Source organism: Gelria sp. Kuro-4, assembly GCF_019668485.1.
GTDB lineage: Bacteria > Bacillota > DTU030 > DUMP01 > DUMP01 > DUMP01.
This window is the reverse complement of the sequence record NZ_AP024619.1, coordinates 2,762,029-2,819,699: the sequence shown is the minus strand read 5'-3', so window position 1 is coordinate 2,819,699 and position 57,671 is coordinate 2,762,029. Positions and strand designations below refer to the sequence as shown.

Here is a 57,671-nt window from a genome sequence, read left to right as displayed (position 1 = left end):
CGCTAGAAAAGCTTGGCCGTTTATATTGGCTTCTGTGGCCGTTTTGTTGATAGTCACATACGTCCCGGCACTCTCACAATTCTTGCCAAGTCTTATGCAGTAAGATTTGTTAAGTAAACGTGTGGTGTGCACTGACCTCTGTGCCGGACAGTGCGGTGAGTTTTGTAGCATTAAGCGAAACAGAAAGAACGAAGCTGTAACGTAAAAGTAGGCCGCTTGGACCACATTCCTTTTATCCTGTTGGTAAGCGATACCGATCAAAGGAGCAGGAGGAAGAGATGAGCAAGCGAGCCAGCTCTGGGGAGCTGCTAAGCAGCGGCATACCGCATTGGTACATCATCCGACAGTGAACGATTGGGTTCGGAATCAGTGGCCGTCTCGGGGCGGAATCTACACAGTTATCTCTGTAGAGAAGTAGCGTTTTACAACCACAGCCAGGAGGTACTTGCCTCCTGGCATAAATGTTTTCGTGGGTCGGACGGCGGAGCTCCGCTCTGTTGTCAAAGAACAGAAGGAAAGTTAGCAGCATTTGTAGAAGGTTATGACAAGACAGACTCACCTTCCCAGCCTCCAATGTGCCCAAGACTAAATCGAGCGCAGGCCTGCTTTAAGGAGTGGATGCATGGTGCGTGGTAAGCACAGGAACAGTGGCAAGACGCCTGCCAAGCAGGTCATAGAAGAGATTGGGAAAAAGCTTGTTCAAGAAGAGGTATTGTTTTTCATAAGTGCCGGGCTGTCCAGCAATTGGGGTTATCCAACGGCCGGCCGGTGGGCCGAGGAAATCTTAAAGCGGTGTAGCAGCGTCTTGACGCCGGAGGTGTGCCAAGAGATTCATGATGTGCTCCAACCACGCCCCGGCGAAGACAAAAGCAGCCCCGACCTGGGCATCCTGGCCGAGTTACTTGAATGCCGGTTCGGTAAATGTCCTACCCTCGGCTGCCTTCTCGGCTTCGGCCTGAGCGACCAGCGGGCCCGCGGGCCCTGGCTTACCCGCGCCGAAGCGCGCGAACGGCTTCTCCGTGGGGTTGAGGTGATTGGTATACCCCACATTGTTCTGGCGCGTCTGGCCCGAGAAAAGCTGATCACCGAAGTCATTACCACTAACTACGATGTCCTCTTGGAGACCGCTTGTTGGGCCGTCGGAATGGATGACGAGGCTGAACGTGCGGACTGCGGTGTGTATACCGGGACTCCGGCGGCTTTCCGAGTTATCGCTGGCGGTTTTGAGTACTACGCCAGTCGTACCCAACAGAATGTTTTCCGCATTTATAAAATCCACGGTTGCGCGCACAAACTTATCACGGCGTTTGCCAACCGGCATGCTGGGAATGAAGACTGCGACCAATGTCCCCACCTAACCCAGGGGAATGACGCGATGTGCAACAGGAAAGATGCTGTGAAAGACCTGAACTTGGTTCTAACCCGGCGCGAACTGCAACATTGGCGCCGCGACGATTGGGCCAAGGACCTTCTTTGTGACCGGGCACGCAATCACAACCTTATTTTGGTCGGTTTCTCCGGCGCCGACCAGGTGCTCAACGTTACCCTGCGCAATCTCTTTGCCGAGATCCAGGCTGCCCTCAAAGAAACAACGTCTGGACTACAGTCGGGAGACGAAAGGGCTACTCTCAGCCCTCGGCGTGCTTATGCCATCGACATCCGCTTAGGGCCGGACTTGGCAGCGATTCTGCGGGATGCAAGCTTCTCTCAGCCTCTCCCCCTTCGCCCCTCCGCTCAATTCCTAACGATAGAGGAGAATAAAGATAAGGCGAAGACCAAGGCCTCCATGGAATCAGCTTTCAGCAACATGTATGTGACAGCCATACATGAGCTGCTCCTCACTTTAATGGAGGATAGGGGCATCGGCACGGTCCGCCTTCAAGCCAGCACCTTAACGGAGCGACAGGCCGAGGCAATCCTGAACAATACAAAGGACTTTCTGTACCAGGCAGCACAACACTGTCCGCCGTTTATCATGGATACTCTACCCGGCGCGGTGGCAGCCTCCTGGTTATACGGTGCCGATGTTGCTGAGGCGTCCAGCCGGCCCGCTATGTTCGTCCTGGCTAACCGACCTCACTTCTACATTCCGCTCACCTACAATCTCAGTGCAACCCTTGGCCTCCTGAGGTTCTATTCACTGCTTCCTGAGGCAGCCAATTTCCGGCCAGACGGCTGGGTGGAAATGCTAAAGGCGACCGGGGTGTCGTATCCAGCCTACGTTCTCCTGCCTCTTTACCGTCCACAGCATGAGAATCTACCCTGGCTGAACCAGTGGGTGAAACGCAGATACGGTACCATCACCGCAGGTCGGAAAGCGGTTGTTGTCCTGCTCAGCGATGATGGTGGGACAAGCAGCACAGCCGGAGAAATGGAGCCTGGGGAAACGGATGCTGCTGCGGCGGACTACTGGACAGTGCGCGTTCCTATGGGCGTTCTTTGGAACCCGGATACCCGTGATATCTGGGCCTTCCTGGTACCTGCACTTAAGCGCTGTGAAGAGGAGGGGGGATGGTCTTATGCAGCAGCCTCCGGCGGATGAAAAGGTGAGGCAAGCTCTTCGCCAAGTCAGGGAGAGAATCGAAGCGGCTCTGACTGCCTTGGACAGTTCGGAAAAACCCAATCTAGTGTTGCAAGGTGGGGAGAGCCCGATCCGGCTGGTCGACCGGCGGCGCAAACTGTCTGTTGAAGCTGCCTACATTGTTCACAGTGACGCTGAAGGTTTCCTAGGCGTGTTTTGCGGTTTTGCCTCTTCCGTCTCTGAGTCGGCGGAAGAGCCCGCCCACCAGATCGGCGATAGAGCCAAACAAGTAGTGCACGAGCTCGATCTTATGTTTGGCGGCGGTGTTACCAATAACGAGGCCCGCCCGTGGCTGGTCTGCCTTTTTGCCGTAGTGCCCGGCCCGAAGGAGGAGCAGGCCTTTACCCGAGCGCTAAACGGTTTTGTGTTCGAGCCGTACAATCCCCTGCTGCGCATTGGTGTAAGCTTGATTACGGCAGATGAAGCCAGGGACCTGCAGGCGCTTGGTCGCTTCCTGGCACCGCTATTACTGACTACGCGAAAGCTCACCCAGAGGGACCCAAGTCAGCTGCGGACTGCTTATGGCCAGAAGCTCCTGGAAAAGCTTGAAGCATGTTTAGAAGAGACCCCAGCAGAGGACTCTGCAGATCCTGTGTCTTACGAGAAGCCGGCACCGGCTATACGACGGCGTATCGTCACAGAAATAGCGCAGCGGCTCGCCGATGCCGTTAAAGGCTTAGAGGTCAAGCCTCCCAGAGCCAGCCTAACGACCATAAAGGAAATCGAAGGCCTCCAGCACTTTCGGCGGTTCGATGCACCACGAGCCTTACACTTTAAAAAGAAGAACCTCGTATTCGGACTCAATGGCAGCGGCAAAACAAGTCTCGTTCAAGTCCTGGAACTGGGGCTCACAGGCCAAGTAAGGGAAGTAAGGAATCAAGAAGCAGTAAGGTCCTTTCTTTCAAATAAAGAGCCTGCTGCAATAATAAAGATGGTCCTCGCTGACGAACCTGGTTCCACCGTGGAACACCGCTTGCTAAGCTCCCCGCCACTTCTTACGCCGGACGCATTCGCTACTTTTTGCTTGCGCCAGACCGATTACCAATGCTTTGTCCAGTGCAAACCCGAAGAACGCTCTGAGTTTCTTGCGCGGGCCCTGGGTATGCCGGTGGACGAGTTGTTTGAGCGCTTAAATGAAATGCTTGGCGAGGTGCGTCGCATTGCCCGCAATGAGTACCCCGACATGAAGAAGGATCCCGGCTGGAACTACGAAAGGTCGTTTCAGACCGTCCTTCAAAGTAAGTTGGCTGGTGTGGTCCGACGCGATGACTTTAACAAAACGTGGGAGTTTTTTCAGAAAGTTCATCAGAGTCTTAGGAGCCTTCTCAGCACCTACCCGACCCTTTGCGAAGATGCCTACGAATCTGTACGGGACTTAGCAAGCAAGGTAGCAAGATGGAGTCAGCAATGCAACGAAATTCTTGATATGCTTGCAGCAGGCCCCGTACCGCAAAGCCGGCTGGAGGAAGCAGCCAGCTTCCTGACTCGGGCCAGGGAACGCGCTGCTGCTGCCCTGGCAGCCGTGCAGGACATGCTGCACGACCTGGAGGCGCCCATCCGCGCCTACCTCGCCAGCGAGACCGATCGTCTCAAGGCAGAGGAGGTGCCTGCCGGGGAGGCACTGGCCGATAAAGAAGCGCTTCTTCAGCGCGTACAGTATGCGCTGTCCTCTGTGCGCACTCTCGAACCTGTCCAGGAGGCTACCCGGAGCGCAGCTGCTTCTCTCGATACGTGGTGGAGCAAGCTGCAGTCTTTTCTTGCTTCCGAATCACCGGTGGAAGACAAGGGAGAATTCCCAGTCGGTGTTTATTCTAAAATCGTCGAGATCCGGGCTTTTGCGCAGGCCCTGGCCGCCCGTACTGCCTGGGCCGAGCACGTAAAGGCACTGCGCGAGCTGGAGGCCTACCTGGCAGACCCGGCCTTGGTCACCGGCGCCAGCCAATTGGAACAAAAGCGCCGGGATCTCGCTACACAGGTTGCCCAGCTTCAGGGGGCTGTGCGCGGGTCCCAGGGACCGGATCACCAGCCGCGGCGCAACCTGGCGGTTGCTTTACGGGCCCACGGCATGGAGGTGCCAGAGGCCTTATTGAATGCCACTAGCGTCCGGGCGTTGCAGTCTTACCTTACTGCCTTATCATCCCTTGCTGCAGTGCTCACCACCCTATGGGATCAAGCGGCATGGGAGAAGGTCGCCGGGACAATCCTGCACTTCTACGATTACCCTGACGTTGCCAGCCACGTTCGAGCCGGAGCGTATTACTACTTCACTTACCTGGATGTACTGGAGCAGGAGCAAAAAGACATGCGCGAGGCAGTCAGCGCTTGGTTAAAGGAAGTTGTAGAAGAGGAACTGGAAAAATCCTTCCTAGAATTCCTTTATCTACTCACCTCTTTCTCGTGGGGTTTCCTTTACCCTACGATGACCCCTGACATTGACGGAAAGAACAGAGTGTCGCTCGGGTTTAGTTTTCACGAGAAGATAAACGCCAGCGACATTCTTAACCAGGCCGAAAAGAGCCTTGCCGGGCTGAGCTGGTTCCTTATGGCTTACCTGCTTGCCGGTCGCGAATACAGCAGCGTCCTTATTCTGGACGATCCTTTCCAGCACTTGGATGAAACCAATGCCAGCAGCTTCATGCGCGCGCTGGACCTTATGGACCGAGTCTTCAACGTTGGACAAATCATCGTAACTCTGCACGAAAGGGACATTTACGACTCGTTGCTGCGCTTGTGGGCAGTTATTCCGTCCCGCCCTGCTGCTTCAGCTCCCTTCGGTACAACTACCGCTAGCATAATCCTGCGGCAGAACGAATTCTTCACTTCTGATATTCAGGAATTTCACCTCCAGACCCGCTATAAATCCGTCTCCCTCGACAAGATGGTCGAGTTGGTTCCAATTCAACCAGCGTCCATAATGCAGCTCAATGTAACATTCTAAGTAACGGGCACCCACCGAGGTTCCCGGAATGGTGGTCTACCTACCTGCAATTGAAGTGGCGAGGTATTTACGTACCGACAATCTTCGCCTGGAACTGGTAGAAGAAGTGGCCAACACTTACGGTGTCTCACTGACTGCGGCAGCAGTGAAGATAGTAGCATTGAAGGTTGTGTGCTGTGTTGTCTATCATAACGATTCCTGAAAATATGAGGGAGGGGAAAACTGGGAAGAAGACTGGTGACGGCAAGTATGGTGCAGAAGGGGGTGCAGCGGTTATGGGTAAGGGCGGAGCTCGTAGCGCGATCAGGCGAGGCGGTACACTTTACTACGTCAGGAGAAGGATGGATGGCACGTTCGCGGATTGGGTGAGAGCGGGACGTTCGTTGGCCATAGACCGGAGGGTGAAGGCTAAGACCCATGTACCTCCAGGGCAAGGTGACCGGGGCGATACCAATCGGTAACCGCTATCTATTCGCCACATAGGAATCTAGAAAAGGGAGCCTAGCGGTCCACCGCTTGGCTCCCTTTTACTTCCTTAAAGTGAGTTGGGCCGCAATGAGATCAGCCACAATGGAGAAGTTCTCGTTTCTCCGATACTTAGTAGCGCTAGTTTTCCGACGTCTTCACTATTACCTTCGTTGCAAGATCCTCGAATACCTGACTTGCCTCCGCTACCGTATTTATATGCTGACCAGGGGCTTCTGAGCTATCTAGCTCGAAAATCGCTTTGCACGTTTGTTGTGCTTTAGGAGCAAGGCTATGAAAATCACGTATATTTGCTAGCTTGAGGCTATCTAGCGAATCCCTGACCAGGCCCATCTCTTGAAGCGGAGTAACAACACCGCTGATTAATGCTGGCTCGAGGCGCTCTTGCCAATGTCTATAGGCGGCTGCAGGTCTACCGCCATACACCCCGAATTGTTGTACCACGTAACCTAGGAAAACAGGAGACCCTCTTGGAATATCAAAGCCCAACTTCTGCGGAACACCACCGCGCGCACGACGCCATTGTTTTACCCACTCAACCACGGACTTTCCTACCGTTTCCAGAGCTCGGAGGGAGAACAAATCGGAGCTGACCGGGAGCATTAGGAAATCACTAGAGGCAATTATGGCTCGATTTAGTGCACCTATATTGGGGCCAACGTCACAAATGACCAGGTCACATCCGTGTTGCCGGCTGAGCGTGTGGAGCAAACGATAGATGGCAGAGGTTACGCGGAAACCTCTTTCCTGTCCCGCCAATGACTCAGTCCATGAACTGGGCAAAAGGCTTTCAAAATCTGCAAGTCTTATGTCACCTGGAACCAAGAGTACATTGTGTCTGATTTCCTGCGGAGCGCTGGCCACGAAATCTCCTTCGCCCGAGATGAGCGGACGTACAGCCATGGCAATAGTCCATCCGGCATCTTCCCCGTAAATGCTGAAAAGGTCGTTTTCCGGAATAGCCAAGGCTGTCAAGTTTGCCTGAGGATCCAAGTCTGCCAGAAGAACACGTTTGCCCAATTTCCCAAGGGCTAGCCCAAGATTAAAGGCCACAGTAGTCTTACCAACACCACCTTTGTGATTAAAGATAGTAATCACTTGCATCCCAACACCGCCCCCTCCATAATTCGGTCGCGCTGCGGAATTGGCTTGGTAATGCCTATACAAGGCGTTCGACGCTTTCCTCAGTTTTCCTGCATACGTCTATGCGCGGGAGGCTCTGCCTACAATGGCCATCTCTCAGGTATGATACCAACGACGCAAGTACACAGCCAGAACAATGAGGGATGCGTCTGGGGCAATGCCGGCAGGGAAACCTCCAACCGGTGGCGAACAAACCAACTATAGGTGGCAACTTTGTCGAGAAAGAGGGGTTCTGCTTGATCGCTGGCGTGAAGGTGAAGAAGCTCCTCCGCCACCCGGACGACCGGGGGTTCTTTCAGGAGATCCTGCGCGATGATGAAGGCCTTCTTGAACGCTTCGGCCAAGCTTCCATGTCCAAGACCTACCCAGGCGTAATCAAGGCTTTCCACTACCACGAAGAGCAGGACGACCTGTGGTTCTTCCCCGTGGGCAACGCCCAAGTTGTTCTCTACGACCTCAGAGAAGATTCGCCTACACACGGAGAGACGAACGTATTTTACCTCGGCGAGGACAACCCGGAGCTGCTCCTTATTCCCAAAGGTGTCGCCCACGGCTACCGGACGCTCGGCGAAAAGCCTGCCATCATCATTTACTTCACCACCCGCTCCTACAACCGCGAGAACCCAGATGAGAAGCGCCTGCCGTACGACGATCCCCGCATCGGCTTCGACTGGACCACAAAAATGAGGTGACCCCATTGAAAGTGCTCATAACAGGTGCCCGCGGGATGCTCGGACAGGCCATGGCAGCCGAGTTTGCCACGCGCGGTGACGAGGTTAAGCCCGCCGGGCACAGCGACCTAGACATAACTGACCTCAAGGCGGTTAAGGATGCTCTCGCCGCTCTTCGCCCTGACCTCGTAGTCAACTGTGCAGCCTATACCAATGTGGACCGCGCAGAGTCCGAACCACAGCCGGCTATGGCAGTGAACGCCCTCGGCCCGCGCAATTTAGCGCTGGCCTGCGCCGAAACTGGCGCCCCGCTTCTTCACATCAGCACCGACTACGTATTTGACGGGCAAAAGCCCTGCCCGTACACCATCTGGGATGCCCCTGCTCCGCTCAATGCGTATGGCCGTAGCAAGCTCTGGGGCGAAAACTACGTGAGGTCTCTTATGACCAGGTACTATCTGGTTCGTACCAGCTGGCTCTTCGGCCCCGGCGGCAAAAACTTCGTCACCACCATGCTGGACCTTGCCGGCCGTGTCACCCCACTCCGCGTGGTGGACGATCAGCACGGCTGCCCCACGTACACGGCAGACCTTGCGCGTGCCTGCGCAGACCTCGTGAGAACGGGGGCCTTCGGCAGCTACCACATCACCAACCGGGAGCCCACAACGTGGTACCGCTTTGCCGCCGAGATCTTTCGGAACACTGGGCGGAATGTAGAACTAAAGCCCATCCCTACAAAAGACTTTCCACGGCCCGCCGCCCGCCCGGCCAACTCTGTTTTGGATCCTTATCCACTACAAGAAACGCTCGGTTATCTTCTTCCACCCTGGCAGGACGCCCTTAAGCGCTATTTGTCCTCTGCACTGCCGCATCAATTATTGTCACGCTAATTTTATACCCGATTTAGGGCAGGAAAAACATACCGTTTGTCGAAATGGTAATCCTGGGAGCCAATTCCTCATTAACGGTCTGTCTTGGCAGCAGGGTAGAGGAGCTGAAACGAGTGCACATCCTTGTCACCGGCGGCGCTGGATTCATCGGAAGCAACTTCATCCGCTACATACTAACAGCCCATCGCGACTGGCTGATAACCAACCTGGACAAGCTCACCTATGCCGGGAACCTGGAGAACCTGGCCGACGTCGAGGGCCGTCCAGGATACACGTTCGTGCTCGGTGATATTGCAGACCGCGCTCAAGTCGGGGAACTGCTCGGCAAGCAGCACTTCGACGCCATTATCAACTTTGCTGCGGAGTCGCATGTGGACCGCAGCATTTTGGATGCTTCCCCCTTCATCGACACCAACGTCTGCGGCACCCAGGTTCTTCTGGAGGCAGCCCGCGCGGGCGGAGTGAGCCGCTTTATTCAAGTTTCTACAGACGAGGTGTACGGAAGCCTCGGCCCAGGCGATCCGCCATTTACGGAAGAGTCGCCGCTTGCTCCCAATAGCCCTTACGCGGCCAGCAAGGCGGCGGCGGACCTCCTCGTGCGCGCCTATCACAGGACTTATGGGCTGCCCGCCATTATCACCCGCTGCTCCAATAACTATGGTCCCTACCAGTTCCCCGAGAAGCTGATTCCCCTCATGATTACCAATGCCTTAGAAAATAAGCCGCTCCCCGTTTACGGGGACGGCCTTAACATCCGCGACTGGATCCATGTGGAAGACCACTGCCGGGCCATAGAGCTGGTCCTCTTGAACGGCCGGCCCGGCGAAGTTTACAACATCGGCGCCGGTTGCGAGCTCACGAACCTGGATGTAGTTCGGGCCATATTGCGTGCCCTTGGGCGCCCAGAAAGCCTCATAACCTATGTTCCAGACCGCCCGGGCCACGACCGGCGTTACGCCATAGATGCGAGCAAAATCAGAAACACCCTGGGGTGGGTGCCTCGCTACAAGCTCCAGGAGCACCTGCCGGAACTCGCTTGCTGGTACCAGGAACACAGCGCTTGGTGGCAGCGCATCAAGGCAGGAGAGTACCGCCGCTATTACGATGTACAGTATGGCCAGCGCGCCAAGGCAAGTCCCCAGCAGGAGAAAGGAAGTGACTCTGCGTGAAAGCACTCGTTCTGGCCGGCGGGCGCGGTACGCGCCTACGCCCCCTTACCTATACCACCGCCAAACAGCTCCTTCCCGTCGCCAACAAGCCCATTCTTTTCTTTGTGCTGGACCAGATTGCAGCGGCGGGCATCACCGACGTGGGCATTATCATTTCTCCCGAAACGGGCGAGAGCATCAAGGCTGCCGCCGGTGATGGGTCGCGCTGGGGTGCGCGCTTCACGTACATAGTCCAGGACGTACCTGGTGGCCTGGCTCATGCAGTAAAGGTCGCCCAGCCGTTCCTGGGCTCATCGCCTTTCGTGATGTTCCTGGGCGACAACCTCATACAGGGCGGCATTTCGGAACTGGTCGCCGGCTTTCACCAGAGCGGCGCCGCCGCTTCCATACTCCTTAAAGAGGTTCCCGATCCCCGACAATTCGGGGTGGCCGTTCTCGGGCCGGACGGCAGCGTCCAGCGCCTCATCGAAAAGCCGAAAGACCCTCCCAGCAACCTCGCCCTTGTTGGGGTGTATGTTTTTTCTTCTGCCATCCATCAGGCTATAGCCCGCATTCAGCCCTCCTGGCGCGGCGAGCTAGAAATAACCGACGCTATCCAGGAGCTACTCAACGAAGGCCTTCCCGTGCGCGCCAACCTTGTTTCCGGTTGGTGGCTTGATACTGGGAAGAAGGATGACATCCTCGAGGCTAACCGCGTTGTGCTCGATGAGTTCGCCACGCGCCGTATCGAAGGGGAAGTAGACGACGAGAGCCACGTCACTGGGCGGGTAGTATTGTCCCCTGGAGCTCGGGTTATTAGAAGCACCATACGAGGGCCTGCAGTAATTGGCACTAATGCTATGGTTGTGGAGTCCTTTATTGGACCCTATAGCTCCGTTGGCGAGCGCAGCTGCTTAAGGAACACCAGCATTGAGCACTCTGTAGTCCTCGAAGGTAGCTGCTTAACCGACGTTAGGAACATAGAAGATAGCTTAATAGGTAGGAACGTTAGGATTCAGGTGGCTACAGGCAAGCGGCAGGCAATTAGGCTCTTCCTTGGTGACGATTCGGATTTAGCTATTTGTGTACCATAAGTAGCACGCGGAGAAGCTGTTGGGGGCCAATTTTGAGATGAAGCTGTTGCTTGTATTGACGGCTACCATCGATCCAGGTGCAATGACGTTTACGGTACGGATGGATCCAACAATAAGGATGGCAGACTACTGTAATGCTCTAAAGCAATGGTCAAATTGGCGCGAGAGTTCCCCGTGGCCGGTTGATATTATTTTCTGCGAAAACTCTGGTTACCCACTTGATAATCTCCAGAGAGTTGTCGAAGGCCGCAAGGCTATTAGATTCATTCAGTTCGATGGAAACAAATATCCTTCCGTCCTGGGCAAGGGCTATGGCGAAGCCAAAATCCTGGAGCACGTTTTTTCGGCGGATCCTAGTGTTGATAACTATGATTATTGCGTCAAGTGCACGGGGCGAATCTTTGTCTCAAACGCTACGAGGGTTTTGCGAATACTCGAGAGCGCGCCAGACATATGCTCGCTACCAATGTCAAAACGCGGGGCGTTTGTTGATTCGCGTTTTTTTGTGGCTAGACCAAAAGCATTCAGGTTACTATTGGACGGGCTAGCCGAGTCCATCAATGACACTGCAGGGATCTATTTCGAGCATGCGCTTGCAGCTAAGATAAGTGAGGCGATTCGTTCCGGTAAAAGATGGACACCGTTCCACACTTTACCTTACTATATAGGGGTCAGTGGTTCAACAGGAGAAAGACTCAACGGAGTCATACCTGGCATAAAGCATTTGTTAAAGCACTTCTGCTACGCCGTGAGCTTATATCGCGCCTACAGAAGTGACAAAGGACTCTGGGAGGTGCTGAGGTGTTAAATGCCGTGCATTCACAAAGTGGAAACAACCTTCCTACCGTAACCGTCGTGACTGTGTGCAAGAACGCAGTGGGAATGATTGCATCCACGGTGAGAAGTGTGTTGGAACAGGACTATCCCAACGTGGAGTACTTGGTTGTCGATGGTTGCTCTTCAGATGGCACTCTCCAAGAGGTTAAAGCGGTCGACAAGGCCAATAGAGTAGTAATCCACTCTGCGCAAGATAATGGAATCTCTGAGGCAATGAATAAGGGAGTCATGCTAAGTAAAGGTGACCTTATCATCCACTTACATGCTGGCGATGTTTTTGTCAACGAGAACGTCCTTTCAATGGTTGTTGCTGACTACAGGCTGAACGGATGGCGCTGGGCAGTCGGGGGAATTCAAAGGGTAGCTCCGGACGGTAGAATACTGGCCATTCAACAGCCGGTCAAGTATGATTATAAGTATCTTTCGCGAATATGTTACCTGCCGCACCAGGCCACTTTTATCACAAGAGACATTTTCGAGCGCTACGGCTTATTCAGCTGTGACTTTGCGATTGTTATGGACTACGAGTACTGGTTGCGGATTGGTAAAGAAGAAGAAGCTCACATTCTGCCATTTGTCGTATCTCGGTTTCTGGAGGGTGGGCTTTCAAGTGATCCTTTGAGGAATTGGAAAGAAGACGTGAAAGCCAGACGAACACACATCAAACCGTACCCGTTAACATTTAGAATGTGGGATCTTTGGGTTCTGCTATATAGGTACTGTGATTACGTAAGCAGGAGAACTATTCCCGTAACACTGCGCGAACAATTGCTCCAAATCAAGAGGGCTCTTTTTTCCCGTGCCCACGAGCAATTCTATGTCAAAAAGCGCACTGGGGGAGGGAAACTTTGAGATATCAGACGCTCTATTCCAAACTTGTAAACCTAGCCATCTTGGTTGCTCCATTTATTGGGATTGTGCCGTTTAATGTTTCTGGCTATGGCATGCAGTTAAGTACTCTTATTTTAGGAACAATAGGGGCCTATTTACTGGCAAAAGCTTGTGCGAGCGGAGCAATCTTCAGGATGCACATAGACGCTATTACCCTGTTCGTTCTCCTTTACTTCCTAGCCTCACTGCTTTCGATTATTGGGGTTTGGCAAGGTGGAAACGTCCAGTGGGGAACATACACGCAACTTGCTAAGTACTTACGAGGAGTGGCGTCCGTATTTCTCCTTATTTTGGTTTACTTCTCCCTTAGATTAGGATCGCTAGGGGATTGGGACATAGCTAAACTAATTCGGTCATACACGTTGGCTTCTACGCTTCACGCTGCTTTCGGTATCTACCAGGTTATTGCTTTGTACTATAACTTTCCGTTTGCATACCCCTTGATGAATAATAACTCCTTTTACGCCGTTACGCCTGCTAATCTGCCTTCTCCCAGAGCATTCGGATTTACTCCGGAGCCTTCGATGTTTGCAATCACCTTGTTACCTGCCTGGCTTGCCGAATTCATAACTCCTAGGCGTCAATGGCTGCGTTTTTTGGTCCTGTCAATAGCATTGCTTCTATCCAAGTCGCGCTTGGGCCTAGTTAGCTGCGTGCTAACGATACTGGTTGCAGCATTCTGCCGTGTCTGGAGTAGAAGGCGTGGGCAAAGAATTCTAATTCCTTTATCCATCCTTACTCTTATCGTAATAGCCATCTCAACTCTATATATGATTATCGTCAACAACCTTGTAACAGGTTCCCAATTGGCGGATTATGACCCTTCCCTAGGGGAACGTTTTTCCACTGCCGTGATAGCGTTCCGCCTGTTTCTTGCAAATCCTTTGTTTGGAGTAGGTCTTGGATCATATCCCCTTATGGCAGTTATGTATCTTAAGCCAAACACGGACTACGTTTGGGGGATTGATCGAGTAATGACAGGGCAATCCTATGTATTTCCCAATAATGCATTTCTTGAAGTCTCGGCGCAGCAGGGCATTTTGGGAATGGTTTCCTTTATAGGGATCCTTCTATCAGTAATCTGGTACTTGGCCTTAGCAAGTAAAAACGGGATGAGCGTACCTTACCAGGCCACTATCTGTGCTCTTGGTCTTACACTGACCAGCTTATTCTCTGGTTTTACGTTTGTCCCGATCTGGATCTTCTTGGGCCTGTCGTCGATCTCTCTACAAGAAGGCCGAGAAAGGATCTAACCCATGATAGTGTCAGTAGTAATTCCTTTTAAAAACACATTAGATCGGTTGGAAAGGTTGCTGCAGGCACTTGCTCAACAAACGTACCCACACAACATGATAGATGTTATTATTGTGGACGATGCTTCGTCGGAACCTGTATCTAGTTACATGGACAGTTCACTGACCGATTTTAGAGAACTAGTTGTTCTTAGACACGAGGCTAGTAAAGGCAGGGCAGCGAGTCGAAACGCAGGCGCATTCATAGCCAAAGGCGATCTGCTAGTCTTTTTGGATAGTGATGATTTGCCAACACCTAATTATATCTTAGAACTTGTAAGAGCTATTCAGAAGTGTAACCAACGATGCATAATACGTGCTAATATCCGGGTTCATCCAGACCTCATCACGAAAAAAAACTATGCAAGGTATCAGGACTCGCGATATATTGGTGGAAGAATTGAAGCTGGCAAATTTGGGTATGACCCGAACGATTTACCACCCAAGTTCGTTTCTACAAACAGCCTTGCATTGCTTCGAAAGCATTTTGTGGAATTAGGAGGTTTTGACGAGGACTTTCGCGCATACGGCGGAGAAGATGAGGAATTCGGCATGCGGGCATGGACGAGGGGGTTTAGAATAGTCTACGCGCAAGATGCGTTGATTTATGACTTCGATGACCGAATGTCTTTAGATCGGTTGTGCAGGCGAATTCCAGAGTATATCCAAGTATCTCTACCAATGCTACTTGCAAAGTGCCCGACTTACGTAGCTCATTCCCTGTATGCCCAAATTACTCTTGGTAATACTCTTCGTTCTAGACTGATAAGAGCAGTGTCGTTGGGCCTTGGGGTGATCGGTGCTGATGCTATACTTAAATGCTGGCTACGTCTGTTTGACAGCTGTACATGGTTAAGGATCCCGTCCAGCATCTATGACATCGTCCTGGCTGTGGAGGTAGCTAAAGCCGCTTGCCTAGGGAGTAGGATTAACAGATATCCGAGCGGCGGAATTCACCAGTAATTCAGCTGTTTAGTAGGCAGAGAGCTGTTATTAATCTCACGTAGAGATCGTAAGGAGGATGCTTATGGTAAGAAGAGGATGATGTCGGAGACCTCGTAAAATTTCAGGGGCGCCCCTTTTCTCCGTTTTTAGGCCATTTTCACGGTGATGAATAATTATGGGACCACCTCGCGTTCAAGAGCCGCCGCCAGCAGCGGTAGTAAGCAGTACCGCTTAATGCGATTGAACTCCTTCTCAGCTTCCCGTAACCCCGCCGCCGACCAGCGCCGAACCTGCTGTCCGTGGCGCTAACGCTTTGCGTCGCAAGCGGCGACCTGCACCTCGTCAAACGCTTTCAATGGCGTTGGTTGACTTCAGCGTCTTCATTAGCAGGCCAGCCTGTCCTAGAAGTCACGGAAAGTGTTTCTTCTAGCCCCTCCCGCAGGCTTGCGGCCGCCCTAGGGTACCGGTTCTCCAGGTCGTCGGCCAGCTTCTGCAGGGGCCTTAGGGCTTTGATGAGGCTGTTTTTGACTCTCACCCTGGGCTGCTGTATAGCTACCTTCGCCCGCCTAACCGCGCTCCCTCTCTCTGCGCCATGGCGGAATGCCTGGCGATCACAAAGATGCTTACCTTTGGGTCCGGCTATCTCCGTCGCCTCTGCCTCCATCATGGACCGCAGAACCTGAACCTCAAGTCCCACGGCCATGGAAAGGGCAGGTAGTCCCCCTTTTAGCCGCGCCCATGATCTCCTTAAAGGCGATCTCGGCTTTTTCCGCTAGCTTTTCTGGAAATGGGTGGGCAAGGCCTGAAGCTAACTGAACACGAGATAGGAGGGATGTATGATATGAGTAAAAAAGCTCTCATCACCGGTATAACTGGCCAGGATGGCTCTTACCTGGCTGAGCTCTTGTTGGCTAAGGGATACGAGGTGCACGGCCTTATAAGAAAGGCTAGCACCTTCAATACGGACCGCATTGACCACCTATACCAGGATCCTCATGACCCGGGGGCCAAATTATTTCTATACTATGGAGATTTAACTAATCTAGAACAGATCTCGAATTTGGTGTACAACGTCCAACCGGACGAGATTTACAACTTGGGAGCCCAAAGTCATGTTGCAGTTAGTTTTGATATGCCTGTGTATACTGGAGAAACGACAGGGCTAGGAACTACTAGATTGTTGGAAGCGGTACGTCGAAGTGGCATCAAGACACGATTTTACCAAGCCAGCACATCTGAGTTATTTGGGGCTTCACCGCCTCCTCAAAACGAGAACACGCCTTTTTACCCGCGCAGCCCTTATGCTGCTGCCAAGTTGTATGCCTATTGGATGACTGTGAACTACCGGGAAGCATACAGTCTTTATGCCTGTAATGGCATCTTATTCAATCACGAGAGCCCACGTCGAGGCGAGACGTTCGTTACGAGAAAGATCACTCGAGCTGTGGCAAGGATTCTGGCAGGGAAACAGAAGGACCTTTACCTTGGAAACCTAGATGCCAAGAGGGACTGGGGGTATGCACCGGAGTATGTGGAGGCTATGTGGTTAATGTTACAGCAGGAAAAGCCCGAGGACTACGTAATCGGCACTGGGGAGGCTCATAGGGTACGCGAATTCCTAGAAGAGGCATTTGAATATGTCGGGCTAGATTGGCAAAGATATGTCAAAGTCGATACCCGTTATTTCCGGCCCACAGAGGTGGAACATTTGCTCGCTGACCCAAGCAAGGCTCGACAAAAACTCGGTTGGGAACCTAAGGTTACGTTTAAGGAACTTGTCCGTATTATGGTAGATGCAGATATGGAGGCTTTGGGGCTTACCCCGCCGGGAGAAGGGAAAGCCATATTGAAGAAGAAATTTGCAGGCTGGCATTGTTGGGAGGCGGCAGTAACTGCGTCGTTAGATTCTACAGGGCGAGGGTTTGAATAAGGCCTGGACTGCTATTGCTTAAGTAGTAGTGTCAAGGAGTGAGAGGAATGTGGAAAGATAAAAGGGTAGTAGTCACTGGCGGAGCGGGGTTCCTAGGCTCCTTCCTGGTGGAAAAGTTACAGAGAAGGGGCTGTTGTAATGTTTTTGTTCCACGCAGCCGTGAGTACGATTTGCGAGAAAAGGAAAATATTCAGCATCTCCTAAGTGATACCCAGCCGGAAATAATTTTTCACCTCGCAGCGGTTGTAGGAGGCATTGGAGCCAATCAGGCTAATCCGGGACGCTTCTTTTATGACAACGCCATAATGGGCATTCAGCTCATCGAACAGGCACGACTGTTTGGTGTCCGTAAGCTCGTGTTGTTAGGTACCATATGTGCTTACCCCAAGTACACTCCCGTACCCTTTAAAGAGGATCTTTGGAACGGTTATCCCGAGGAAACAAATGCTCCTTACGGTCTTGCAAAAAAAATGTTATTGGTGCAGGCACAAGCATACCGCCAACAGTATGGTTTAAACAGTATCTATCTATTACCAGTTAATCTCTATGGGCCACGCGATAATTTTGATCTTGAAACCTCTCATGTTATTCCTGCCTTGATCCGAAAATTCGTTGATGCTGAAGAGAACGGCCAGCAGCAAGTAGTGGTGTGGGGCACAGGCAAGCCAACGAGGGAATTCTTATACGTAGAGGATGCGGCAGAGGGGATTTTGTTGGCGGCCGAGCGGTACGATAAGCCGGAGCCGGTGAACCTCGGCTCGGGCGGGGAGATTGCTATCCGTGATTTGGTCTACCTTATCAAAGATATGGTAGGATATCAAGGAAGCGTTATCTGGGATACCTCTCGGCCGGATGGGCAGCCACGTAGACGGCTAGACACCTCGCGTGCATGGCAGGAATTCGGCTTTCGGGCGAAAACTTCGCTGCGTGAAGGACTTGAGAAAACAATCGCTTGGTACATGCAGCAGAGGGGTAGGTAAGCCAATGCATGCCACTCAACAAGCCCACGGCAAGCGACTTCTAGTTATCAACCAGTATTTTGCTCCCGATACTGCAGCATCAGGTCAGGTACTAGCCTCATTGTGTGAAGGACTCGCCCACAGAGGATTTGAGATTATCGTGGTTTGTGGGTTTCCCAGCTATACAGATGATGCTCCAGAAGCACCCCCAGTTGAGGGTAGACAAGAGATCACGGTTTACCGTGTGGGGACGGGCGGTGTTAAGGGACGCTCCAGTATAAGGAAACGCATACAGGGGTACCTAGGGTTTATGCTCTCAGCATGGAAAAAGATTCAGGTGTTAAGTTTAAGAGAACATTTTGACGCTGTGGTAACCCTCACGAATCCACCATCTGTTGGGCTACTTGGGGTGCTTGCACAACACAAGTTGCATTGTCCGTTTGTCTATGTTGTTCATGATCTGCATCCGGACATCTTAGTAAAGTGTGGAAGGCTGCGATCTGGTTTGGTCGTCCGTCTATGGGACAGGATGAATTCGCTTATCTTTACTAATGCTACTGCAATTGTAGTGCTGGGGGACCGGATGCGAGAATACCTTCAAGTGGAAAAGTGTGTATCCAATGAAAAGATAAGGGTCATCCACAACTGGTCAACACAAGATATCAGTCCTCGTCCAAGACTTAATTCTTTCCGCACAATCCACGGTCTGGGAGACCGTTTTGTGGTACTATACACTGGCAACATGGGCATTTCTCATAATCTGGAGTATCTGTTAGAAGCAGCTGCAAAAACTCAAGGAGATACACAATTCCTTTTTGTTGGCAGTGGCGAAAAAAAGGCTAGTCTTCAGGCTACGGCGAAGAAACTGGGCTTATCCAATGTAATCTTCTTGCCATATCAACCCGAAAACGTGCTTAACGATATGCTGGCAGCAGCTGACATTTGTGTAGTGGCTTTAGAACCTGAGCTGACCGGCCTTGCGGTTCCTTCAAAGACATATCCCATTTTGGCCGCCGGTAAGCCAATTCTAGCAATCGGCTCATCTAATAATGAAGTAGCCGAGATCGTGCGTCAGTGGGATTGCGGATGGGTAGCCACGACATCTGACGAGACACACCAATTGCTTCAGCGCCTAGCAGCATCTCATGATGAAGTATTAAGGGCCGGAGACAACGCTCGGAAAGCTTACCTGGAGAACTTTACTCGAGAGAAAGCTGTGACCCGCTATGTAGAAATGTTGAAGGACGTTCTCCAGAAGGGGGAAAGAACAAGGAAGGAATGCTGCTGAGGGGTGTTGAACTTAACGTTCCAGCTTTGATGTTAAGGGGTACTTCGTAAATCTAGGAACAGGCAAGAGGGCAAGCCGGGGTTTGACTTCGTTTAGCAGGACTAGCTAACCAAATGGGGCAGGAACCACGTCGGGAAATGTAGAATTCGTTCTTGCAGAGTTGCACGCTAAGATGTAACCAGAGCATGCAAGGACGGGGGAGGAAGGTCCCATGCGCCGATCATGGGGTGGCCAACTCTTACTGTATATACTTGACGTTTTCTTAATGAATCTTGGCTTTTACGTTGCCTTTAGGGTACGATTTGGCGCTGCCATTCCAGTAGAAAACTTAGCGCCATACTTAAGACTTGTACCGTACCTCAGCCTTATTCTTCTCATCCTTTTTTGGTTGTTCGGGCTTTATGAGGGTAGTTGGAAACGGCCACTGGAGACTCTCTATAGTGTGGGTCTCTCGGTCGTTATCTTGAATGTGCTGGCCATGGCCTTGACGTACTTCCTCCGTGGTTTTGCCTTTCCGCGTACGGTGTTCTTCATTGCCGGTTTTCTACAGGTAGTGCTTCTTGGGGTGTGGCGGCTTATCTGGCAGACGGTAATAGACCGGGCAGAGACGACGAAGACAGTGGCTGTGATAGGGGCGAATGGGGATGGCTTAAGGGTGGCGGAGAAGCTGGGCTCACTGACGGGCCGTCACTATAATGTACGCGCTGTCCACGATGCAGGCGGGAGCGAGTTTCCAGCGCAAGCTGTGGCAGAGGCAGACATCATCTGTATCAACTCGTCTATTCCGCGTGAGGAAAGGGAACGCCTGATCGCCACCTGTCTAGAGTGGAACAAAGAGGTATTCTTGTTGCCGGAGCTGTATGAGATTCTCCTACATAACGCGAATGTGGAGCGGATTGACGACCTCACGGTTTTTCGAGTGGAAGGACTGGGACTTACACGCGGTCAGCAGCTGATGAAGCGCCTTCTGGACTTGGGCCTGGCTGCTGTGGCTTTGGTTTTCGCCTTGCCGCTTTTTCCAGTACTCATGGTAGCGGTACGGTTTTCTTCACCCGGCCCGATATTCTATTTACAGAAGCGCAGCGGGCAAAATGGGAAACCCTTCAAGCTGTGGAAATTCCGAACCATGGTACAGGACGCGGAGAAGCTCACCGGGCCGGTCCTGGCCAGCGAAAACGACCCGCGGATCACCAAAGTAGGGAGATTCCTCCGCGCGTCGCGGCTGGATGAGCTCCCGCAGATCTTCAACGTTATCAAGGGAGATATGAGCTTTGTGGGTCCCCGGCCGGAACGGCCGTTCTTTGTGGAGCAGTTCTGCGAGACGATACCGGAGTATAAGTTCAGGCTTAAGGTAAAGCCGGGGATCACAGGCTTGGCGCAGGTACAGGGGAAGTACGATACCGACCCAGCGGACAAGCTCCGGTACGACCTGTACTACATACGGAACTACTCGCCGCTTCTGGATCTGCAGATTATCTTTCAAACCCTGCGCGTGGTACTTACCCCTGAGGCGGCACGTGGTACGCGGGGGACGATTCACGTACTCCAAAACAACAGGGGGACAATGAAGGCGTAGTCGTAGAGCGGTGAAAATACAGCAAGGCGGCCTCGGCGGGCTGCCTTATCAGTATAAAGGACCCTCAATGCCGGCAAGATTGCGCGGGATCTGGGCTGGTGCTCGCAGGTGACGCTGGAGGAAGGTTTTGTGCCACGCGTAGATACGGCGATGTGAATTGCAAAAGCCTTGGGCATGAAGCTGGATTTTGTTAGATCTGATCAGGTGCAGGATTACTGAACTTGGATAACTTATCCAATCCCGGTGCCATGGCTGCGGGAACGCGAAGGGAGAGAGTGGAGTGCGCGTATTGGTAACCGGCGGTGCCGGGTTCATCGGCTCGCACGTGGTGGAGGCGTGTTTGGCGGCAGGGCATGAGGTGGCGGTGGTGGATGACCTCTCCGGCGGGAAGAAGGAGAACCTGCCGGCGGGGGTGCCGATCTTTCAGGTGGATGTGGCTGACGCCGCCGCGGTGGAGAAGGCCTTTGAGTCGGCGCGACCGGAGGCGGTGATCCATGAGGCGGCGCAGATCTCGGTGAGCCGCTCGGTGCGGGAGCCGGGCCTGGATGCGCGGACGAACGTGCTCGGGCTGTTAAATGTGCTGGAAGCGGCGGTGCGGCAGGGCGTACGCGCTTTTGTTTTTGCTTCGTCCGGCGGGGTGCTCTACGGCGATGTGTTCGAACCGGCGGCGGAGGAGCACCCGGCGGCACCGGTCTCGCCCTACGGCATAGCTAAGCTCGCCGGGGAAATGTACCTCGCCTTTTTTGCCCGCGAGCACGGCCTGCGCTGTGCGGCCCTGCGCTACGGCAACGTCTACGGCCCGCGGCAGGACCCGCACGGCGAGGCCGGGGTGGTGGCCATTTTCCTGGAGAGGTTCTTGGCCGGTGCGGCGCCCATTATTAACGGGGACGGCAGGTACATAAGGGATTATGTCTACGTGGAGGATGTGGCCCGGGCCAACCTGCTGGCCCTGGAGGGTGAGTGGGAGGGCTTCCGCGCTTATAACGTGGGTACGGGCCGGGGTACGGACGTGAATGAGCTGGAGCGGGGCCTGCGCTCTGCCCTGACGGAAATTCTTCGGGAGCAGGGGAGGAAGCCGGCGCTGCCGGCGGCCACCTACGGCCCACCTCGGCCGGGCGACCTGCGCTCCAGCCTCCTCGATGCCGGAAAGATCGCCCGGGAGCTGGGCTGGCGCCCTCAAGTAGCGCTGGAGGAAGGGCTTAAACGCACCGCCGCCTGGTTCGCCGATCGCCGGAACCGCAACGCCGACGGCCTTTGACATCATTCAAAATTTCAGAGGAACGTTACAGGTGACGGGTACACCCATACACCTATTAGCAGCGCTGCGTGCGGTATAATGGTAGCTCCCAGGCGTTACTTTCGGGTTTGAGGTGGGTTGCGCGGTGAGCCTGGTTCGTTTCATGCTGGAGCGAGCGGTTCTCTTCCGTGTACCGGGAGTTAAAAGGATAAACTCCATTGACAACGGACAGAACAAAGTAACTGTGTTTGTAGGGGGAGAGGGTGGTGCATCGACCCTGGAGCTTCTTACCCAAGCACGCCAAGTTCTAGAGGAACGCCGCCCTGTAACGACCTTGGTGGAGGTCAAACCTTACGAAGAAGGCCCGGGCAGTGCCTTACCACCGTATCAGCTGTCACCTGAGCTCAGACGTTCCGGTGTGTTTTGGCCGCCCAACAAAACCGACCTGGTACTGTGTCTTAAGAACTGTATTCCAGGCTGTGTGCATGTTGATGCCGTCACAGTTGCCGGCGGAGTAGTGGATGTTTATGTGGGCGATGAGAGTGGTATCGCTACACAGGAACTTGTGGCACATGCCAAACGGCTTCTGGCCGAGCTCTTCGGGCCGGGGGTGACGTTCACCGTCCACGACTTCACACGTAGTCCAGCTGCTGCTCGTTTTAACAAGCGACCGGAGCATCTTCTTGCTACCAGCCGGTTTGATCCAGCGCTTTACGGCGATGAGAAGATAAAGCAGCTTGCCCGCGCAGACGAGGAACGGTTCTGTGACTATCTGCCTGAGTTGATCGAAGCAAATTTGGGTTATCAGACATTTCTTGGCCGCCATTTCCGATCTGGCGGAGCGGTTTACCCCGGGCTAGGGTACAATGAAGAGACATTGGAGACTTTATTGGCGCTTTACGAGACTGTTTACTTGCCTGTAGAGCAGGACGGTGAAGTTTGGTCACAGAAGAGAAAACTTGGACTGGATGTAGACCTCATAGTAGAACTCGCACGCACAGGCAGGGTAGTTCCTCTGTTTCATGCCCCGCTTCACCAATACAATGCGCATACAGTACTGAAAATCCTGGAGGCCGCAGAGGGCCGGGCGCTGATGCCGCGCGAACTGGATGGCTTGACGGTGCTCACCCTGGCCAAGCAGTTCCCGTTCTGGAAGCGGTTTCGGCAAGACCCCGGCACAGCGGCGGAACTGTATCAGGTGGTACGGCGCGGGTTGTCTGAGTGCGCGGACGCGGATCCTGCTCTCGAATTTGCTGCTGAGGTGGCCCCGAAAATGCTTGATCTGCATCTGACCGTGGCCGAAGCGGGTGAGGGGTGGTTCTTAGACAGGGGCCACACGGCAGCAGGGACGTTAGCAGTTGGTGGAGCCATAGAATCATTTGTTGAACTCATGGTGAAGGGCCTTAATGAGCCGAAGCACCAGATTCGCCAGATGAAAGACAGCCTGAGCCTTGAAGCTTATGGCTACAGCATGAATATGGCTGTAGCGCGTGCTTTAGGGGCCGTCTATGCACCACTTAATGTAATCAATGAACCGATTCTGCGGCTTATTGCCCACCTTCAAGCCGGCCCGGATAAGAACCCTCTAACCCCAGACGTAGGAGAACTGCAGCTGGTCTTACGAGAACTTCACATTGCCCGACCCAGCCACGTTCCACTGCGAGAGTACTTGGAAGTGCTTGACTCTACAGAGGCACGTAGAATCCGGTCGATTATCACTGACATCCTCAATGGATGTGCGACTCCGGATTCGGCTACGGAGCTGAAGCACCGGATCGAGCGGTATAACCAAGAGGTAGCAAAGTGGCGGACATCTCCATGGGGGCGGATGGCAGATGTAGTGGATCTCGTGGGGCTGGGATTAGATTTGGCGCTGACGGCAACCGGGCTTTGTCTTCCGGGAGTGAGCACTTTCTTAGGGCCACTGCTGAAAGGTACAATGGGGGGACAGGTTGTTGACTCGCTATTAGGCAAACTGGAAGATCGTGTCTTCGGCCTAATCGGTGGAGTGTCCCCTGCAGCCATCCGTATTCACAAAGTTCGAAGGGAGTTGGGGAAGCATTATTAGAACCTGCCGACAGGTGTCCCGCTCTACCAGGTGGATATAGCGGATGCGGCAGCGGTGGAGCACCCGACGGCAACCTACGGCCCAGCCCGGCCGGGCGACCTGTGCTCCAGCCTCCTCAATGCTGGAAAGATCGTCCGGGAACTGCGCTGGCGCCCCTAAGTAACGCTGGAAGAAGGCCTCAAGCGCACCGCCGCCTAGTTTACGAGGAGAGAAGGCTGAAGGTAACAGAAGGAAGGTAATCGCCGGAAGTAAGTGACTCCGTCCGAAGAGGTCTTCCTCCAAGCAGGAAGAGATAGGCTCAGTGGACTACCGAAAGCATCGCCCTCAAGTCCGTCCGGGTGCGAAGCAGCGATCAAAAGGTGCTTTACTTCAAAGATACCGTGGTCAAAGGCTGGCTGGGACAATATGTATTTGAAGGTGACCCCGCTATGCTGCAGGTGGCACTCGATTGCGGTATTGGCGCCAAGAACAGCCAGGGCTTTGGATGCTGGAGCCGATTTAGCCATTGTCGTCGATCCTCAGTAGTGTCAAGAACCGGGGAGATCGACACCAGCACAAACACCGGAGTCACGGCCTTTTCCCAAGCAGACTGACTCAAAAGAGCCAAGAAGGCGTAAGGAAAAGGCCAGTATTTTCAGCCCCGCGACGGTTCTGAGCCTACCTACAAGGAATGGAAACCGCGTCCGTCCGGGCGCGGCTGGAGATGCGGAGGTCGTATTCTGAGCCTACCTACAAGGAATGGAAACGACAAGGCATCAACAAGGAGCGAAGGGGCAAACATGGTTCTGAGCCTACCTACGAGGGATGGAAATAAGTCTGACGGCACCGTATGGGCCTGGGGGCACAACGGGTCCTGAGCCTACCTGCGAGGGATGGAAACCAAAGAGCGTGGTGCAGCAGGCGGTCCCGGAAGGGGTTGTGAGCCTACCTACGAGGAATGGAAACGGTGGCTCGTGGATTTGTATCAGGTGGAAAGCATGCCTGTTCAGAGGAGGGGGGTGCAGCGGTACGAAACCCAGTTCGTTGCTGATGATAAGGCAGCTTCGCCGGCGCGCAACAGGCGCGCTGTGCGAGCTTTTCCTGGGTCGAAAGGGTTGAATAGTTCTTCAACGGGGCGAAAGGGCTCCGGAACGACGCGGGCAAGAGAAAGCAGGGGTGCGCCCGGGCGGTTGCCCAGGTGCACCCCTGTTTTTGCCTTTCCGGATCTAAGGACGGTGCCGGGTGTCGCCGTGACTCCGTTTGTGCGGTGCGGTCTTACCTCGCACCTGCCCGTGCCGGCTGCCGCCCCGGGGGCGTACCCGCCGGCGGGGCGGCGCTTCGACGCTGAGTTCGATCGGCGTGGTGGTCGGCTCGCGGGTGAGGAGCTTGAGCGCTGCGGCCAGGAGCAGCACAGAATCGGTTTCCTCGAGCAGGTTTTCCGCCACCGCCTTATAGCGCTCCACGTCGGCGGACTCTACGGTTTCGAGGAGTTTTTCCACCGTGAGGCGCTTCTGACCCTCGATGGTCTCGGTGAGCGTGGGCACGGGGCGGCGCGGTATTTTGCGTTTGATCAGCTGCTCGATCTGCCGCAGCTGGTTCATTTCCCGCGGGGTGACGAAGGTGATGGCCGCGCCCGCTTTTCCGGCCCGCCCGGTGCGGCCGATGCGGTGAACGTAACCTTCCGGGTCCTGCGGGACGTCGAAGTTGAAGACATGGGTGACGCCGCTTACGTCCAGCCCGCGGGCGGCCACATCGGTCGCCACCAGGACTTCAATGGTTCGCTCGCGAAACTGCCGCATTACATTGTCCCGCTGGGCCTGGGTTAGATCACCGTGGATGCCTTCGGTGGCATAGCCGCGTTTAGCCAGGGCCTCGGCCAGTTCGCTTACCCGGCGCTTGGTCCGTCCAAAGACGATGGCCAGGTCCGGGGCCTCGAGATCGAGCAGGCGGCAGAGCACGTCGAACTTCTGCCGTTCCGGCACCTCCAGGTAGTGCTGCTCGATGGCCGGCACGGTTAGTTCCTTCGGGCGAATGGCGATCAGCTCTGGGTCGTGCATGAACTGTTCGGCCAGGCTCCGAATCGGCTCGGGCATGGTGGCGGAAAAGAGCATGGTTTGATGCTCGGCCGGAACCTCGCGCAGGATGGCCTTGATGTCATCAATGAAACCCATGTTCAGCATTTCGTCGGCTTCATCCAGAACAACGGCCTTAATGTGGGCCAGGCGGACCGTCCGGCGCCGCAGGTGGTCCAGCAGGCGTCCCGGGGTGCCGACCACGATGTGCTGTCCTTTGGCCAGCGCCCGGATCTGACGGTTGATGTCCTGGCCGCCGTAAATCGGCAGCGCCCGCACGTGCTTGAACTGCCCGACCCGGTTGAGCTCCTCGGCGACCTGCATGGCCAGCTCCCGGGTAGGTGTGACCACCAGGGCTTGAATTTGGCCCTGCTGCGGATCCACCTGTTCCACCAGGGGAATCCCATAGGCCGCTGTTTTGCCGGTGCCGGTCTGCGCTTGGCCGATAACGTCCCGACCGGCCAGGGACAAAGGAATGGTTTCCGCCTGAATCGGCGTGGTTTCTTCAAAGCCCATGTTGCTTACGGCCTCAAGCACGGCTGGGCTCAATCCCAATTGGTCAAAGGTAGTCAGTGCTTTCACTCTCCTTAATGTACTGTAATATTCACGGTAAATGGTTTCCAGTTACAGGGGGTTTTAGCCCTCTGAGCTGCTCGGGGACAAACGCTGGACCTCCTTCTTTCTCCTTTTTGCTTCGGGCCAGAGGCGCGGGACTGAGCAGGCAGTGTCGACCGGCACCACCCGGGCTGGACAAAATCAAAGGCGCCGGTTACCTTCCCGGCGCCACACTGATCGATTCCGTACCTTGCGGTATGCACCATTGTGCAGCAGCGGCCAGTTTGCCGGATCCAGTGAACGTTCCCCGCGGCGGCGACTCTGCGCCGGCCGCGTCCAAGGGTTTCCCCGTGCGCCGACCACCACAGCTCCTCCGACTCTCTTCTCATTATACTATACCCCGATCGTAACCACCAGGGGAAAAATATTATTCCGGCATTCTACCTAACATTCATATGAGAGGATAGCTTACAGAAAGTATTGAAAGCTCCCTTTGCAGTGGTTAGAATAAGGCATAAGCAAGAGGGGAGGCTTGATCGCATGGGTTACCTGTGGCGTTGGCTTACGGCCTATTGGCGCTGCTTTGGAGTTCGCCCGTAGGTAGGCCTGGCGTGCGCGAACAGAAGGCAGGTGGTGGCATGGGCCGACAAGAAGGAAGCCGGGGGCGGGCGGCCGCCGGGCGACTGCCCAAGGCTATGTGAGGACGTGCAATTGCGACTATTTCTGAAGGCGTTGACTTTCCCGCGGGCAATGTATACAATAATACACGGATACAGAAATTCAATCGCGCTGAGAAACCACGGGGAGGTGTCCGGAGGTGAGCGTAAGCAAGGCCGTCGAGGTACCGGGACTTTTACGGGCACACTTAAGGGTTCTGAAGCAGGGGCCACAAGAAGCCAAGGCGCCAGCCGCAACGGACACAACGCTATCCCTGCTGCGCAACTTGTTCCTGAACGATTATCTCCTCACGCGTCCCCTGGAGGACTAGGGGATCTCCCAGTGTTAACTAGGTAGGCTTCCTTATAAGGCCTGTGCACCCGCCACCTGCGGGTGCGTTTTTTACCTTGCGGTCGTTATAGAAATAGCATACAATAAAAACGAGTATACGTAGATACAACCCGGTCGACCGTAGCGAATATGGGATAGAGCGTGAGGGGGATAGTAAGCACGCTGCGACACTTGGGAGAACGGGTTTGATGAGAGGAGAGAATGACGGTGCCGCGACGTGGCGAGAATGTGCAGGCGGGAAGAGAGGTGTTGCGCAACAGCATTTTTTGCCAGCTGCGGGATGACATCCTGAAAGGACGCTTGGCTCCCGGTGAAGGCCTGGTGGAGGTAAAGCTGGCGGCGCAGTACGGCGTCAGCCGTACCCCCATCCGGGAGGCCTTGCGCCAGCTGGAGCTGGAAGGCCTGGTGCGCTACCTGCCGAATCGTGGAGTGGTGGTGGAAGGAATTACCATCCAGGACGTAGAGGATATCTTTGTTATCCGGGAGCACCTGGAGAGCTTGGAGGCGAGCTGGGCGGCGCGACGTATTACGGAAGAGGAACTGAAGAAGCTGCAGGAAGTGGTGGAGCTACAGGAGTTTTATGTGGCGAAAGACGATGTGGAGCAGATTACCGTGCTGGACACGGAGTTTCACCGCATCCTCCTGGAGGCGTCCAAGAGCAAGGCCCTGCGCTACGCCTTGGGCAGCATGCTGGACTATGTGGAGCAGGCGCGCCTGCGCTCCCTTAGCGTGCCCGGGCGCATCCATTACTCGGTTAAGGAGCACCTGGGCATTTTCGAGGCGCTGAAGGTGCACGACAGCGACCTGGCGGCGCGGCGCATTGCCCAGCACATGGCCAACGCCCGCGCGAACCTGCTGCGCTTTGTTGAGGGAAAGAAAGAGGGGGCTGCCGCCCCGTGCGGGGGGAGCGTCCAGTAGATATTGCCACTACACCTATGCATACGCTTTTTGGCGGCTCCGCGGCGGCGGGGCCTTCTTTGCTTGCGGCAGGAAGAAAAGGGGTATTCTAGGGAAGGATATCCGGCAGCGACGTCAAATTTATGTGACAAGAGAAAAATGCTGTCCGATTTGGGAGGGGTTCATCTGAACATAAAGGAGCTGCGTGCGCGCGAAGACCTGTTCCAGGGCACGCTGGAGGCCGCCTTGAGCCAGGTGCGGGATGTCGGTACGGTGGACGTGGTGGTGGGCGTGCCCTTTTACAATGAAAAGGCCACCCTGCCTGAGGTGCTGGCCACCGCCGCCCGGGGGCTGCGGCCCTTCCTCAATGTGAAACCGCTCTTTGTCTGCGCCGGGGACCCGGCCGGCGCTGAGGCCTTGGCGGCGGTGCAGGGGCTGGAACTGGATGTGCCGCACCGCGAGTTCCTGCTGCCGGCGGGGGTTAATGGGCGCGGCTTCAGCATCCGGGCCATCCTGGAGGTGGCGCGGGAGTTGGCCGCCGATGTGATCCTTCTGGAGGCGGACCTTAAGGAGCGCGGCGGCTGGGGGTTCAAGCCTGCTTGGCTGGAGCGGCTGCTGTTTCCTTTGCTGCACGATTACGACTTGGTGGTAACCAGCTTCCGCCGCCACTACTTTGAGGACCCGACCGGCAGCTTTTTCGTGGCGCCCGTACTGGAGGCGCTTTTCGGCCTGCGCGTCAGCGACCCGCTGAGCGGGGTGTACGGGATCTCACGCGGCCTGGTGGAGGATTACTGCACAAATCTGGACTGGTGGTACGGGGGCATCGGCGATTTCGGTGTGGACCCCTGGCTCTTGGCGCAGGCGGTGGTGTGGGACAAAAAGATCTGCGAGGTGAGCCTGGGTGCCAAGCTCAGCCCGCCGGCGCCGAGTAAAAGGGCGCACGTTTTTAAACAGGTGGCGCGGGCGCTCTTTGACTGCATCAAGAGTCACGAGGATTACTGGCTTAAGTCCCAGCTTATCCTCAAGCGGCCGGACGTTTACGGCCTGGAGGCGCGGGACCGCCCCCTGGAGGTTACCTGTCACCTGCCGGATCTCATCGGCAGCTTCACCACCGGCTTCGATCACTTCAGCGCGCTCTACGCCCGGGTGTTTCCGGAGAAAGAGTTCAAGGGTCTGGAACGCCTGGCAGGGAGCCGGCACGAGGCGGAGTTTCGCTTCAGTGAGGAGCTGTGGGCTCATGTGGTGTACTACCTCCTGCAGGCCTACGCCTTCGACCAGAGCCTTAAGTCCGACGACATCCTGGAGGCCCTGCGCGTGCTCTACGACGGCCGCGTGGCCGGCTTTATCGCCGGCATGCACGATTTCCGCGCCCTGGTGGGCCAGGTGAAGAACCTGGACCTGGAGGACCTCACCTACGAACAGGTGGCGCGCCTCAAGGAGAACCAGGTGAAGGAGTTTCGCCGTTTCAAGGGGGGCTTTGTCAAGACGTGGGTGGAGAAGGCGGCGGAGGTACGCCCGGTGATCACCCCGCTCGATTACCTGGAGTTTATCCCCGGTGTGCCGCTCACGCTGCCGAAGGAGCTCAAGGGCCTGGGCGGCATTCCGGTGCGGACGGGCGCCGTGTTCCGACGCCTGCAGGAGCGCTACAGCGCCGCCTTCCACCGCTTTGTGCACGATGCCTTGGGCCTTGGGCCGGAGCTTTCGCCGGCGGAGGTGGGGGCCGGGGTGGAGCACTTCATGACTGAACTGGAGCAGGCCGTGGACGCCCTTTTCCCGGGCGACCTGACCACGCCCGAGGGAACGGACGCGGTGGTCAGAGAGATTTTCAGCCTGGTGCCCCACCAGAGCATCCTGGCGGTAAAGGATGAGATGCTGCACCGGCTGCTCACGGAGTTCCCGCCGCCGAACCTGCTCATTCGCCTGGGCTATGCGAGTACGGCCGAGCTGCTGGACCACCTGGACGTACGCGACGCCTTCACCCTGGCAGGGATCAGCGAGGAGCGCGAGTACACCGACCGCCTGCTCTGGTGGCTGGAGGACAACCTGCGCCCGGACAGCCTGGAAGAGGTGGAGATAAAACCGCTCATCTTTACTCAGGAGACCTTCCCCGGCGTCGGGGAGCTGCGCGACATCTCCCACCTGGATCGGCTGGCGGCGCGGGTAACGGTGAGCAACCTGCCCAAGGGCCTGGGCGGGGCCTTTCCCAAGCTGCGCTACTTCACCCACATTGCCAAGAGCCTGGTGGAGGCCGAGCACTACTCCTTTATCTGGCAGCTCTACGCCCGTGAGCGCAAGGAGTTCGGCACCAAGCTGGTAAACTCGGTCATCAAGCACCGCGGCCGCGAGGTTTTCTCGGCCACGAACATCTTCCAGAACTGGCACCAGCGCGACCTCGCCGCCCGCGTGCACCTTCTCGCCGAAAACATGGCCCGCGCCGGCCGCCCGGAGGCCGCGCGGCTCCTCAAGCTCATGACGGAGGGCTACGGCCTCAGCCTGACGCTGCACGACGGCACCTTTATCCCCTGCTCGGCCTGGACCTGGGCCAGCTACAGCTTTCGCGGGGGCAAGGGCGTGCCCACGCCGCTGTCGCTGCACGTAGAGCGCGACTGGTTCCACCACGACCTGCTGGAAGAGATCTACAAGGAGATGGGCTTTCGCCCCCAGGACATCATGACCGAGGTTATCGAGCGCATCGGCGAGGGGCGCGAGGCGAGCGACCTCCTCGACGTGCTCTTGGGAGCGCGCCCGGCGGAAGAGGTGGTCCTGGTACAGGATGCCAGCGCCTTCCCGCCGGCGGGAGAGCTTAAGCGTGCCTCCGAGAACCCGCTCCTTAAGCCCATCGGCGGGCACCCCTGGGAGAGCCGCTACGTGCTCAACGCCGCCACCGTGCGCCTGGAAGGCAAGATTTATCTCCTTTACCGGGCCTACGGTGAGGACCAGGTTTCCCGTATCGGCCTGGCCGTCTTTGACCGCGCGCGGCTCATGGAACGGCTGCCGGAACCGATCTTCAGCCCGGCGCTGCCGGAGGAGAGCCGCGGCTGCGAAGACCCCCGGGTAGTGGAGATCGACGGCCGGCTGTACATGATCTACACCGCCTACGACGGGGTGGTGGCGCAGGTGGCGGGGGCCACCATCAGCGTAGAGGATTTCCTGGCGCACCGCTTCGACCGCTGGAAGCGCCTCGGGCTCGCCTTCCCGGGCCTCTGGGACAAAGACGCGATCCTCTTTCCGGAGAAGATCGGCGGCAAGTGGGTGATGTACCACCGGGTGGAGCCCAGCATCTGGGTGTCGTACTCAGACACCCTGCGTTTTCCCTGGCCCAAGCAGAGCCACAAGATCATCATCGGTCCGCGCTCGGGTCTCATGTGGGATTCGCTCAAGATCGGCTCCGGCTCCCAGCCCATCAAGACGAAGTACGGCTGGCTCCTCATTTACCACGGGGTGAGCAACACCATGGTCTACCGGCTGGGCGTGATCCTGGTGGACCTCAGGGATCCCAGCCGCCTGCTCTACCGCTCCCCTAACCCCATCCTCTCGCCGGAGACGGAATTGGAGGTGGGCGAGCGCGGGCGCTCCTGGGTGCCGAACGTGGTGTTCACCTGCGGGGCCGTACCGGGAACGGACAAAGCGATCCTGGAGGACGAGGACGAGGTGCTGGTGTACTATGGGGCCTCCGATACCTACATGTGCCTGGCCAGCGCCCGGGTGGCGGAGCTGATCCCGGAGGAAATCCGTCGGCGGATTGCAGCACGGGCGCAGGGGGCCAAAGTGGTTTAACATGGTTTAACAGCTGGCTGCCCGGGCATCCTGAAAGGGAAAGGGGGGGCAGCTTGTGCCAAAGAAAAACCTCACCTGGAACAGGCAGGACCGGGGGCTGGAGGAGCTGGCGGCCGAGCACAACGACCCGCCGGACCGCCCGGCGCCGCGCGAGTCGCGCTTCCAGGATGCGGGCACCACTGAGGGTAGGGCGCGCGAGGGCGCCCGGCGGATTAAAGGCCACCGTTAGAGGACAAAAGCGGAAAACCGGGAGCAACAAATTTGAGGATTGTGAGCGTAACTTAAGGTGTGATAGAGTGGAGGCAGGAGATGTCTGAAAAAGGGGTTGAGGAGAATGCCGAAAGCCGACCTGGTCTCCCGGTTTCTCGCCGCCCTCATCGATGGGATCGTTGCGGGCGTGCTTTCCCTGGTACCTTTAGTTGGGTTTCTGGCGGGCGGGGTCTACACCCTAACCAAGGACGGTATCATGTACGAGCTGACCAAGAACCCGGAGTACAAGGGGCGGAGCATTGGGAAGAAGCTTCTTAGGCTTACGGTGGTGCGCGTGGACGGCGGCCCGGTAGACCTAAGGGTTTCGGCCAAGCGCAACCTTACCTTGGCCCTGGGCGGCCTCATTGGCATTGTGCCGCTTCTCGGCTGGGTGATCGGGCCTTTCGTGAGCTTGGTCCTCGGGGTGGTGGAGCTGCTCTTGGTCCTGGGCGATCCGCTGGGCCGGCGGCTGGGCGACAAGTGGGCCGGGACGCAGGTGGTGGCGGAGACGGCGACCCTCCCCGCCCGGGCAGAACCGTCCCAGGTGCCGCCGGCCTCGCCGGCGGAGCAACCCCGGCCGCAGGAACTGAAGGCGGAGGAGCGGCCGGAAGAATCCCAGCCGGCCGCGCCGGACGGGTCCGCCCCGGCCGCGCCGCCTGTGGCTCCAGGCGAGGCGCAGGAGGAGCAAAAGGAAGAGGGAAAAGAAGGGCCGCGCGAGTAACACGGGCAAAAGGGAAGACCTGCGTTCCAGCGCAGGTCCTTTCGCTGTGTCACCTGGATAGCAATACGCGACACGGCCGGCGCCGAGCGAGGTGTGCAGGATGGACGACGCTCTTCAGTTGCTCGAGGGTTACGGGCTCACTGTCCTGGAGCGCTACCGCAGCAAGAAAAACCGCGTGTACCGGGTGAGTGACGGCCGCCGGGAGCTGGCGGCCAAACTCTACACCTGTGCCGCTGCCTGCGCCCGGGAAAAAAGCGCCCTCCTCGAGGCGGGGGCACGCGGCATAGCCGTGCCGCGGCCGCTGGCACTCCTACGGGAGGACTTGCTGCTCCTTGAGAAGGTTACGGGGACGAATCTCTGCGATGTCTTGAACCAGACGCTGGAAGCCACCCTGGCGCGCCGGCTGGGTACCTGGCTGGGGGAGCTCCACGCACGCTTCAGACGGGGTGGGTGCACCCTCCTTAAGGGTGATGCCGTCCTGCGCAACTTTCTGGTGGGCGCGGGAGGGCAGCTCTACGGCCTGGACTGGGAGGAGAGCCGGGAAGGGGAGCCGCTCAGCGAGGTGGGCGAGGCCTGTGCCTCGGTCCTTTCGACTGACCCCATGTTTACACCGGCCAAGTACCGCCTGGTGACCGAGCTCCTTGCGGCGTACGAAGAGGCCGCCCAGGCCGGGGCGCTCCCGGCGGTGATCCCGCACGTGGCCGCAGCGCTGCGCCGCTTTGCCGGCTTTCGCCCCCGGCAGGCGGAGCTTCTCTTGGCGCAGGCGGCGGAACTGGAAGTGTCGGGGGCTGGGCTCCTAGAATGTGAAGTCCAGGTACGAAAAACAGGCCCTCAGCTTCGGGCAGAGGTAAAAGAGCGCCAGCACGCCGGCGGTGCCGAGCAGGCTCAGGGCGATGAGCGCGCCGTCCCCCCGGGTAAAAGGACACTGGCGCAGGTAGGTGCGCCGGCGGTAGAGACCGAAGGCACGCCCTTCCATGGAGACGGCCAGGGTGTCCACCTTCTCCAGCGCCGCCACGGTGAGCGGCCAGAACATGTAGCGGGCCAGCTGGGGCAGGGTGGCTGGGGCGGGGCGGTCCAAGGGGATGCCCTTGGCCAGCTGCGCAGCGTACACCGTACCCGCCTCTTCCCGCAGCAGCGGGACAAAGCGCAGCGCCGTCACCAGCATGAAGCCGTAGCGATAAGGCAGCCCGGCCTGCATAAGCGCGTAGGCCAGGTCGCCCGGGTCGGTGGTGGCGGTAAAGAGGTAACTTGCCCCCGTGATGTTAAGCAGGCGCAGGGCCATGGTGAGCCCGCGCACCAGGCCGCGGACGGTTATAGCGAGCTGTCCCGGCGGCAGCACCATGAGGGCCGGGCCTTTTTGGTTAAAGAGGAGCTGGGCGCAGAAAAGGGTGAGGCCGAAGACCAGCACGAAGCGTAGCTTTTTCAGCCAAAAGGCGCCGCCCATTCCGGCACGGGCGGCTGCGGTCGAGGTAAGAAGAAAGAGCACCGCCTGGAACACTGGGTTGGGCAAGGCAAAAACGAGGAGGCTCAAACAAAAAAGTGCCACCAGCTTCGCCACCGGGTTCGCCCGGTGAAGCCACGTGCGGCCGGCGCGGTAACTGAAGTCAGGAAAGTACAGGGCTGGGCACCTCCTTCGGCTGCAGGCGGTACCAGGGGACGAACTCGGCAAAGTCCCGGGCCGCCAGTTGGGGCCAGACTTCTTCGGGAGCGCCGCCGGCGATAAGGCGGCCGGCCTCGAGAAAGAGGACCCGGTCGCAGTAAAGGTCGGCGATGTAAGGGTCGTGGCAGACCAGGAGCACGGCGCCGCCTGCGGCGGCAAAGCGGCGCAGGGCGGCCAGGGTTACAGCTGCGGTGTGCGGGTCCTGGCCGATGAGGGGCTCGTCGAGCAGCAGCACTTTGGGCCGGTAGGTGAGAGCGGCCGCCAAGGCGAGGCGCTTTTTCTGCCCATGGCTCAAGGTTTGCGGAGGCCGTTCCTCCAGACCCTCCAGTTTGAAGGCTTCAAGGAGCGCCTTTGCCCGCTGCCGGCCCTCTTCCTCCGGGAGGCCGAAGTTGCGCGCCGGCAGCAGCAGCTCTTCCCACACCGTGGGTGCAAAGAGCTGGTGATTGGGGTTCTGCAGGACGAGTCCCAGGTGCCGCGCCCGTGCCGGGACGCGCGCCGGCGCCGTGTTGCCCTCGAGGACCACCCTGCCGCGGCGCGGGCGCACCAGGCCCAGAAGGGCGCGCAGGAGCGAGCTTTTTCCGCTGCCATTGGCCCCCATGAGGGCTACCAGCTCGCCCTGACGCAGCACAAAGCTGACAGCGCTCAGCACGGTCCGGCTGCCGTAGTCGAGGCAGAGGTCTTCCACCGTAAGAAGCGCCTTCCCGGGCGCCGCGCTCCCACGCGGACGCCGCCTTCCCGGCGGGAGCGCCGCCGGTGCCGGGTCGGGCAGCTGCACCCCGTAGGCGGCCAGGGCCGGGGCCCACCGGCCTGCCTCGGCCAGGCGGCCGTCGGCGAGCACGCGCCCGCCGGCCAGCACCACCAGCCGTTCCGCGAGGCCGGCCAGGTAGTGCAACCGGTGCTCGCACACAAGGAGGGTGAGGCCGGAAACGGACTGGAGTTCCGCGATGGTGTGAAAGACCTCCCGGGTGGCGCGCGGGTCCAGGTTGCTGGTGGGTTCGTCCAAAATGAGCACCGCCGGCCGGCAGGCCAGGGCCGCAGCGATGGCCACCTTTTGTTTCTCCCCGCCGGAGAGGCCGCTCAGCTTCCGGCCGGCCAGGTGAACGCCCCCTACCGCGGCCAGCGCCCAGCGCACGCGCTCCGCCACGGCGGCGCGGGGAAGGGCCAGGTTCTCCGGTCCGAAGGCCACCTCGTCAGCCACGCGTAAGGTACAAAACTGCCCTTCCGGGTCCTGCTGCACCAGGCCCACACGGGCGGCCAGGCGGTATACACCGGCGGAACGCGGCTCGAGGCCGTTTACCTCGATGGTGCCTGAAAGTTCTGCGCTCTGTCCGTGCGGGATGAAGCCGGTCAGGCAGCGGGCAAGGGTGCTCTTGCCGCACCCGCTCGGCCCGGTAAGGGCGAGAAGCTCTCCCGGGGCGACGTCCAGGTTGACGTCTCTAAGCCCCCAAGTGCCGCCTGGATAGCGGCAGGAAAAAGCGCGAAGGGTGATCATATTTCATTCAACCTTGATACGGGTTACCTGACGCACCCAGTAGCCGCCGGCGTAGCGCGGGGCGATCAGGCGGTAGGATCCGTCTTCTTCTTGGATCAGGAGGGTCTCGTCATCCTTAAGCAGGTCGGGCAAAGGGAATTCCACCGAGTAACCGTCTCCGGCACTCACCGTTACCTTGGTGGCCGCGGCGTCCGGCCGGGCGGCTGTCAAGATCTTTTTGAGCGGCACACCGGTGTAGTCGCGCGGCGCCACGTAGGTGACGCTGCCCTTCAGCTCCGCTGTTACTGTGATGGCCGGGGCGGCAAAACTCTCCGCCCGGTACGTGTAAGGGTGCGCCACCTTACCCTCGACGGCCACGCCGGGCGCCGCCCAAAAGGGCTCGAAGACGCAGGCGTAGTAGAACACGGCGCCCCCGGCGAGAAGAGCGCCGAGAAGGAGGGTTATGGCGAACTGGACGGTGCGGGCGCGCGGGGCGACCGGCCCTGCTGCGGCGGGCCGCCCGTGTTCCAGCAACCCCAGCACCCCGCTGCCCAGATAGCCGGCGAAGATGACGCCGGAGGCGGCCGCCAGGGCGGTCATAAGGAGAATGTACCAGGCCGGGGCGCCGGAAAAGTAAAGCAGCTGCATGAGAATGACCTCGCTGACGGTCCCCGCCGCGCCGGCAACCAGGTAGGTGCCCAGCCCCGGCTCGCGCCGGAGGGAGATCACGGCATCCACCGCCGCCGCCTGCACGACGCACACCAGCACGATGACTGCGCCGTGGGTGCTGCCGGTGAGCATCTCCACCAGTCCCTTAAGGAGGCCGACCGCCGTGACGGCGCCGGGCTTGCGCACCAGCCCGGCCAGAACGATGAACCAGAACACGTGCAGCCCGCCCATGAACTGGCCGGCTCCGAACGGCACGCCGAAGAATTGGTTCACCAGGTTGCCGAGATAGCCCACGTAGGCGCTGAGCACCCCGCCCAGGGCACTCAGGACGGCCATGGTAATGAGCTCCCGCGTGGTCAGGTAATAGCCGCACGCTTTATTCTCCTGCATCTTTTACCACCTCGATCCGCTTGACCTGTCTCACCCAGCGCCCGCCGGCCGAGGGATAGACGTTCCAACCCTGGCCGGGCAGAGAGGTCTGGGCGCAGTCGGTGTTGCTGTAGAGCCCATCCGCCGGGGCCAGCACCAGGCGCGGTCCTTCTTCCCAGTCCGGCGCCAGCCGCCCGTCCTTCTCGTAGGCCAGGAGCATGCTTCCCTGCAACTTAAGCCATTCTTTAGCTGGGTAGAGATTGGCGTAACCGAACTCCTGGCTGTAGCCGTCTTCAGCCACCACCTTAAGCGTCTGGCCGGGCGAAAGGCCGTTCACCGCCTCCAGGAGGTGGGCAAGAGGTACTCCCGTATACTCTCCTTCGCCGCCCCGGTTGCCGAACTGGTTCTCAAAGGCCGCTTTCACCGTAACGGCGGGAAACGCCAGCAGTTCTTCCAGCGTGAAGGAGCGGGTCGCTGACGGCGTGGTAACCGTCACCGTAGGCTCTGTGGCTGCCGGTTCTACCGGTACGGCCTCCACCTTAACTCGACCGCCCGAAAGCTGCACGCGGGTCCAATGGTGAAAGCCGCCGGCCGCCCGCGGCGCGTAGAGGGGCGCGCCGGCACCGCCGGTGGTCACATAGGTTATGCCGTCCTTTTCCCGGCAGGCGAAGAGGTGAACATGGCCGCTGAAGACGGCGATGACCTGGTGCTGCCGGAAAAGTGCATGCAGCTGGGCGGCTTCTTCCGCGCTCTTTAAGGCGTGGTCTTCTCCTGGGCGTGGGTCCCACAGGGGGACGTGAAGAAAGATGAGCTTGGGACCAGGCCGCGCCAGTTCCGCCGCCAGCCAGTCCAGCTGCTCCTGGGAGAGTTCACCGTCGGCGTCATCCAGTCCCAGGAAGTGATATCCGTCCCGGGCAAAGGACCAGCACGGCGGGGAACCGGTCAACTCCGTAAAGAGACGGCGTCCCTGGCCGCGGACATCGTGGTTGCCCGGCACGGCGTAGAAGGGGACGCGCAGCTTCTCAGCCTGCTCCTTAAAGTAGAGGTATTGCTCGCGGGTGCCCGCCGGCGTCAGGTCGCCGCAGTGGACGACGAAGGCCGGACTTTCCGCATTGATCGCGTCGACGACGGCTTCCCAGACAGCGCTTCGGCCCTGGCTATCGCCCACCACGGCCAAGGTAAGGCTGCGGGGGGTGGTGCCGGCACAGCCGGTGGCAGCAAGCAGGCTGAGAAAGAGGAGGGACGCTACAAGCACCAGCGGCCTGCGCAACCGCATCGGCAGCCTCATCTTTGCCCGCCGCCTTTCTTAGGGTTCACTTAGGCAGGTTGGTGAGGCGGATTTCGGCCACCTGCTTGATTCGTTCCTTGTTGCTCTTGAGGCCGGCCCCCGTGAGCGCCAGCGGGCCTTCGTCCGGCGGGAGCAGCTCCCCGTCCTTCCAGTAGGCCAGGATGATGTTCTGGTTGCGTGCCACGTCCTGGGCGGAAAGCTCTGCCATAAAGCCATCCTTGGCCACCACCTGAACGGTGTAACCCTGCTTGGCCAGGTCATCGTTAAATACATAGTGACCGCCCGGGCTGTCGGCGCCGTCCACCATGGAGAGCACCACCCAGAGCGGTACGCCCTTGTACTCGTGTTCTTTGCCTTCTTTATCCGTGTGTTTGTACGTGACGGCGGGGTGCGGGGTGGCGGTGCAGGTGGCCAAGCTTTCAAACGTGGAGCGGTCGAGCTCCGCTTTCTCCACGCCGCTCAGGTTCAGCTTCCACTCCGTGGGCGCCTGGGTCAGGGCTATCTTGGCCACGTTCTTCACCCAGAAATGGCCGTCGGTCAAAGGGGCGTTCCCGCCCACGAAAACGATCCGCGGCAGGTCTTTTTCCTCTTTCCCGTCTGTTTTGTAGGCCAGGATCATCTCCACGCCGCCCAGCTTGGCCGGGGAGCCGTCCTGGTTGTAGGTGAGCAGGTTGCCTTCCACCTGGTCGGCGGTGAAGGTCATGGCGTAGCCGTCAGCTGCTACCACCTGCACGGCCTGCGTCGCCGGGTCCCACTTTAGCTGGGCGAGGAGGTCTTTCACCTTGACGCCGGTAAAGCCGTCGGGGCCGACGATGGTGCCGGTGGACTTTTTGTAGCCGCCCTTGGCGCTTACGGCCGGAAACCGGCTCAAGTCCACCTCGCTGCTCGCCCCGGCCGCATCCACAAGCGCCACTTTAACGCCGGCGGTGGGGGCGGGGGCAGCGGGCTCTTTTTCCGCTGGGGCCTTCCGCCCGCCGGCGCAGCCGGCACTGAGCAGGAGCAGGGCCAGACCCAAGATCAAGACATAAGTTCTTACGCTTTTCCACGTTGACATTTTTCTTACTCCTCCCTTGTTTATGAAATTAAGGCCCGTTCTGCGGAAAGCAGAACGGGCCTTAAGTCCGCTTTTCTCCTTTCCGCACCGGGAGGCAAGCAGGTTTCCCCGCTTACCCTATCGGTCCATCGCCTTAGCTACGCCTTAGGCGGCTGGACTCGGAGAAAAATGGTATAAACTTATATTCTTAATTCGCCAGCGAGCAGCCTTTTCCTTCTTCAACCCCGAATTTTTACACAGAGGGAGGTCTTCCCAGCCTTACGGTTCGCGAGCCAGGAGTTCCCACACCCAAGGTTCGGCCAGCCGCGCTGCCAGCTGGCCACCCCGGCGAGCCGGTACTTTTGCACCAGGGTAAGGCGGGCTGGGAACCCCGGGGCCGCGCCTGTGGGGGGATTACTAAGAAGGCGTTAGGTGGCAAAGGCCCGGGTGCAGGTGCTGCACCCGGGCCTCTCTGCGCGTGGGGGCTAGGAAAGGGATGTTAGGGCCGGGCCTTGGCCGGCTGGGAGACGAGGGCGGGGGCCCCCAGGAGGGCGCTGACGCGCTTGTAAAGGAGGAATGTGGCGGTGGAGGTGAGGGTGCCCTTTATCAGGTTGAAGGGGACGATGGCACTCACCGCCAGGGGAAGGATCTGCTGAGCGGGCACGTTCCAGAGCGGGAGAAAGATATAGATGTCCGCGATGGTAACGGTGGCGGTCATGGCCAGGGTGCCGACGAAAAGGGAGAGGACGGCGCCTTGAAGAGTGTGCACGCGCCGGTACACCAGGGCGGCGGCGAGCACAAGGCTCGCCCCGGTGACGAAGTTGGCGCTCACACCGATGATCCCGGCCTCAGAGCGGCCGGAGAGGAGGAAGACGATGCACTTGATCGCCTCGGCCAGCACACCGGCCGCCGGGCCGAAAGCGAAGCCGGCGATGAGGGCGGGGACGTCGCCGAAATCGAACTTGAGGAAAGTCGGCATGAAAGGAAGCGGGAACTCCAGGTACATGAGGAGGAAACCGAGGGTGCCGAGGAGGGCCACCTTGACCAGATACCGGGTGCCGCGCAGATGGGACATCTAAACCATGACCTCCTTAAAAATTAATCCCCGGAAGAAAAGCCTTCCGGGGAAATGGGCGAACAGCACTACCTTCTTCCATCCGGACTATACCGTCGGCTCTGGTTTCGACCAGATCAACCACCTCGGTGGCTCGCGGGCTAATCCTCACAGGCTGCGCTGGAGGCTTCACCGCCGGTCAGGAATTGGGGGCCCGGCCCCTCACCTTGCCCTGAAGGCCTTCTTCCTTATAGTTTTTATCATACCGAACTATAGCACAGGGCGGGCAAGAAAACAAGGGGGATGGGACGGGACCAGGCCCGTTCTACCTTCCTGAGCGCCGCTGGCTGTTTTTCTGCCCGGCCCAGCGCTTTCTACGGAGCGCTGAAGGGCTGTCCCGGCTTAGGCGAAGAAATCGGTGTTCAGTGTAGGTACCGGGGCGCTGCGCGCCAGATAAGGGCGGAGCCTCCGGTTGACCTCTTCCCAATCGATGTTGGCAAAGAAGGCATCCAGGTAGCCGGAACGGTTGGTGCCATAATCAATGAAGTAGGCGTGTTCGTAAACGTCTAGGACGAGAAGGGGCGCCGTGCGCTGGATGCCGCCCACATTGTGGGCATCGAGCAGAAAGTTGTGCAGGGTGCGGTCGTCAAGGTCGAGGGCCAGGATGCCCCAGCCGCGGGCGGAGAGGCCGAGAGCGCGGAAGTCGCGGGCCCAGGCCTCGGTCGATCCGAAATCGCGCTGCAGGAAAAAGCTTACCTCGCCGCTGGGGGGACCATCGGTCCCGCCCAGGTTGCCGAAATAGAGCTCGTGCAGTTTAACTCCGTTGAGCGCGTAAGTCTCTTCCAACTTCAGCTCGCGGTAGGGGCTGTAGGTGGCGTTGGCCGTCTGCCGATTGACGGTGCGGAGCAGGCTCCAGATCTCGTTGGTTTTATTCACATAACCGAGGTACAGCTTGTAGTGCTCGGTCAGCAGGCGTGCCGAGAGGCCGGGAAGGGAGGTGTAGGGCAGGGGCCGGGGTGTAAGCTGCGCCATTCGGTATTCCTCCTTGGGCGACGGATGTCCTCGCTACGTGTCCTCAATAGCTTACGCACCGCACTTCGGGTCGGTTACAGTTACTTTTGTTAATTACCAGGGGGCCCGGCAGGGATCTCGGCTCCGAACGCGAATATAGCAGTTAGATTGGCAACTTCTAATAATTCCGGCAAGGGGACGCCGGTGGGGGGATAAAGATGCCGGGACGGGTGCATGTGGCGCACACGGTGCTGAGTGAAATCTTAACCTGGGCGCGCCAGGCCCAGGGGCGCGAGATCGGCGGTATCCTCTTGGGCCGCGTGCACCGTGGCCGGGCGCTGGCGGTACGGGTGGAGGCCGCGCTCCTGGCGCAGGGGGCGGACTCAGTGGGGAGCAGCATCCGCTTCACGCCGGAACTGGTGTCGGAACTCAGCGCCCGGGGCCAAAGCGAGTACCCTTCTTTCCAGGTGGTGGGTTGGTTTCACACGCATTGCGGCTTGGGCGCCTTTCTTTCCGGCTACGACATGGCGGTGCACAAGGAACACTTCAGCGAGCCCTGGCAGGTGGCTCTGGTGCTCGATACTGAGCTGGGGCGCGAGGCGCTCTATGGCTGGGAAGGCGGGGCGATTGTCCCCGTGGCGGCCGGCGCAGGAACCTACGCGGTAGGCGAGACGGCCGCTACGGCGGCGCCTGCCCTGCGCCCCCGCTGGCGCCTGGTGAAGCCGCGCCGCCTTCTGGTGGTGCTGCTGGCCGGTGTTCTCCTGGTTGCCGCCCTGGTCGGCCTCACCCGGTTATCCCGGCACGGCCCCGCGGCCGGGGAAGCACCTGCTGCTACCAAGGCCCCGGCCGGTGCAGCTGCGGCACCCGGCGACGGAGAAGGACAAAGAGAAGGACAAGCGGGTGCGGCGGCGGCACCCATCCCCGGGGAGGGCTGGCCGGCGGGTACGGGAGAGATGACCGGTTCGTTGCCGGCACCGGATGCCCCTGCCGGGCAGAAATACATTGTGCGCCCCGGGGATACCCTTTGGGGCATCAGCGAACGTTTTTACGGGCAGGGGGACTTCTACCTGGAGGTATCGCGCCACAACCGGCTCGCCAATCCGCGCCTCATTTTACCTGGGCAGCAACTCATCCTGCCGCCCAAAGAACCGCAGGCGGCGCCGGTGAAGCAGCCTGCCGTCACGCAGGCCCCGCCCGGCGCCTGAGCAGAGCTGCGGCCGTCTTCCTGTTGCACGCGGACGTACATGAGCAGCCGCTCGGTGAGGACTGTGGTTTCGACAGTCAGGAGATACGAGCGGCCGTTTAATTTAAGGCTGCGCCGGTGCACCAGAAAGGGAATGGTTTCCGGGTCGAGGGCGGTCAGGGGGCGGCCGATGAATACGCTCAGCCACTCTTCCACCTCTTTTTTCACCTGCGCCTTAAGCGCGGCGTTGAGCGGAGAGCCCACCCGCACCTCAACCTCGCGCACCACCGGTTCACTGGCCGCCGCCAGGCTTTCTTCCAGCCGTGCCAGGCGGGTTTCCGCCGCCGCCAGCTTGGCCTGCAGCTCCAGCCGCTGGGCGTGCAGTTCATCGAACCAGCGACCGGCCAGAAAATTGTAAAAGAGGTTGCCGAGGAGAAACCCCAGGACAAGGCAGGCCAGCGGCCGTACCAGGCGCGCCATCAGCTTTTCACCAGCCCCGCCACCAAGAGACAGGCCAGGTGGGCGCCCAGAAAGGCCGCCAGTATGTAGACCAGCTGCCGAGCTACCGGCCGCAGCTGGCCGTAAAGCAGCCCTGCCTCCAGGGCCTGGAAAATGGAAAAGGTGCCCTCCAGGGCGACCACAATGGCCCACACCTTGATGCGTTCGGCAAGGTTGAGCATGGTTTCACCGGGCGGCTGCCCGCTGAGGGTGGCGCTGAGCCCGCCCAGGAAGGTACCGCCCAGCACCACACCGAGCGCGATGGAGAAGGTGAAAAAGAGCTGCCGTAGCATGCCACCACCCCCGCCGCTAAAAGTATATGTGGGCGGGGTGGGGTGCAGCCCGGAACTTTTTACAAGGAGCCTACAGCGGACGCTCGGCGTGCCTGCCGAGCAGGCCGGCGATGATCCGCGCTGCGTCCCGTGCAGCCGTCGGGCGGGCAAGTGCGGCGGCCGCACGGCGCATGCCGGCCAGGCGCTCGGGGCTGGCCAGTATCTCACCGACGGCGCGGACGGCTTCATCGACGTTTTCTACCCGCACGGCGGCGCCGGCGTGCACGAGAAAGCGCGTGTTATCCTCCTCCTGGCCGGGAATGGGGCGGATGATCACGAGCGGCAGCTCCCGCGCCAGGGCTTCGGCCGTGGTGAGCCCGCCCGCCTTGCCCACCAGGAGGTCGCTGGCGGCCATCCACTCCTCGATGTTGGTGACAAAGCCGAGGACGTGTACAGGCCGGCGACTGGTGACCGCAATGCGCTCGACCCGCGCCCGCAGGCGCTCGTCGTGCCCCGCTACCAGCACCACCTGCAGGGGGAGCGGGAAGGCGGCCAGCGCCGCGCACAGTTCGTCCGCGGTGGGGAGGAGCCCCTGGGCGCCCACCATGACCAAAACGACGGGGCGATCCGGGGCAAGGCCCAGGGCCCGGCGCGTGGCGGTGCGGTCGCGCGGCACGGCGAAGCGGGGCGAGATGGGGATGCCGGTGACGGCGATGTCGGCTGTCGATACACCGCGCCGGACCAGGCGTGCCCGGACATAATGGGAGCCGGCGATGTAAAGGTCGGTGGCCGGGTGCAGCCACTGGCTGTGCAGGCTTTGATCGGTAAGGACGGTGACAAGCGGCTGGCTTACCAGACCGCGGCGTTTCATTTCCCCCACGATCCGGGAGGCCACCGGGTAGGTGCTGACCACGACGCGGGGCGCGTAGGCGGAAAGGAGCAAGCGGGTGCGCCGGAAAAAGATGCGCGTGAGCCGGCGCTGTACGCGCGACTCCGGCCCTGAGCGGTCGGTGAGGCGATAGAACTCCTTCCAAAGGAGGGGCGCCTTGAGTACGGCCTGGCGGTAAGAGATCTCCACCAGGCGGTTGGCCGTGGGACTAAGCTCCCGAAAAAAGTTGACCAGCGCGCACTGGAGCTCCGGATGGGTAAGCCGGAACCCCTCCACCAGGGCACGCGCCGCCTGCAGGTGTCCGCCCCCATAGGAGGCGGCGAGAATAAGCACATCTACCTTGTCGGGCAACTTAGGTCCTCCTTCGTCCGGCCTCGCCCTTACCCTTGTCTTTGCCTTGTTCTAATTATACTATGAGAGAGAAGCTCTTGTCCGCGTTTTTTGGGTTAACCCTGGTACAGTAGCAACAAGGAGGCAGCGCGTATGGACTGGCTTATGCTTTTTGCCCGCCACCCGGTAATCCCTTCCCTTTGGCACGACCAGGAAATCGAGAAACTGCCGCCGCAGGCGGCGGTGGTGCTTATCTCCCGGGCTTCCCTCTTTGATCTGCCCGCCCTGGTGGCGCGGCTGAAGCACCTGGAGCGGCGCGTCCTGGTGCAGGTGGACCTCCTGGAAGGCTACGGCAAGGACAGGACGGTGGTAGAGTACCTGGCCCGGGGGCTGAAGGTCGACGGCATCATCACCCCCAATGCGGGGCTCATCGAAGCCGCCCGGCGGGAAAAAATCCTGGCCGTCCAGCGCATGTTCCTCCACGACAGCGCGGCTCTCGAGAAGGGCCTGCGGGTGGTGAAGGGGAGCCGGGCGGACTTCCTGGAGCTTTTGCCCGGCCCGCTGGTTCCCGAGGTGTTGCCGCTTGTTCATCAGGAAGTATCCCTGCCGGTTATGGCGGCCGGTTTCATCCGTACTGTGCCGCAGGCGCGCGCCATCCTGGCGGCGGGCGCGGTGGCGGTGGATACCAGCTGCCAGGCGCTGTGGTGGCTCACGTCCGCCGACCTGAACCTGAGGGGCGGCCAGGATGAAAGGCAATTTCCTAGTTATGAAGGAATTCGGGAAAACACGGCGAATACTAAGAGTAAGAAAAAGTTTGACCCGAATGGAACTGGAATAAGGCGCCAGGAAAAGTAGTATATATTTGTGGGGCCGAGAGTTTTAAGAGAGGGCCCTGTAAGCATGCTGAGTCTGCTTACAGCGGTCCTCTTGCGTTTTGTGAAGAAGGAGGGATGTTGCTGCACAAGCGGGAACGGCCGGCCTGTCCAGCCGGAAAAGAGGAGCGGAGAGCGTGGCGTCGTCCTTAACAAGAAGAAGGGGGGCGGGAGAAGATGGCTGAGTACCTTCTTGGTTTTGACGCGGGTACCTCTGGCAGCAAGGGCGTCATCATCACCCGGGACGGCGCGGTGGTGGCCGCGGCGGCGGCCGAGCACGGGGTGGACGTGCCGCGCCCGGCCTGGGCGGAACAGGACCCGGAGGCAGTTTACTGGGGTGACTTTAAGAAGATAGTGAAAAAGATGCTGGCCGACTCCCGGGTCTCTCCCCAGGAGATCGCCGGCATCGGCGTAAGTGGTCTCACCCCGGATATGGCCCCGGTAGACCACGAGGGCAGAGCGGTGCGGCCCTGCATCATCTACATGGACCGGCGCGCCACGGCCGAGTGCGGCTGGGCGAAAGAGCACCTGGGCGAAGACAAGATCTTCGCAGTGAGCGGCAACGCCGTCGACCCGTACTTCGCCGGCTACAAGATGATGTGGTATGCGCGCAACGAACGGGAAAACTACGAACGCACCTGGAAAATGCTGAACTCCCACGCCTACATCATCTTCAAGCTCACCGGCGAAGCGGTCATCGACTACGGTGTGGCAGGTCTCACGGCACCGCTCTTTGACATCAAGAACCTGAAGTGGTCCGAGGAGATGTGCGCGGCCTGCGGCATCGACCCGGCCAAGCTGCCGCGGCCCTGCCCGGCGCACGAGGTGGTCGGCGCGGTGAGCGAGGCGGCCGCCCGCGAGACGGGCCTCGCCATGGGCACGCCGGTTATCGCCGGCGGCGGGGTGGATGCCTCCTGCTCGGCCTTCAGCGTGGGCATGATCGAACCGGGTACCTCGGCCTGCATGTACGGCACCACCCACTGCTGGCAGATCGCCCTGGCCGAGCCCAAGTTTGACCGGCGCTTCATCAACTTCCCGCACATCTACCCCGGTGCTTACGTGGCTCTGGCCGGCCTGGGCACCACCGGGGCCGTCATTCGCTGGTTCCGCGACCAGTTCGGGCAGGTGGAAAAGGAGACCGAGGCCAAGGTAGGCGCGTCGGCCTATAAGATCATGGATCTGGAGGCGCAGCTTATCCCGCCCGGTTCCGACGGCGTGGTGCTCGTCCCGTACTTCATGGGCGAGCGCACCCCCATCTGGGACCCGTACGCCCGTGGCATGTTCTTCGGCCTCAGCCTCTACCACACCCGGGCGCACCTGTACCGGGCCATCATGGAGGGCATCGGTTACGGCCTGGAGCACCACGCCGAGGTGGCGCGCGAGCTCGGGATTATGCCGGAGCGCGTGGTGGCCGTGGACGGCGGCGCCTCGAGCCCGCTTTTTCGGCAGATCGTCACCGATGTCATGAACGTGCCCCAGGACTATATGGCCAAGGTGGCCGGGGCGCCGGTGGCAGATGCCTTCCTGGCCGGCCTGGGCGTGGGCTTCTATAGGGACTTCACCGAGATCAAGCAGTGGATCGAGCTCAGCGACAAGAACGAACCCAACCCGGCGGCGACGGCCGTCTACCGCAAGCTCTACGGCGTGTACCGGCGCCTCTACGAGAAGACGGTCGACGAGATGCACTTCATCGCCCGCCTGGCGGAGGAATAAAGCTAAGGAGTTGACCAGACTTGGCTTCCATGAAAGCAGTCCGGCTTTACGGCGCGAATGACCTGCGCTACGAGAAGGTGGAAAAACCCGCGGCGCCTCCCGGGGGACTCCTGGTGAAGGTAAAGGCCTGCGCCATCTGCGGGAGCGACGTGCGCAACGTGGCCGCCGGCGGCTCGGCCCACGGCTTCACCCTGCCGCGTACCATCGGCCATGAGATCGCCGGCGTGATTGCCGAGGTAGGTGAAGGGGTCCAGGGGTATCGGGTGGGCCAGCGGGTGATCCTGGGCGTGGTCATTTTCTGCGGCCGCTGCCCGTACTGCCTGAGCGGCCACCAGAACCAGTGCGAGGACAAGGAGGCCATCTCCTACCAGTACGACGGCGGCTTTGCCGACTACGTGGCGGCGCCGGAGATCCTGGTGCGCCAGGGTGGGGTGCTCACCATCCCGGAGGGGCTGGACTTTCCTACGGCCGCCATCACCGAGCCCTTCTCCTGCGCCTTAAACGGCCAGGAGCTTTCCCGGGTGGGCCTGGGCGACACGGTGGTGGTGATCGGCGCCGGCCCGGTGGGCAACATGCACGCCATGCTGGCCCGCGCCGAGGGCGCCGCCCGCGTCATCATGGCCGAGCTGATGCCGGAGCGGCTGGCCAAGGCCAAGGAGATCGGCGCGGCGGACATCTTCGTGGACTCCGGCCGAGAGGACCTGAAAGAGGTGGTCATGCAGGCCACAGGCGGGCGCGGGGCCGACGTGGTGATCGTGGCGGCGCCTTCCGGGCAGGCCCAGCTCCAGGCTATCGGCATCGCCGCCAAGCGGGGCCGGGTGAACTTCTTCGGTGGGCTGCCCAAGGGCCGCTCGGAGATCACGCTCGACAGCAACGTCATCCACTACCGCGAGCTCTTTGTCCACGGCACCTCCGACTCCACCCCCATCCACATGAAGAAGATCCTGGACCTGATGGCGGCCGGGCGGCTGGACGCCGAGCGCCTGGTGACGAAGGTGCTGCCGCTTTCTAAGTACCGGGAGGGCTTTGAACTCGCGCGTAGCGGCGCCGCGCTCAAAGTGATCCTGGCACCGGAGGCGTAGGGGCTGGGAAAGGAGACGATGGCACATGGACTTGGGGCTTGAGGGGAAAGTGGCCGTGGTGGCGGGCGGGTCGCGCGGCATGGGCCGCGCGGTGGCCCTGGCCCTGGGCCGCGAAGGGGCAAAGGTGGCGGTAAACTACGCCAAGTCGCCCCAGGCGGCCGAGGATGTGGTGCGCGAGATCAGCGCGCAAGGCGGTACGGCTCTGGCGGTGCAGGGCGACGTCTCCCAGGCGGCTGCAGTGGACGCCATGTTCCGCCAGGTGGTGGGCAACCTGGGACCGGTGGACATCCTGGTGCACACCGCCGGCATCTGGCCCACGGGTAAGGTGGTGGACATTAAAGAGGAAGACTGGCGGCGCACCCTGGACGTAAACCTCACCGGAGTCTTTCTTACCAACCAGTGGCTGGTACGGCATCTCCTGGAGCGCCGGGCGCCGGGGAAGATCGTCAACTTCACCTCGCAGGCCGCCTTCCGCGGCTCCACCACCGGGCATGCCCACTACGCCTCTTCCAAGGCGGGGGTGGTGGCCTTTACTGTTTCGCTGGCGCGCGAGGTGGCGAAGGAGGGCATTCAGGTAAATGCCGTGGCCCCCGGTATGGTCTACACCGACATGACGGCGCCGGTGCTGAAGGACCCGGGCCGCTACCTGTCCCGCATCCCCATCGGCCGCATCGCCGCGCCGGAGGAGATTGCCGACCTGGTGCTGTTCCTGGTGTCCGAGCGCAACAGCTACATGACCGGCGCGACAATCGATATCTCCGGCGGCATGCTGATGCGCTGACGGCAGACGGGAAGATTGCGTTGCCAACGTAAGGAGGTAATGAAATTGGCTCTGGTACCCATGAAGGACCTGCTGGAGAAGGCGCGGGCGGGTAAATACGCCGTGCCGGCCTTCGACGTGAGCAACCTGGAGTTCGTGCGGGCAGTGGCCGAGGTGGCCGAGGAAATGCGGTCGCCGGTTATCTGCATGGTGGTGCCGCCGGATGCCGAGGCGGCGATGCCCTACCTGGTGAGCCTGGTGCGCACCGCCGCCGGGCAGGTTTCCGTGCCGGTGGCTCTGCACCTGGACCACAGCCCCAGCTTTGAGCTCTGCCAGCAGGCGGTGGATGCCGGCTTCTCCTCCGTGATGATCGACGGCTCCTCGCTGCCTTACGCCGAGAATGTGGCGCTCACCAAGAAGGTTGTGGCCTACGCCCGGCCGAGGGGTGTAACCATTGAGGCGGAACTGGGCCACGTGGGCAAGGCCGAGGTTTATGCCGGCGAAGGCGAGGACGAAGGGCATTTGACAGACCCGGCGGACGTCGACCGCTTCGTGGCCGATACGGCGGTGGACGCCCTGGCGGTGGCCGTCGGCACGGCCCACGGAATCTATACCGCAGCGCCCAAGCTCGACATCCCGCGCCTTCAGGCCATCAACGCCGTCTCCAAGGTGCCGCTGGTGCTGCACGGCGGCTCCGGCACGCCGGACGAGCAGGTAAAGGATGCCATCGCCCACGGCATCGCCAAGCTTAACATCTTCTCGGAGCTCTGCGTCGCCCTCGTGGACGGCCTGAAGGAATTTCTCGCCACCAACGAGCGGCGGGCGCCGTGGCCCATGTACATCTACGAAAAGCCGCTGGAGCTGATGAAAGACGTGGTGCGCCGCAAGATCGAGCTCTGCGGGTCGGCCGGCAAGGCCTGATTGGCGTTTAGCATTGGGCACTCAGCCGTCAGAGGCGACCCCGCACTGCTGCGGTGGGGGCAACCCGCCTGGTTGCCCCCCAAGCCGCCGCCCCGGCGTGGCCGGGGTAACTACAACTTGGCCGAAACTTACAAGAGGTGGCAAAGATGAAAGTTCTTTTGGTGGGCGACGACTACATCGGTTCTGACCTGTTGCTGGACGGTTTCGCCCCCTGGCGCGGGTACGGCTGTGAACTGGTGACCTACGACTGGCTGCAGGGCAGCATGGAAAGGCTGCAGTATCTCAACCGCAGGCTGGAGGAGGAAGGGCCGGAGGCGGTGCCGCCGCCCGCGGACATCTTCCCGTTAATCGCGGATGCCGATGTACTCATCATGCAGTTTCTTCCCCTGGGACGGCGGCTCATCGACGCCGGCCGGAAACTTAAAGCGGTGGGCAGCTTGCGCGCCGGCTACGAGAACGTGGCCGCCGACTACCTGACCGAAAAGGGCATCATGTTCTTCAACAACCCGGGGCGCAACGCCGACGCCGTTTCCGACTACGCCGTCGGCATGCTGCTGGCGGAGGCGCGCAACATCGCCCGCAGCCACATGGCCTTAAAGCAGGGCGAGTGGCGCCGCGACTTCATCAACCTACCCTACTCGCCGGACCTGCCGGGCCGGACGGTGGGCATTATCGGCTTCGGCCGGATCGGGCAGCTGGTGGCGCGCAAGCTCTCCGGCTTCGAGGTGCGCCTCCTGGCCTACGACCCGTATGCTGGACCGGAGGCAGCGGCGGCGCTGAACGTCACCCTCACCGACCTTGACACGCTGCTTAAGGAGTCCGACTTCGTCACGATTCACGCGCGCCTCACGGAGGAAAACGAGCACATGCTCGGGGCGCGGGAGCTCGCCCTCATGAAGCCCACCGCCATTCTCGTCAACACCGCGCGCTCGGGGCTGGTGGACGAAGACGCCCTCTATCAAGCCCTGCGCGACCGGAAGATCGGTGGGGCGGCGCTCGACGTCTTCGACCGAGAGCCGCCCGGCAAGGACTACCCGCTGGTTACCCTGGACAACTGCACCATCACCACCCACATGGCCGGCACCACCCGCGATGCCCTGGCCAAGGCTCCGCACCGGCTGGCGCGCGAGCTTGCCAAGCTCTTTCGCGGCGAAGAACCCCGGCCGTGGGTGAACCGGGGCAGGGTGCCATTTAGAGCGTTCAGCACTGGGCATTTAGCGTTTTAAGTCCCAAGCTGTGTATTGCAGCTCCAACGCCCATAGGCAAATGCTAACCCGGGAGGGGAGAAGGATGGCTGAGTACCTCATGGGTATCGACGACGGCCTCACCAACTCCAAGGTCGCGCTCTTTGACCTCGCCGGCCGCGAGGCAGCCGTGGCCGCCCGCCGCTACGAGGTGGTAAACCCCGAACCCACCTGGGTGGAGGGCGACGCCGAGCGGCTCTGGCAGAATACCGCGGACTGCATCCGCGAGGTGATCGCCAAGTCCGGCGTCGATCCGAAAGACATCGCCGCTGTGGGCTTCACCGGCCACGGCAACGGGCTCTACGCGGTGGACGAAGAAGGCAGCCTGGTGCGGCGCGGCATCGGCTCGCAGGACGCCCGCGCCGTGGATATCATCGAGGACTACAAAAAGAGCGGGCGCTACAGCGAAATCAGCGCCATCACCCTGGGCCAGCCCTACCCCGGCCAGCCGGGACCGCTCCTTCGGTGGATCAAAGAGAACGAGCCCGAGGCTTACCGGCGCATCGCCGGCGTCCTCATGTGCAAAGACCTGATCCGGTTCAAACTCACGGGTGAGTTGGTCTCCGAGCTCAACGACATGAGCGGCAACGGGCTCCTTCACTTTAGGGCCGGCACCTACTCGCGCCGTCTCATGGAGCTCTACGGTATTCCCGAGATGTACAGCAAGCTGCCGCGCCTGGCCGTGGCCGGCCACGACATCGTCGGGCACGTGCTGCCGGCGGCGGCGGAGCGCACCGGTCTCGCACCCGGCACCCCCTGTTCAGCCGGGATGATGGACGTGGCCGCCTGCGCCGTGGGCTCGGGCGCCATCGACCCGGGTGTGGCTGCGGTGGTGGCCGGCACCTGGTCCATTAACGAGGTGATCACCGACGAGCCGGCCACCAATGTCATCATGAACATGCACTTCGCCCTGCCGGGGAAGGTGCTGGTGCTGGAAGGAAGCGCCACCTCCGCCATCAACCTGGAGTGGTTTGTCAACCAGCTGGGCGGCGGTGCCGTGCTGGAGGCGCAAAAGCGCGGCATCTCCAAGTTCGACGTCATCAACGCGGCCGTGGCCTCGCTGCCCCCCGGCGGCACCGGCGTGATCTACCACCCTTTCCTGGGTAGCCCCAATGTGCACCCGCGCGGCCGCGCCGGCTTCTTCAACATCGCGCAGGGGCACACCTTTGCCGACCTGGCGCGGGCCGTGTATGAGGGCATCACCTTCATCCACAAGTGGCACATCGACCGCCTGCGCTCCGCCGGCTGCGAGATCAAAAAGGCGCGCCTTTCGGGCGGCGGCGCCAAGAGCGACGTCTGGAGCCAGATGTTTGCCGACGTGCTCGAGGTGCCGGTGGAGGTGGTGGCCGCGACCGAGATCGGTGCCCTGGGCGTGGCCCTCGCCGCCGGCGTCGGCGCCGGGATCTTCCCGGACTACGCCACGGCCTTCAAGGAAGCGGTGAAGATCCGCGCCGCCTTCCAGCCCAACCCGGCCGCTTCCGCCGCCTACCGCCGCCGCTACGCCGAATGGCTGGACCTCATTGACCTCATGAAGCGACACTGGGATAAGTAAAGGCGCGCAAGGTAGCCAGGACCAAGACCAGGTGTTGGAGGGAACAGCTGGTCTTTTTTTTGTCCGCGTTTGAAGGAAAAAGGCGCAACGCGTGCTCCTGCCCCTCTAAGCACAGCCTGTCTTGGAGGAGTAAGCCCGGCCGAAACGAATATAGGGAGAGGAGCCGAGCGCCGCAGGGGCGAAGCGGGGGCTCCTCGCAGTGCCGGCTGGGGCCGGTTGGGCACAATAAGGTCAGCGGCGGACTTAAGGAGGTTTGAACATGCATCCTGGGATCGCAGAACTGGCAGCGGGACTTAAAGAGCGGTTGGTGGCGCTGCGGCGGGATCTGCACCGCTACCCCGAACCGGGTTGGACGGAGTTTCGAACGGCCGGCCTGGTGGTGAAAAAGCTGCAGGAACTGGGCTACGAGGTGTACTACGGCGGCGAAGTGATCAAAGAAGAAGCGATGATGGGCGTGCCGGGTCCGGAAGAGCTCGCCCGGCGGCAGCAGCAGGCGCTGGAGCAAGGAGCCGACCCGGAGATTGTGGCCCGCATGGAGGGCGGTAAGACCGGCGTCGTGGCCGTCCTGGATACCGGCCGGCCGGGGCCGACCCTGGGGTTCCGCTTCGACATGGACGCCAACGATGTGGACGAGGCGCGCGAAGCGACTCACCGGCCGTTCGCCGAGGGATTTGTCTCCGAAAACCCGGGCGCCATGCACGCCTGCGGGCACGATGCACACACCACCATTGGCTTAGGGCTGGCTGAGGTGCTCATGGCCATTAAAGACGAGCTCAAGGGCCGGATTAAACTCGTGTTTCAGCCGGCGGAAGAGGGGGTGCGCGGCGCCCGGGCCATGGTAGAGGCCGGGGTGGTGGACGACGTGGACTACATGCTGGGTATTCACGTGGGCATCTCGCGCCGGAAGGTGGGCCAAGTGGTGTGCGGCGGCCGGGGGTTCCTCGCCACCACCAAGCTTGATGTTACCTTCACCGGCGTACCGGCCCATGCGGGCGGAGAGCCGGAGGCGGGGCACAACGCCCTCCTGGCCGCGGCCACGGCGGCCTTGAACCTGCACGCCATCTCCCGCCACAGCCAGGGCGCCACCCGCATCAACGTGGGCACCTTAGTGGCGGGAAGCGGTCGCAACGTGATCCCCGGCCGCGCGGAAATGAAGATTGAGACGCGAGGCGCCACCACCGAACTCAACGATTTTGTGCGCGAACGCGCCCATAGGATCTTGCAAGGAGCGGCGATGATGCACGCTGTCGAGGTGGACGTAAAGCAAGCGGGCGCAGCGCTCAGCGGCGAGGCCAGCGCTCAGTTGGCCCAGAAGCTGGCCGCCATCGCCAAGACCGTTCCCGGAGTGACCGAGGTGGCCGAGTTCGGCCCGGCCGGCGGCAGCGAGGACTACAGCTATTTTATGGCCCGTGTCCAAGAGCGCGGTGGTCAGGCCACCTACATTATCCTGGGTACGGAAATCGCGGCCGGGCACCACAATTCCCGTTTTGATATCAACGAAGAGGTGCTGCCCCTGGGTGTGAAGTTGCTCGGCGAGGCCGCGTACCAGCTTTCCAACACGCTGCCCCCGACGCGCTGAAGCCGGTCGGTTCCATCGGCGCCGGTGGTGAGTTGCAGAGAGGATAAGGCAACGTGCTGATCAGAGGAGGAGTACCGGTAAATGGAAGAGAAAAAGCTGCAAGCGGGTCAATCGGATAATGTTACTTGGGTTGCCTACGCCGCGCTTATTTTTGCTATTCTTTTCTTCTCGGGGATTTTTGCTTCCAGCCAAGGCTGGCTGAAGGTCCTCGACTTTACTGTGCTTAACGGTTCCTATGGAAAAATCGCCCTCGACGGGGCGAAAACAGCTTTCACTTTCCGCGGCGCGGGAGGGTCTGGCGCGCGCGACGGCTTTATGTTTGCCCTGGAGCTGATGCCGGCGGTGATCCTGGCTCTGGGTGTGGTGTCTGTGGTGGAAGGCCTCGGCGGCCTGCGGGCGGCGCAGAAGCTGATGACCCCGCTTCTTAAGCCGGTCATCGGTATCCCGGGTATCTGCGGTCTGGCCCTTATCGCCAGTCTGCAGAGCACCGACGCCGGCGCTGGGATGACCAAGGAACTGTACCAGAACGGCCAGATCACTGACGACGAGCGGACCGTCTTCTCCATGTTCCAAATCAGCGCTGATGCGCCCATCACCAACTACTTCTCGTCCGCGGCGGCGCTTTTCAGCATCATGCTGACGCCCATCATTGTGCCCTTTGTAGTGATGATGGTTTTCAAGGTCTTGGGCGCCAACCTGCTGCGCATCTACATCAAGGCAACGCAGAAAAAAACCGCTGCCGGGATGCCCCAGGCAGTGAAGTAGGAGGAGAAAAGCATGGCCACAGCGCAAGCGGTGCCGAGCAAACAGAACGTCCTTGACATGTTCGTAAATGGAGCGCGACGTGGTTTCACCATTGCCACCACCAACATGATGCCCAACGTGATCATGGCCTTCGTCATCATTCGGGCCCTCAATGTCACTGGCCTCCTAGACCTCTTGGGCAAGGTTTTCGCACCTATCATGGCCCTCTGGGGGCTGCCGGGGCAGGCGGCGGCGGTGCTGCTGGCGGCCTTTATGAGCATGGGCGGGGGCGTCGGCGTGGCGGCTGGCCTCTACACGGCCGAAACCCTGAGTGCGGCCGACATCACCGTGCTCATGCCCGCCATCTACCTCATGGGTTCTCTTATCCAGTACTTGGGCCGCTGCCTGGGTACGGCGGAGGTCAACACGCGCTACTACCCGCACATCATGGCGATTTCCATCCTTAACGCTCTCCTCTCCATGTGGGTAATGCGGGCCATTCTTATCTTCTTCTGATCCACACCTCGAAAAGCCGGCTCGGATGCCAGCACCCTGTTAAATGCTCTTGGATCGTCAGCAGCTGGCGAGTGGCAGGGAATGCTCCGTAGACGGCGAAAAGAGACAAGAGTCTAAGTCAAAGGAGGCGCTGCGCATGAACGCAGCCATTGCGAGAGCTGTCGAGGCATACCGTGCAGAGATTCTCAAGACGTTTCACGACCTGCACGGCCTGCCGGAGTGGGGTCTGGAGGAGCACAAGACCGCCGCTTACCTCAAGGCCAGGCTGGCAGAGGCCGGCATCGCTGTCCGGGAGCTTACGGAGACGGGCTTTACCGCCGAGGTGGCGGGAGCGGAGCCCGGCCCGAGCGTGGGCCTGAGGGCCGACATGGATGCCTTGCCTTTCAAGAATGAGGCCGGCGAGACGTACTACCTGCATGCCTGCGGGCACGATGCCCACTCTACCATGGGGCTCTGGACCCTTAAGATCCTTAAGGAACTGGGACTGGTTAAACGCGGCCGGGTGCGCGTGATCTTCCAGCCGGCGGAAGAGCGCCTGGTGGGGGCCAAGAACATGGTGGCGGCCGGGGCCGGCCAAGGGCTGGACGAGCTCTACGGCGTGCACATCCGTCCCATTCAAGAGGCGCGGCTCGGCCAGGCGGCACCGGCGCTCTGGCACGGCGGCAGCACGGTAGCAGAGGTTACCATCAAGGGACGGGCGGCACACGGGGCGCGGCCGCACCTGGGCGTGAACGCCATCGACGGCGCGGCGCTCGCCATCCTGGGCATCAACTCGCTTTGGGCCAACCCGGCCCAGCAGTGGTCGGCCAAGGTTACAAAGATCGCCGGCGGTGGGGTGGCGAGCAACATCATCCCTGATAAGGTGGTCTTTACCTTGGACCTGCGTGCCGAGACAAACGCCTTGATGGAGGAGATTGCAGCCAAGGTGAAGGCGGCCTGCGCCGGCGGCGCCGCCGCGGTGGGTGGAACGGCCGAGTTTAACGTCCTCGGTTCTGTGCCGGCGGCCGAGTACGACCAGGAAGCCGTCGCCAACCTGGCGAGGGCCATTGAAGCAGTCCTCGGCCCGGAGGGGCTGCTGGAGCCCATCCACAGCCCGGGGAGCGACGACTTCCACGAGTTCAAGATGGCCGACCGCAGCCTCAAGACGGCTTTCCTGGCCCTGGGCGCGGATGCCACGCCGGGGCTGCACGACCCGCACATGAGTTTTGCCACCGAGGCCCTGCTCACTGGTACCAAGATCCTGGCCCTGGCGCTGGCGCATCGCGTCGCGTAAGGCCGGAAGCAAGAAAAGGGCACTGGTCGCTGGAACCAGTCCCTTTAAGTGTGCCCGCCGCTTTCCGGCCGGGTGAAAAGCCGCCAGGTGCTGAGGCTGAGGGCGATGCCGCCGGCGAGCAGGTTGAGGTAAAAAGTCAGAAGGCGCCACCAGAGGACGTACTCCTTAACCAGCGGGAGCGGCAGCACTCGGCGGAAGATGTAGAGGATGCCGAACTCGCTGGCCCCGCTTCCCCCCGGGGTGGGGGCAAAGGCGGCCGCCAGGTACGCCGCGTCCTGGAAGGCCGCCAGGGCTGGCCAGCTCAAGGTGGGCGCCCGGGGGGACAGGAGGGCCGGCGCGATGGCGAAAAAGAGGAGAAAGTAGAATGCGGCGCAGCCGAAGGAGAGAAACAGCCAGCGTGGACTTGCCGTAAACAGCTGTTCCATATGGGCTTGAAACCGTCGAAGGGCGCGCTGC

Annotated in this window: 48 protein-coding genes and 2 riboswitches (2 of these 50 only partly in view); of the genes, 36 read left to right on the top strand and 12 right to left on the bottom strand. The window is 59.8% G+C overall.

The annotated features are described in order from the left end of the window. From K5554_RS14050 to K5554_RS14040, 3 genes are all read left to right on the top strand, one after another. Positions 1-103, top strand: partial view of a TRAP transporter large permease gene (locus tag K5554_RS14050; RefSeq protein ID WP_221039077.1) — the 3' end only. It extends 1,175 nt beyond the left edge of the window; the window shows 103 of its 1,278 coding nt (coding positions 1,176-1,278); the start codon falls outside the window, past its left edge; it ends in the stop codon at positions 101-103. 519 nt (positions 104-622) lie between these two features. Next, the gene (locus K5554_RS14045; protein WP_221039076.1) at positions 623-2,542 is read left to right on the top strand and encodes an SIR2 family protein; all 1,920 of its coding nucleotides are present in this window, start codon (positions 623-625) and stop codon (positions 2,540-2,542) included. Then, positions 2,520-5,519, top strand: a complete 3,000-nt coding sequence (locus K5554_RS14040) for an AAA family ATPase (RefSeq protein WP_221039075.1) — start codon at positions 2,520-2,522, stop codon at positions 5,517-5,519. Before K5554_RS14045 ends, K5554_RS14040 begins: the two co-directional genes overlap by 23 nt. 606 nt (positions 5,520-6,125) lie before the next feature. On the opposite strand, the gene K5554_RS14035 is transcribed toward K5554_RS14040, so the two are convergent. Beyond that, on the bottom strand, positions 6,126-7,109 hold the full coding sequence (locus K5554_RS14035) for a ParA family protein (RefSeq protein WP_221039074.1): 984 nt from the start codon (positions 7,107-7,109) through the stop codon (positions 6,126-6,128). A gap of 275 nt (positions 7,110-7,384) precedes the next feature. On the opposite strand from K5554_RS14035, the gene K5554_RS14030 reads away from it, so the two are divergent. The 16 genes from K5554_RS14030 to K5554_RS13960 all read left to right on the top strand — a co-directional run bounded on the left by K5554_RS14030 (position 7,385) and on the right by K5554_RS13960 (position 24,567). Next, positions 7,385-7,840, top strand: coding sequence for a dTDP-4-dehydrorhamnose 3,5-epimerase family protein (locus tag K5554_RS14030; RefSeq protein WP_255565431.1), 456 nt, complete (start codon positions 7,385-7,387; stop codon positions 7,838-7,840). Positions 7,841-7,851: 11 nt separating this feature from the next. Beyond that, entirely contained in the window at positions 7,852-8,709 is an 858-nt protein-coding gene (rfbD, locus tag K5554_RS14025; protein WP_255565635.1) for a dTDP-4-dehydrorhamnose reductase, read from the top strand. Between the two features lie 113 nt (positions 8,710-8,822). After that, the gene (gene rfbB / locus K5554_RS14020; RefSeq protein ID WP_255565429.1) at positions 8,823-9,878 is read left to right on the top strand and encodes a dTDP-glucose 4,6-dehydratase; all 1,056 of its coding nucleotides are present in this window, start codon (positions 8,823-8,825) and stop codon (positions 9,876-9,878) included. Further along, a complete protein-coding gene (locus K5554_RS14015; RefSeq protein WP_221039070.1) occupies positions 9,875-10,951 on the top strand; it encodes a glucose-1-phosphate thymidylyltransferase in 1,077 nt (358 codons plus the stop codon). Before rfbB ends, K5554_RS14015 begins: the two co-directional genes overlap by 4 nt. 37 nt (positions 10,952-10,988) lie before the next feature. Beyond that, entirely contained in the window at positions 10,989-11,759 is a 771-nt protein-coding gene (locus K5554_RS14010) for a hypothetical protein (protein ID WP_221039069.1), read from the top strand. Beyond that, a complete protein-coding gene (locus tag K5554_RS14005) occupies positions 11,753-12,640 on the top strand; it encodes a glycosyltransferase family 2 protein (protein WP_221039068.1) in 888 nt (295 codons plus the stop codon). Before K5554_RS14010 ends, K5554_RS14005 begins: the two co-directional genes overlap by 7 nt. After that, a complete protein-coding gene (locus K5554_RS14000; RefSeq protein ID WP_221039067.1) occupies positions 12,637-13,932 on the top strand; it encodes an O-antigen ligase in 1,296 nt (431 codons plus the stop codon). The genes K5554_RS14005 and K5554_RS14000 overlap by 4 nt, the downstream gene beginning before the upstream one ends. A gap of 3 nt (positions 13,933-13,935) precedes the next feature. After that, complete coding sequence (locus K5554_RS13995) at positions 13,936-14,934, top strand: glycosyltransferase (protein WP_221039066.1); 999 nt, start codon at positions 13,936-13,938, stop codon at positions 14,932-14,934. A gap of 823 nt (positions 14,935-15,757) precedes the next feature. Then, the gene (gene gmd, locus K5554_RS13990; RefSeq protein WP_221039065.1) at positions 15,758-16,846 is read left to right on the top strand and encodes a GDP-mannose 4,6-dehydratase; all 1,089 of its coding nucleotides are present in this window, start codon (positions 15,758-15,760) and stop codon (positions 16,844-16,846) included. A gap of 47 nt (positions 16,847-16,893) precedes the next feature. Then, on the top strand, positions 16,894-17,826 hold the full coding sequence (locus K5554_RS13985; RefSeq protein WP_221039064.1) for a GDP-L-fucose synthase: 933 nt from the start codon (positions 16,894-16,896) through the stop codon (positions 17,824-17,826). Positions 17,827-17,830: 4 nt separating this feature from the next. Beyond that, positions 17,831-19,093, top strand: a complete 1,263-nt coding sequence (locus K5554_RS13980; protein WP_221039063.1) for a glycosyltransferase family 4 protein — start codon at positions 17,831-17,833, stop codon at positions 19,091-19,093. Positions 19,094-19,304: 211 nt separating this feature from the next. Continuing rightward, a complete protein-coding gene (locus K5554_RS13975; protein ID WP_221039062.1) occupies positions 19,305-20,669 on the top strand; it encodes a sugar transferase in 1,365 nt (454 codons plus the stop codon). Positions 20,670-20,949: 280 nt separating this feature from the next. Next, entirely contained in the window at positions 20,950-21,927 is a 978-nt protein-coding gene (locus K5554_RS13970) for an NAD-dependent epimerase/dehydratase family protein (RefSeq protein WP_221039061.1), read from the top strand. Between the two features lie 124 nt (positions 21,928-22,051). Continuing rightward, positions 22,052-23,974 carry a hypothetical protein gene (locus K5554_RS13965; RefSeq protein ID WP_221039060.1) on the top strand — a complete coding sequence of 641 codons (1,923 nt, stop codon included), beginning with the start codon at positions 22,052-22,054 and terminating at the stop codon, positions 23,972-23,974. Positions 23,975-24,004: 30 nt separating this feature from the next. Then, positions 24,005-24,133: a hypothetical protein gene (locus K5554_RS14530; protein WP_255565428.1), complete on the top strand. Its 129-nt coding sequence runs from the start codon at positions 24,005-24,007 to the stop codon at positions 24,131-24,133. A 158-nt stretch (positions 24,134-24,291) separates the two neighbouring features. Further along, positions 24,292-24,567 carry a CRISPR-associated endoribonuclease Cas6 gene (locus K5554_RS13960; RefSeq protein WP_221040635.1) on the top strand — a complete coding sequence of 92 codons (276 nt, stop codon included), beginning with the start codon at positions 24,292-24,294 and terminating at the stop codon, positions 24,565-24,567. A gap of 612 nt (positions 24,568-25,179) precedes the next feature. Here the strand turns inward: K5554_RS13960 and K5554_RS13955 are convergent. After that, positions 25,180-26,598 carry a DEAD/DEAH box helicase gene (locus tag K5554_RS13955; RefSeq protein WP_370636992.1) on the bottom strand — a complete coding sequence of 473 codons (1,419 nt, stop codon included), beginning with the start codon at positions 26,596-26,598 and terminating at the stop codon, positions 25,180-25,182. 799 nt (positions 26,599-27,397) lie between these two features. Here K5554_RS13955 and K5554_RS13950 point away from each other — a divergent pair. The 5 genes from K5554_RS13950 (at position 27,398) to K5554_RS14600 (ending at position 33,232) form a co-directional block, all read left to right on the top strand. Further along, complete coding sequence (locus K5554_RS13950) at positions 27,398-27,568, top strand: hypothetical protein (protein ID WP_221039059.1); 171 nt, start codon at positions 27,398-27,400, stop codon at positions 27,566-27,568. A 227-nt stretch (positions 27,569-27,795) separates the two neighbouring features. Next, positions 27,796-28,506, top strand: coding sequence for a GntR family transcriptional regulator (locus K5554_RS13945; RefSeq protein WP_221039058.1), 711 nt, complete (start codon positions 27,796-27,798; stop codon positions 28,504-28,506). A gap of 138 nt (positions 28,507-28,644) precedes the next feature. Then, on the top strand, positions 28,645-32,262 hold the full coding sequence (locus tag K5554_RS13940; protein WP_221039057.1) for a glycosidase: 3,618 nt from the start codon (positions 28,645-28,647) through the stop codon (positions 32,260-32,262). 55 nt (positions 32,263-32,317) lie between these two features. Then, positions 32,318-32,491 carry a hypothetical protein gene (locus tag K5554_RS13935; protein WP_221039056.1) on the top strand — a complete coding sequence of 58 codons (174 nt, stop codon included), beginning with the start codon at positions 32,318-32,320 and terminating at the stop codon, positions 32,489-32,491. Positions 32,492-32,596: 105 nt separating this feature from the next. After that, positions 32,597-33,232: an RDD family protein gene (locus K5554_RS14600; protein WP_221039055.1), complete on the top strand. Its 636-nt coding sequence runs from the start codon at positions 32,597-32,599 to the stop codon at positions 33,230-33,232. 796 nt (positions 33,233-34,028) lie between these two features. Here the strand turns inward: K5554_RS14600 and K5554_RS14780 are convergent. The 7 genes from K5554_RS14780 to K5554_RS13895 form a co-directional block, all read right to left on the bottom strand. Beyond that, positions 34,029-34,778 (bottom strand): energy-coupling factor transporter transmembrane protein EcfT, encoded by a 750-nt coding sequence (locus K5554_RS14780; protein WP_221039054.1) that lies wholly within the window; start codon positions 34,776-34,778, stop codon positions 34,029-34,031. 58 nt (positions 34,779-34,836) lie between these two features. Next, on the bottom strand, positions 34,837-36,384 hold the full coding sequence (locus K5554_RS13920; protein WP_221039053.1) for an ABC transporter ATP-binding protein: 1,548 nt from the start codon (positions 36,382-36,384) through the stop codon (positions 34,837-34,839). 3 nt (positions 36,385-36,387) lie between these two features. Then, positions 36,388-37,422 carry an ECF transporter S component gene (locus K5554_RS13915; RefSeq protein WP_221039052.1) on the bottom strand — a complete coding sequence of 345 codons (1,035 nt, stop codon included), beginning with the start codon at positions 37,420-37,422 and terminating at the stop codon, positions 36,388-36,390. Further along, positions 37,409-38,677 (bottom strand): metallophosphoesterase, encoded by a 1,269-nt coding sequence (locus K5554_RS13910; RefSeq protein ID WP_221039051.1) that lies wholly within the window; start codon positions 38,675-38,677, stop codon positions 37,409-37,411. The genes K5554_RS13915 and K5554_RS13910 overlap by 14 nt, the downstream gene beginning before the upstream one ends. Positions 38,678-38,714: 37 nt before the next feature. Further along, entirely contained in the window at positions 38,715-39,743 is a 1,029-nt protein-coding gene (locus tag K5554_RS13905; RefSeq protein ID WP_221039050.1) for a hypothetical protein, read from the bottom strand. A 59-nt stretch (positions 39,744-39,802) separates the two neighbouring features. Further along, a riboswitch (molybdenum cofactor riboswitch) is annotated at positions 39,803-39,919 on the bottom strand. A gap of 302 nt (positions 39,920-40,221) precedes the next feature. Then, positions 40,222-40,797: an ECF transporter S component gene (locus tag K5554_RS13900; RefSeq protein ID WP_221039049.1), complete on the bottom strand. Its 576-nt coding sequence runs from the start codon at positions 40,795-40,797 to the stop codon at positions 40,222-40,224. Positions 40,798-40,863: 66 nt separating this feature from the next. Beyond that, positions 40,864-41,020, bottom strand: a riboswitch (FMN riboswitch). Between the two features lie 158 nt (positions 41,021-41,178). Further along, a complete protein-coding gene (locus K5554_RS13895; RefSeq protein WP_221039048.1) occupies positions 41,179-41,808 on the bottom strand; it encodes a superoxide dismutase in 630 nt (209 codons plus the stop codon). Positions 41,809-42,005: 197 nt separating this feature from the next. Here K5554_RS13895 and K5554_RS13890 point away from each other — a divergent pair, with 197 nt between their 5' ends. Continuing rightward, entirely contained in the window at positions 42,006-42,992 is a 987-nt protein-coding gene (locus K5554_RS13890; RefSeq protein WP_221039047.1) for a LysM peptidoglycan-binding domain-containing protein, read from the top strand. A gap of 457 nt (positions 42,993-43,449) precedes the next feature. Here the strand turns inward: K5554_RS13890 and K5554_RS13885 are convergent, their stop codons facing one another. Both K5554_RS13885 and K5554_RS13880 read right to left on the bottom strand, forming a co-directional pair. Beyond that, entirely contained in the window at positions 43,450-43,761 is a 312-nt protein-coding gene (locus tag K5554_RS13885) for a YtrH family sporulation protein (protein WP_221039046.1), read from the bottom strand. 70 nt (positions 43,762-43,831) lie between these two features. Beyond that, entirely contained in the window at positions 43,832-44,980 is a 1,149-nt protein-coding gene (locus K5554_RS13880) for a glycosyltransferase (RefSeq protein ID WP_221039045.1), read from the bottom strand. 132 nt (positions 44,981-45,112) lie between these two features. Between K5554_RS13880 and K5554_RS13875 the strand changes: the two genes are divergently transcribed. From K5554_RS13875 to K5554_RS13825, 11 genes are all read left to right on the top strand, one after another. Beyond that, on the top strand, positions 45,113-45,814 hold the full coding sequence (locus K5554_RS13875; protein WP_221039044.1) for a glycerol-3-phosphate responsive antiterminator: 702 nt from the start codon (positions 45,113-45,115) through the stop codon (positions 45,812-45,814). Between the two features lie 194 nt (positions 45,815-46,008). Then, entirely contained in the window at positions 46,009-47,544 is a 1,536-nt protein-coding gene (locus K5554_RS13870) for an FGGY-family carbohydrate kinase (protein WP_221039043.1), read from the top strand. Positions 47,545-47,573: 29 nt separating this feature from the next. Then, on the top strand, positions 47,574-48,626 hold the full coding sequence (locus K5554_RS13865; protein ID WP_255565634.1) for a zinc-dependent dehydrogenase: 1,053 nt from the start codon (positions 47,574-47,576) through the stop codon (positions 48,624-48,626). Positions 48,627-48,651: 25 nt separating this feature from the next. Then, positions 48,652-49,407, top strand: coding sequence for an SDR family NAD(P)-dependent oxidoreductase (locus K5554_RS13860; protein ID WP_221039041.1), 756 nt, complete (start codon positions 48,652-48,654; stop codon positions 49,405-49,407). Between the two features lie 45 nt (positions 49,408-49,452). After that, positions 49,453-50,307, top strand: coding sequence for a class II fructose-bisphosphate aldolase (locus K5554_RS13855; protein WP_221039040.1), 855 nt, complete (start codon positions 49,453-49,455; stop codon positions 50,305-50,307). A 146-nt stretch (positions 50,308-50,453) separates the two neighbouring features. After that, positions 50,454-51,533, top strand: a complete 1,080-nt coding sequence (locus K5554_RS13850) for a 2-hydroxyacid dehydrogenase (RefSeq protein WP_221039039.1) — start codon at positions 50,454-50,456, stop codon at positions 51,531-51,533. 64 nt (positions 51,534-51,597) lie between these two features. Next, complete coding sequence (locus K5554_RS13845) at positions 51,598-53,103, top strand: FGGY-family carbohydrate kinase (protein ID WP_221039038.1); 1,506 nt, start codon at positions 51,598-51,600, stop codon at positions 53,101-53,103. A 259-nt stretch (positions 53,104-53,362) separates the two neighbouring features. Next, positions 53,363-54,682: an amidohydrolase gene (locus K5554_RS13840; protein WP_221039037.1), complete on the top strand. Its 1,320-nt coding sequence runs from the start codon at positions 53,363-53,365 to the stop codon at positions 54,680-54,682. An 81-nt stretch (positions 54,683-54,763) separates the two neighbouring features. Next, positions 54,764-55,447 (top strand): nucleoside recognition domain-containing protein, encoded by a 684-nt coding sequence (locus K5554_RS13835; protein WP_221039036.1) that lies wholly within the window; start codon positions 54,764-54,766, stop codon positions 55,445-55,447. A gap of 12 nt (positions 55,448-55,459) precedes the next feature. Next, the gene (locus K5554_RS13830) at positions 55,460-55,942 is read left to right on the top strand and encodes a YjiG family protein (RefSeq protein ID WP_221039035.1); all 483 of its coding nucleotides are present in this window, start codon (positions 55,460-55,462) and stop codon (positions 55,940-55,942) included. Between the two features lie 136 nt (positions 55,943-56,078). Beyond that, positions 56,079-57,215, top strand: coding sequence for an amidohydrolase (locus K5554_RS13825; RefSeq protein ID WP_221039034.1), 1,137 nt, complete (start codon positions 56,079-56,081; stop codon positions 57,213-57,215). A 44-nt stretch (positions 57,216-57,259) separates the two neighbouring features. On the opposite strand, the gene K5554_RS13820 is transcribed toward K5554_RS13825, so the two are convergent. Continuing rightward, positions 57,260-57,671, bottom strand: partial view of a lysylphosphatidylglycerol synthase transmembrane domain-containing protein gene (locus K5554_RS13820; RefSeq protein WP_221039033.1) — the 3' portion only. It continues 587 nt past the right edge of the window; 412 of the gene's 999 nt are visible here — the last part of the coding sequence; its start codon lies off the right edge, out of view; it ends in the stop codon at positions 57,260-57,262.

Excerpts from the sequence above, each read along its gene's own strand:
- K5554_RS14045 (WP_221039076.1), top strand. The coding sequence starts at position 623 with ATGGTGCGTGGTAAGCACAGGAACAGTGGCAAGACGCCTGCCAAGCAG.
- K5554_RS14040 (WP_221039075.1), top strand. The coding sequence starts at position 2,520 with ATGCAGCAGCCTCCGGCGGATGAAAAGGTGAGGCAAGCTCTTCGCCAA.
- K5554_RS14035 (WP_221039074.1), bottom strand. The coding sequence starts at position 7,109 with ATGCAAGTGATTACTATCTTTAATCACAAAGGTGGTGTTGGTAAGACT.
- K5554_RS14010 (WP_221039069.1), top strand. The coding sequence starts at position 10,989 with ATGAAGCTGTTGCTTGTATTGACGGCTACCATCGATCCAGGTGCAATG.
- K5554_RS13995 (WP_221039066.1), top strand. The coding sequence starts at position 13,936 with ATGATAGTGTCAGTAGTAATTCCTTTTAAAAACACATTAGATCGGTTG.
- gmd (WP_221039065.1), top strand. The coding sequence starts at position 15,758 with ATGAGTAAAAAAGCTCTCATCACCGGTATAACTGGCCAGGATGGCTCT.
- K5554_RS13985 (WP_221039064.1), top strand. The coding sequence starts at position 16,894 with ATGTGGAAAGATAAAAGGGTAGTAGTCACTGGCGGAGCGGGGTTCCTA.
- K5554_RS13980 (WP_221039063.1), top strand. The coding sequence starts at position 17,831 with ATGCATGCCACTCAACAAGCCCACGGCAAGCGACTTCTAGTTATCAAC.
- K5554_RS13975 (WP_221039062.1), top strand. The coding sequence starts at position 19,305 with ATGCGCCGATCATGGGGTGGCCAACTCTTACTGTATATACTTGACGTT.
- K5554_RS13940 (WP_221039057.1), top strand. The coding sequence starts at position 28,645 with ATGCTGTCCGATTTGGGAGGGGTTCATCTGAACATAAAGGAGCTGCGT.
- K5554_RS14600 (WP_221039055.1), top strand. The coding sequence starts at position 32,597 with ATGCCGAAAGCCGACCTGGTCTCCCGGTTTCTCGCCGCCCTCATCGAT.
- K5554_RS13920 (WP_221039053.1), bottom strand. The coding sequence starts at position 36,384 with ATGATCACCCTTCGCGCTTTTTCCTGCCGCTATCCAGGCGGCACTTGG.
- K5554_RS13915 (WP_221039052.1), bottom strand. The coding sequence starts at position 37,422 with ATGCAGGAGAATAAAGCGTGCGGCTATTACCTGACCACGCGGGAGCTC.
- K5554_RS13910 (WP_221039051.1), bottom strand. The coding sequence starts at position 38,677 with ATGCGGTTGCGCAGGCCGCTGGTGCTTGTAGCGTCCCTCCTCTTTCTC.
- K5554_RS13905 (WP_221039050.1), bottom strand. The coding sequence starts at position 39,743 with ATGTCAACGTGGAAAAGCGTAAGAACTTATGTCTTGATCTTGGGTCTG.
- K5554_RS13900 (WP_221039049.1), bottom strand. The coding sequence starts at position 40,797 with ATGTCCCATCTGCGCGGCACCCGGTATCTGGTCAAGGTGGCCCTCCTC.
- K5554_RS13895 (WP_221039048.1), bottom strand. The coding sequence starts at position 41,808 with ATGGCGCAGCTTACACCCCGGCCCCTGCCCTACACCTCCCTTCCCGGC.
- K5554_RS13890 (WP_221039047.1), top strand. The coding sequence starts at position 42,006 with ATGCCGGGACGGGTGCATGTGGCGCACACGGTGCTGAGTGAAATCTTA.
- K5554_RS13885 (WP_221039046.1), bottom strand. The coding sequence starts at position 43,761 with ATGCTACGGCAGCTCTTTTTCACCTTCTCCATCGCGCTCGGTGTGGTG.
- K5554_RS13875 (WP_221039044.1), top strand. The coding sequence starts at position 45,113 with ATGGACTGGCTTATGCTTTTTGCCCGCCACCCGGTAATCCCTTCCCTT.
- K5554_RS13870 (WP_221039043.1), top strand. The coding sequence starts at position 46,009 with ATGGCTGAGTACCTTCTTGGTTTTGACGCGGGTACCTCTGGCAGCAAG.
- K5554_RS13865 (WP_255565634.1), top strand. The coding sequence starts at position 47,574 with ATGAAAGCAGTCCGGCTTTACGGCGCGAATGACCTGCGCTACGAGAAG.
- K5554_RS13860 (WP_221039041.1), top strand. The coding sequence starts at position 48,652 with ATGGACTTGGGGCTTGAGGGGAAAGTGGCCGTGGTGGCGGGCGGGTCG.
- K5554_RS13850 (WP_221039039.1), top strand. The coding sequence starts at position 50,454 with ATGAAAGTTCTTTTGGTGGGCGACGACTACATCGGTTCTGACCTGTTG.
- K5554_RS13845 (WP_221039038.1), top strand. The coding sequence starts at position 51,598 with ATGGCTGAGTACCTCATGGGTATCGACGACGGCCTCACCAACTCCAAG.
- K5554_RS13840 (WP_221039037.1), top strand. The coding sequence starts at position 53,363 with ATGCATCCTGGGATCGCAGAACTGGCAGCGGGACTTAAAGAGCGGTTG.
- K5554_RS13835 (WP_221039036.1), top strand. The coding sequence starts at position 54,764 with ATGGAAGAGAAAAAGCTGCAAGCGGGTCAATCGGATAATGTTACTTGG.
- K5554_RS13830 (WP_221039035.1), top strand. The coding sequence starts at position 55,460 with ATGGCCACAGCGCAAGCGGTGCCGAGCAAACAGAACGTCCTTGACATG.
- K5554_RS13825 (WP_221039034.1), top strand. The coding sequence starts at position 56,079 with ATGAACGCAGCCATTGCGAGAGCTGTCGAGGCATACCGTGCAGAGATT.